Origin of the sequence: Streptomyces luteogriseus, assembly GCF_014205055.1 — a bacterium.
Lineage (GTDB): Bacteria > Actinomycetota > Actinomycetes > Streptomycetales > Streptomycetaceae > Streptomyces > Streptomyces luteogriseus.
The window spans coordinates 7,963,439-8,020,769 of sequence record NZ_JACHMS010000001.1 but is presented as its reverse complement, the minus strand read 5'-3'; the positions used below and the strand labels follow the sequence as shown (position 1 = coordinate 8,020,769).

Here is a 57,331-nt window from a genome sequence, read left to right as displayed (position 1 = left end):
CCGGCAGCCGGTGGACCAGTTCACGGTCGTAGGTGTAGCCGCCGTTGACGACGCCGAGCCCGGCGGCCGAGGCGATCGCCGCGACCTGGCGGAACTCCTCCACGCTCGACGTGACGAGCACGGTGCGGTGGGTGCGTGCGAACTCGTCCAGGGTGGTGTGCCCGTCGGTGGTCTCGAACGGCAGCCAGGGCAGCAGCATTCGCAGGATCTCGTCGTCGTGGACGGCGAGGGACTTCACGGCCAGGTGGTGGGCCTGGAGGAAGCGGCCGAGCAGGTCCGGGTCGCTGGCGGCGACCCGGGCGATCCAGTCGCGCAGCCGCTGCGCGAGGGCGTCGCGGACGGCGGCGAGGGTGTCGTCCTCGTACAGGGACTCCCTGGACGCCGTCGGGCGCAGGCTCTCGGCGTCGACGACGCAGCGCACGAAGAACGCCCACTCGGGCAGGATCTCCTCGGCCTGCTCGGACAGCAGCATGCCCTTGACGTGCACGCGGTGTCCGTGGCGGCGGCCGGCCGGCACGGTCTCGGGCAACACGCACGCGATGCCCTTCAGGCCCACGGCCGGCAGGTCCAGCTCGATGGTGTCCAGCGGTCTGAAGCCGAAGACGTCCTCGCCGTAGGCGGCCAGGGCACGGGAACGGGCTCCCGGGGTGGGGTGGGTGCGGGCCCAGGGGGCGGGTTCGGGGTTGACGGACACGCCCGGAGCGTCCGTGACACCGCCGGTGCCGGCTGTGGTTCCGTCGTCGAAGGTCACCGGATGGCGCAGCAGGGAGCCGAAGTGGCGGGCCAGGGCGTGTACCTGTGCTGGGCGAGTCCACTCCCCCGCGTCGGCGCGCGGCGTCAGCGTGACGGTGGTGCCGGGCCGGGGGCGGGCGGAGGCGGGCAGGGTGCGGACGGTGTAGCTGCCGTCGCCGCGGCCGCGCCACTCCACGGCGGGTGCGTCGGGGGTGCGGGCGGAGCGGCTCAGGACGTGGATCTCGTCCGCGACCAGGAAGCAGGAGAGCAGGCCGATACCGAACTGGCCGATGAAGTCGGCGCGTTGCTCGGCGATCCGGTCGGCGCGCTTGCTGCTGCGGCCGATGGTGGCGAGGAAGCTGTGCACGTCGGCCTCGGTGAGACCGACGCCGTCGTCCTCGACGCGTACGACCGACCCGTCCGCGTACAGGCGGACGCCGAACGCGTCGGCGGGGGCGGCCGGTTCGAGGGCGTGGCGGGCGGTCAGCGCGTCCACCGCGTTCTGCATCAGTTCGCGCAGATAGACGCGGGGGCTGGAGTAGAGGTGGTGGGAGAGGAGGTCGACGAGGCCGCGCAGGTCCACCTGGAAGGTGCGATCGGCGCCGGGTGCGTTCGGGGCGGTGTCGGGGAGAGTCATGAGGCAGTCCGGGGTGGGAGGGGTGACGGGAGGGCGAGTGGCGCGCGGGAGGCACCGGGGCCGGGCGGGTGCGCGAGGCATGGCGCGCGGAGACCGGGCGTTTCAGCGCGGGCGCTCGGGATCGGACTCGGGCGATGGGGCTCGAACTCGGGCCTGGCCGTGAGCGCCCGGGCTCGAACTCGGGTGTGCGCGTGGGCCCTTCGAGGCCGGAGGCTCAGGCGCGGCGGTGCCGGCGGGCGAACTGCTTCTCGGGCTCGGCGAAGAAGACCCAGGGCCACGTGGTGTAGGCACCGTCCAGCGTCTGGAAGACGCGCCGGACCGTGTGGCGCTCACCGGCCAGGGACAGGGCCATGGCGAACATGTTGAAGTCCTGCTGCCAGCCCGGGCGCCGCACATAGGCGGGGTGGAGGATGCTGTGGTCGGCCGCCTCGCGCAACTGCGCCTGGATCTCGGAGGTGACGAGGTAGTCCCCGCGGTCCGATTCGACCCACTCCTCGATGTAGGCCATGGCGATCACGCAGCCGAGGCGGTGCCCGTGCGGGGCGCGGGCGAACGCTTCCTGGGCGAACGCCAGGGCCTGCCCCGGCTCACCGCCCCAGCGGGGCTGCAACTGCGACAGCCACTCGATGTGGGTCTCGGTGTCCAGCGGGTCGCGGCGCAGGGCGGCGTCGCGGCGGGCCTCGTTGACGGCGGGGCCCAGTGACATGCCGCGGCCCGAGGTGAGGAGCCGGCGCCACGGTGTGACCCAGTCCGGCCGCAGCTCGGCGGCCTCCAGCAGGTGTTCCTCGGCGATCTCCAGCCGCTCGTGGAAGACGCGCCACTGGTCCTGCGTGACGTTCACGGCGCGCTCGGCGGTACGCGCCTCCCAGCCCCAGGAGATGTGCCGCGCCCCTGATATGAGCAGAGCCGTCGCCCGGTGCTCCTTGTCCTCCTCGACGGCCCCGCCGATCCAGTCCTGCACACCGTCCAGCTCGGCCAGTTCACCGAGGACCGCATGGTCGCGGCCGAGGTCGAAGGGGGCCAGTGCCGCCTTGACCGCGTCCCAGTCACCCGCGTCGGCCGCCTCGATCAGCGCGAGCACCCGCGTGTCCCCCAGCGCGCGCAGCGTGTACATCCCGTTCTTCTGCCTGCGCGGCACCGGAAGGGCGTACGGATCCGCCGCCGGTCTCTCCGCACTCCTGCCGAACAGCTTGCCGAACATGCCGCGCCCTCCCCTGTCCCGCGTGATCTTCCGGTGCAGCATAAGGGGACCCACCGACAGTCCCTCCACCGGGTTTTCACGGGTGCTTCACCAGCTCACGCCCGGGTTCGGCGCAGGTCAGCTCCCGGGGACGCGCAGGGCCAGGACGGCGACGTCGTCGTCGTTGCCCGCGGGGCGGACACGGCGCAGGAGCTGGTCGGTGAACGAGGCCAGGGGCCGGTGGGCGAGGGCGGCGGCGTGCTGGCGCAACCGGTCGAGCCCTTCATCGAGGGTGCGGCGGGGCGCCTCGATGAGGCCGTCGGTGTACAGCACCAGGGTGGAACCGGGCGGGAGCTGGGTGGTGGCGTCCGGGCGCCGGGTGCCGGTCTGCGTGCCCAGGAGGATGCCGTGGCCGTCGGTGAGGTACTCGGCCAGACCGTCCCGGCTGATCAGCAACGGTGGGGGGTGGCCGGCGTTGGTCCAGGACAGTTGCCAGTGGCCGTCCTCGGCCGGTTCGATCCGGGCGAATATGGTCGTGGCCATGTCGACGTCGGTGATGTGCTGGATCGCCTCGTCGAGCCGTTCGACGATCCGGCTGGGCGGTTCGTGCTGGGACCAGGCGTAGGCGCGGAGCATGTTGCGGACCTGCGCCATGCCGGCCGCCGCCTCCAGGTCGTGGCCGACGACGTCTCCGATGGCCAGGGCCGTGGAGGCGTCGGACAGGGGGAAGGCGTCGTACCAGTCACCGCCGACCTGTGAGGCGTCCGGGGCGGGCAGGTAGCGAACGGTCATCTGCAGGCCGGAGACACCCGGCATCTGCGGCAGCAGATGGTTCTGCATCGTCTCGGCGACCTTGCGCTGGCGCTGGTACAGGCGGGCGTTGTCGAGGGCGAGGCCGGCACGGCGGGCGATGTCCTCGATCAGGGGCAGGTCCACGGGTGTGAAGGGCGCCGGGTTCTCGTCGCGGCCCAGGGTCAGCGCTCCCAGGACCGCGCGGGTGCTGCGGATGGGCGCGATGGCCGCGGAGTGCATGCCCGTGGCGTCGAACAGGCGGCGCTGCTCGACCGCGATGCCGGAGTCCGGTGCCCCCTGGTAGGTCTGCGGGCCGGCCAGGTTGGAGGCGACGCCGCGCAGGGCCCGGGACAGCGGCATCGGGGATTCCTCGGGGACCGGCGGCATCGGCCCCTGCAAGTCCTCGCGGTGCGTGAACGTGTCACCGTCGGCGTGGACCACGATGGAACGCCACACCTCGTCGCGCTCGGTGATCAGGTCGACGACCACCCAGTCCGCGAGGCGGGGCAGGACCAGGGTCACCAGCCTGCGCAGCGCCTCGTCGACGTCGAGCGTGGAGGTCAGCTGCGCGGTGGTCTCGGCGAGCAGGGCCAGCCGGTGCAGCTCCGACAGCGGCTGGGCCGCGAGATCCAGCGGCGGGGCGGGGGCCTGTTCCTGGTCGGGGGTGTGGAAGACGACGAGCGTGCCGGCGTGGCGGCCACCGACGTCGTACGGCGTGATCAGCCAGGAGATGGGCAGCAGGGTGCCGTCGGCGCGGGCGAAGTGGTCCTCGTCGGCCTGGGCCGTGCGTCCGGCGTGGAAGGCCTGCCGCATGGCGCACTGGGTGCGGGGCAGGTCCTCCCCTTGCGGGCCGCGGTGCAGCAGGTCGTGCGCGTCATGCCCGATCAGGTCGTGGGTGGACCGGCCCAGGAGCTGTTCGGCACGGGTGTTCGCGGCGATGATGCAGCCTCGCTCGTCCACGACGTAGGCGCCGGCGCCGATGGCTTCCAGCGTCCCGGCCAGCACGACGGACGCTGTCGACACGGGCGGCCCATGAACGGTCTCCGCGTGGTCCGGCCCCGTCATCGCGGCCTCCCTGCTGATCAGGCCGGCGTCCCTGTCACCGGCATGCCCTGCTTGCTTGCCTTCCCCGTATGCCCCCACGACAGCAGATTCCACGTCGCCCGGCCACGCGCGTCCTCCTCGTGGGCCGTGCGGGCCGCTGAATCGCGGTGCCGGGGTGCCGGGGTGCCGGGGTGCCGGGCGGGGCGGGACGGGACGGGACGCGGCGCGGAGGAGCGGGGCGGAGCAGGGCGGAGTGGGGCGGTCAGGAACGCGCAGCAGCCGCATCGCGTTCGCCGCGATCGTGTCGGGAGGCGGTTCCGCGATCGTGTCGGGAGGCGGTTCCCCGCGACGGCCCTTCCCCGCTCGTCCGGCTCCAGGGGTCGAGCGGGGCGAGTCGCGAGCCGAGAGCAGCGTCTTCGGCATGCGGCGGCCGGTGCTGCCGCCGCTACGCCGGGGCAGGCCGCACGCCGGGTGTCCCGGTGGCGCCGTTTCGGTGCGGAGCGGGCGACCACGCAACCGGTGCCCCCGAAGACCGCCACGACCGCGGCGCACGGTCGGGATGCCCCTCCCCGAGAGCACAGGGGGGACTCACCGTCCGCCCTCCCGGAACACGACGACCGGACAGTCGACGTGCTGGGCGCAGTGCTGGGCGACGAGCCCCAGCAGCAGCCCCGCGAATCCCCCGGGCCCCCGGGCCCCCGGCTGCCGACCACGCGCAGAGAGGCCTCGCGGGCGGCACCGAGCAGCACGCTGGCGGCGGTTCCGTACTGGGCTTCGGCGCGTACCTCCACGGGTGGCCGCGCGCTCCCACGGTCTCCAGAGAGTCGACGCCCGGGCCACCACGCCGGTCCGCGGTCCCGTGGCTTGCCCTCCAGCCTCACGCCGACCGGCCCGTATGCCCACTCCGAGGGGTCCGGACGGGGCGGGCCGGGCGGGACCGGGACGAGCCCGGCCGGGGTGCCCGCTCGGGTCAGGCCGGGTCGACGTCGGTGCGCAACGGGTGGTGGTCCGAATACGGCGTCGGATGCACGCGGTGCCTGAGCGGGACGAAGCCGCGCAGGAACACGTAGTCGAACTTGCTCTGCCAGTCGGTGGTCGGCTGACAGGTGCCGGTGGGCGACGGACGGCACTGCGGGTCCGCGTCCGTGGCCAGTGCCCAGATCCCGCGCAGTTCGGGAGAGTCCGGCACGGCGTTGAGGTCGCCGAGCAGGATCGCGCGGTCGTGCCGGGCGATCTCTGCGGCGAGGACGCGCGTCTGCTCCGCCCGGACCGCCTCTTGACGCCGTTGGGCGAGGTGCGTGTTGAAGACCCGGACGGACCGGTCGCCCACGGTGGTGGTGACGGCCATGTACCCGCGGTCCTCGGAGCCGCCGTCGGGATACTCCACGTTGACGGGGTCCGTCATCGGTGCCGCCGAGAGGATCGCCTGGCCGAAGGCCCCCGGATTCCACGGAGTGCCTCCGCAGCGGCCCCATTTCCGAAGAACCGATCCGTACTCGACGTGGTAGACCAGCCCGTGGAGGTTCTCCAGATACTCCCGGATCCGCTCGACGTCACGCACACACGCTTCCTGCAGGCCGATGACCTGGGGCGCGGACGCGGCGATCTCCGCGGCCCTGTCGACGTCGCTCACCTCGCAGGGGTTGCAGATGTTCCACGTCATGACCCGGTTCGGGACGACGTCCCTGACGGCTTCCGCGGGCTGGGCTCCGGCGAAGAGGGCACCGGTCGGTGCACTGGGGCCGACCAGCACCATGAAGACCGCCAGCATAACGCCCGCGAACAACCGCACCCCCGTGCTCCTGCCGAGCACCCTCGCCTCCTCACGGTGAACCCACGTGGCCTCTGCGACCTCCATGAACGAGGTTATGGGACGGGGACGTCGGCGACACACGTCCTGTGCGATCTCGTGATCTCGACGGCCCACCCGCCGGGGGCAGGGCGGGGCGGGGCTGGTCTCCCGACGGGTCAGCGCGAAGGTGACCCGCTCACTCCGCACGATGAGCCCGACCATACGGGCGTGACCTGGGGGTATACGGCACCGTACGTTCCCGGAGGGCGGAAATGGACGGCGGATGCACAGGAACAGGAGCCCGCATCGCGCGCCGCGGCCTACGACGTTGGGCGGGACCTGGGTGAAGGGAACTCTCACAATTCCGGGAAGCCTCCGAGGCCCACGCCACACCCTCAGGTCCTGGCGCCTTCGACGGTGAGGGACCAGGCTGTGCGTAGGGTGGCCGGACTGGTGATCGACGCGGACGGTGAGGCATGGACTGGCAGAAGTTCGCCGAGGAGATGGCCCTGCTCGCGCGGAGCCTGCTGAAGCAGGACTCGGTGCAGCAGACGCTGGACGAGATCGCGATGTCGGCCGTGAAGCTGGTGGACGGCTGTGACGCGGCCGGGATCCTCGCGGTGCGCAAGGGCCGCGCCGTCACGCTGGCCTCGTACGGCGACATGGTCGAGGAATCCGACCGCCGGCAGGGCGAGCTGGGCGAGGGCCCGTGTTTCGACCTCGCCCGTCGCACGGACGAGGACCGGGTCTTCCGGGTCGCTGACATGACCCGGCCCCAGCCGGACTGGCCGCGCTACGCCGAGGCCGCGCGCGAACTGGGCATCGGCAGCATGACCGGGGTCCTGCTCTACACCCACGAGGAGGACTTCGGCGCGCTCAACCTGTACGCCCGCCGCCCGGGCACCTTCACCGAGGACATCGCGACCGCCGGCTGGCTGCTCGCCTCGCACGCCGCTGTCGCCCTCGCGGACGCCCGCACCATCGACCAGCTCGAACACGCCCTGGAGACCCGGCACGCCATCGGCGAGGCCATGGGCATCCTCAGGGAACGCCACGGGATGAGCGACGAGGAGGCCTTCAGCGTGCTGCGAAACATCTCCCAGAACCACAACATCAAGCTGCGCGACGTCGCCCAGCGGATCAGGGAGAAGCGCCCTGCCGATCCGGCGTGATCATCGAAGGGGCCACCGGCCCGTCGTGACGCTCGGCGCGAGTACGCGGAGACGGGCGGCCCTGGGGCGGCCCCGGACGCCGGCCGCGACGGCCGGACCGTGGAGCGCGGTCCCGTACCAGCCCCAACTCGCCGACACCACGCGTGACATCATCGCCGCGCTCGGCCTGCCCGGAGACAACCTCAAGACGTCTTGCGCCTGATGTCCTCCAGGGCGATGCGTCGGTTCCTCGGAGTCCTTCCCGGACGGTTCCCGGGTGAACTGCGGTAAGCGTTCATGGAGATGGGCACGGAGGATGGTCGTCGGCGTGGTCTGCGACGGTCCGCTCCGTGAGAACTCCGACCAGGGCCGAGGCGACGAGAGCGACGGCGCCGTCGTCGTCGTGGGCCAGTTGGCACAGAACCTCCTGCGCGGCGGTCCCCGCGAGCTCGACCAGCGCCTGGGCCAGGCGGATCCGCGTCGCGGAGTCCGCGGTGGGCGCGGCCAGTTCATCGATCAGGGCAGTCGTGATCCGGTCCGTGCAGCCGGGGTCCAGGGACAGCGTTCCCAGAACCTCCGCCGCGTCCACGTCGTTGGATCCCTCCACCACCATGCCGACGAGTGTGGGCACGGCCGCGGCCACCCCCTGCCTGCCCAGAGCCAGAGCCGCGTGCCTGCGCACCGTCGTGTCCGGGTCCCCGAGGGCGTCCTCGAGCACCGCGGCCGCACCCGGAGCCTCGGGCATCTCGGCGAGCGCCAGCACGGCGCGCCGCCGGACGTCGGCGTCCTCCGCGTGCATGCCGCCGCGCAACGCCGGCACGCCGTCGCCGCCCGAGCGGGCGAGCGCCCAGCGCAGGGCTCCCGCGACATGCGGGTCGGACTCGGTCAGGACCGCCTCGGCCAGCAGTTCGGGGGGTACCGGCACGTCCTCCGGCCGGGCCAGGACGGCCTGCTGTCTTTGGGCGGCGCTGGCCGAGTGGAGTTCCCGCATGAGTTCGGCGATGCGCAGCACTGCCTGCCAGTCGGTGGGCGCCGACGCGTCGATCGCGCGGAGCCGCTCGAGCAGCTCCTGTTCTCGCGCCAGGCGCTCCTCCGCCTGCCGGATGAGTTCGCCGACCAGGGCGGACGGCGTGAGGGCCGGGTCCTCCAGCGCGCGGCCGATCTGCTTGAGCGAGAGCCCGAGGGACCGCAGGCTCTCCACGTGGAAGATCCTGCGGACATCCTCGGCGGAGTACTCGCGGTAGCCACCGACGGTGCGGCCCGTGGGCCGCACCAGCCCCAGGGCGTCGTAGTGCCGGAGCATCCGTGTGCTCACCCCGGAGCGCCGGGCCACATCGCCGATCAGCAACCCCCGGCCTCCGAAGCCTCCGCGGCTCGTTCCGGACCGAGTGCGACCACGCGCCTCGCCTCGTCGAGGACCGCGTCAAACGCGGTCTCCGGGTTCTGCCGGAGCAGCTCGGTGGCACGGGCGTGCGCGGCCACCGCCGGGTCGGAACTCTCCGCGGCCCTCTCCAGGGCGGGCTTGATCACGTCGCCGAGCTCGGCCAAGGCCCGGCTCAGGCTCAGCTGCACCTTCCGGTCGCCGCGGCCGAGCTGCAGAACCAGTTCGCCGGCCAGCTCCTTCTCCTCGTCCTCGGGCACGAGAACGACCGCGACGCGCCACGCGGTCCGCGCGGCCTCGTCATCGGCGTCCCGCAGCATGTCGCGGGTGATCCAGGCCCAGGTGCTCCTGTCGCCGATCTTGGAGAGGGTGTGCAGCGCCTGGCTGCGGGCCTGGGTGCGCTCGGAGTCGAGCTCCCGGCGCAGCCGGGGCAGGGTGATCTCCGGCGGGAGACGGGTCAGCGCCCAGGACAGCGTGTCTCGTACGAAGAAGTCCGGCTCGACCGCGCACCGCTCGACGAGCGGCTCCAGGAACACGGGGTCGGGGTTCGAGCCGACCGCCATGGCCGCCTGAAGCCGGATCGACAAGTCCTGGGCGCTCAGGGCGTTGGTCACTCGGGTGTTCTGCGGCGTCACGTCGGTCGCGTTGATCGGGACCACCTCCTGCGCCCCAGTGAAAACCTTGTCACTGTGTCAAGGTCAAGTTCCTGACCGGCGAATCGAGGGATCCGGCGGTCACGGGGCAGAAGAAGGTGACCCGACCGCACCTCTCGCGGCCGCACTCCGGACGTTCCCGGAGCGGACATGGCGCTTCCCCTTGCCGGAACCCGGTGATGAGGCGAGGCGGCCGTCGGCCGGCCGACGCACGGCGGTGAACTCGTAGGCCTGGGAGAGTAGTTGAGGGGTGGTGAAGGACGCCCGGCACGGCCGCCTCACGCCCGTCCCGCACCTGTCGGGTCGGTCCTCGCCGAGCGGCCGGAGAAGTGTCCCGTCCGGTCGCGCCGCACCGGGCGGGACGATACTCCGCCGGTCGGCGCCGGATCATCCACGCCGCCAACGGCCCAGCCCTGGGGCAGTGGTGGCACCGTCGCCTCCGGCTCCAGCCTCAAACAGTGGACCCGGGAAGGCAGTTCGAACGTGTCGCGGCGCTTCACCGCGCAGGAGCCGCCGGAGACGCTGCCCTTGGCGTGGCGGCGCGAGCGGACCAGCAACGCCGGCGTGCGTCACGGCGCGCTCAGCCCGTGGTGGGCGACCTCGGCACCCGCGACTTCTCCACGCAGTCAACCCCGGTGAGCCGTGGACGCCCGAGACTGCCCGCGGCATGGCTCGGCCCACGACGGCCGAGGCACCGGCCGGGGCGCCATGGTGCTGAAGCGGACCTAGGCTGGAAAGTGCGGCTGGAAACCGGCGCTGACAGGCACGGCTGTCCGGACGGAGGCGAGGCGCGTGGACATGGCCGGCAAGCAGGAGGCCCGCGCTGCCGTGCTTGTGGTGGGGCCGGACGGCGTGGTGAGCGGCTGGAGCGAGAGCGGGCGGCTGCTGCTGGGCTGGCCGGCGGAGGACGCCGTCGGGCGCCCGGTCACCGACCTGCTGGCCGCTCCCCCACCACCCGGCTTCCCCGAGAGCTCCGGCAGCGGTCCCGGCCAGGCGGAGCTCCTCCCCCTGCGCCACCGGGACGGTTCCACGGTCGACGCCCTGGTGTCGGCTCATCCGCTGTTCGGCGCCGACGGCCGGCTGCTGGGCCACGCGATGACCGTCCACCGCTGGGAACGCCGCCCGGTGATCGCCGACCTGGCCTTCGAGCAGTGCCCCTTCGCTCTGGGCGTCTACGACCCTGAGCTGCGGTTTCTGTGGGTCAACGCCTCCGCGTGCCGAGTGATGGCGCACTCCGAGGAGCAGGTGCTCGACGAGAAGTACCGCGAGCTGTTCCCCGATCTGGACGACAGGGCGTACACCGACAAGCTCTCCGAGGTGGCGAGAACCGGTGACCCCGCGCGTCTCATCACCGTCTTCCGTCCGCTCGGCAGCGACTACGCCAACGCCTGGGCGACCAGCATGTGGCCCGTACGGGATGCCGAGGGCAGGGTCCGCGCGGTCGCCAACTGGGGATTCGACATGAGCGCCGAGTACTGGGCCCGGCAGCGCCTGCTCATGCTCAACGAGGCCAGTGGTGGCATCGGCCGGACACTCGACGTGCTGGGCACCGCCCAGGAACTGGCCAGGACCCCGGTCCCGGGGTTCGCCGACCTCGTCACCGTCGATCTCTTCGACGAGGTGCTGCGCGGAGAGGAACCACCCCTGTCCCCTGCCTCCGGTGAAGCCATCGCGCTCCGCCGCGCCGCCCGGCACAGCACGGCGTACGACACCGACCAGGCCTCCGGGCACCCTGCCCCGGTCGGTCACGCTCCCGATTCCGTCGCCGCCCGTTGCATGGCCACCGGCAGGTCCACGGTTCAGCTCGCGACCGAGCCCGGTCCTGGCGGCGAGTGGGCCTTCGGGCCCGGGCTCGCCGCAGACCCGGCGCACTGGCCGCCGGGCAATCCGTTGATCGACGAGTCCCTCGCGGCGCAGCGGACGACCGGCCGTATCACCGTGCCGCTCCGGGCGCGCGGCGCGCTGCTCGGCGTGGTCGCGTTCTCCCGCAGCGACCGGCCCGAGGCCTTCACGGCCGACGACCTGATCCTCGCCGAAGAGCTCACCGCCAAAGCGGCCGTCGCCATCGACAACGCCCGTCGGTACGCACGCGAGCGCACGACCGCGCTGACCCTGCAGCGCAGCCTGCTGCTGCAGCGGCTGCCGGTCCAGGAGGCACTCGAGGTGGCGTCCCGCTACCTGCCCGCCGGGACCGGCTCGGAAGTGGGCGGTGACTGGTTCGACGTCATTCCGCTCTCCGGTGCCCGGACCGCCCTGGTCGTCGGCGACGTGGTCGGTCACGGCCTGCACGCCTCGGCCAGCATGGGCCGGCTGCGCACGGCGGTCCGCACGCTCGCCGACGTGGATCTGCCACCGGACGAGTTGCTGACCCACCTGGACGACCTGGTCATCCATCTCGCCAGCGATCTCCAGCCCGCCGGCGGCTTCCAGCCGACGGGCGAGTTCGGGGCCACCTGCCTTTACACCGTCTACGACCCGGTCTCCCGCCGCTTCACCCTGGCGAGCGCAGGTCACCCGCTGCCGCTGGTCATCTCCCCGGACGGAACCAGGGCCCCGGTTCCCGCCCGGCCGGGGCCACCGCTCGGTATCGGAGGGCTGCCGTTCGAGGCGGTCGAGCTCGAGCTGCCCGAGGGCAGCCTGCTCGCCCTCTACACCGACGGACTGGTGGGGAGCCGCGAGCGCGATGCCGACCAGGGGGTCGCCGCGCTGCTGCGGGTCCTGAACCGTCCGGCCACGTCGCTGGAGGGCCTGTGTGACACGGTCATCGACGCCATGCTCGTCGAACGCCGCACCGACGACGCCGCCCTGCTGCTCGCCCGCACCCGCGCGCTGGATCCCCAGCATGTCGCCGACTGGGACGTCCCACCCGACCCCGCACAGGTGCCGCGCGCCAGGAAGTTCGCCCTCGACCAGCTGGAGGCCTGGGGCCTGGAGGAGGCGTCGTTCGTCACCGAACTGGTCGTCAGCGAGCTGGTCACCAACGCCATCAGATACGGCGAGCCCCCGATCATGCTGCGGCTGATTCGCGACATCTCCCTGATCTGCGAGGTTTCCGACGCCAGCAGCACCGCACCGCACCTGCGCCGGGCACGCGCCTTCGACGAAGGCGGCCGGGGCCTGCTGCTCGTCGCCCAGCTCACCCAGGGGTGGGGCACCCGGCACACCACCTACGGCAAGACGATCTGGTGTGCTCAGACCCTTGGCGAGCCCCAGACGCTTTGAGATCCGTATCCGGCGGGCCGTCCCCGGCTCCCGCCACGCTCCATTTCGGTGTCGAAGCGCTTCGACAGACGGTTCACCACTACCTCACGTTGTCGATTGACGAGTGCAAGAAGGCGCAGCCCGGTCGGGACCCTTGTTCCACACGGAAGACGCCCGTTAACGTGCGAATGGAAGTGAAGCGCTTCGACGACAAGGGGTGGGCCGGCATGACCAAGGAAAACGGGACCTCCCGCCGGGTGCATGAGGCAGGGCCCGGACACTTCACCAACCCCGTGATCCCCGGCTTTCACCCCGACCCGAGCGTCTGCCGCGTCGGCGACGACTACTACCTGGCCTGCTCCAGCTTCGAGTACTTCCCCGGAGTGCCCCTCTTCCACAGCCGTGACCTGGTGCACTGGACGCAGATCGGCAACGCCCTGGACCGGCCCGAGCAACTGCGCCTGCCCGCCTCCACGCCCTCCTCCGGCGGGATCTACGCCCCGACCCTGCGCCACCACGACGGCCGCTTCTGGCTGATCGTCACCAACTGCAGCGAGGGCGGCGGCAACCTGATCGTCACGGCCACCGACCCGGCCGGACCGTGGTCGGATCCCATCCGGGCGCCGGGGGTTCCGGGCATCGATCCCGACCTCGCCTGGGACGAGGACGGCACCTGCTGGTGCACGGTCGCCGGGGTCTCCCAGGTCCGTATCGACCCGTCCACCGGGAAGACGTACGGGACACCGCGCAGGCTCTGGTCCGGCGGGCCCGGCGCCAAGGCCCCGGAGGCGCCGCATCTGTACCGGATCGGCGACTACTGGTACCTGCTCATCGCCGAGGGCGGTACCGAGCGCGGCCACGGTGTCTCGATCGCCAGGGGCCGTACCCCCGCCGGTCCGTTCGAGCCGTGCCCGGCCAACCCGATCCTCACCCATCGCGGCACCGACCACCCCGTCCAGAACACCGGGCACGCCGACCTGGTCCAAGGCCTCGACGGCTCCTGGTGGATGGTGCTGCTCGGCGTGCGACCGTGCGGCGGCACGCCGGGCTGGCACGTGCTCGGCCGGGAGACCTTCCTGGCCCCCGTGACCTGGGTGGACGACTGGCCGGTCGTCGGCGAGGTCGCCCTGGACCTGCCCGAACTCCCGTGGCCGCTCTCCCCCGGACCCGTCGTGCAGCCCCGGGACGACTTCGAGCTCACCGGACTCGGGCCGTCCTGGATCTCCCTGCGCGACCGGCCCGCCGCACACTGCACCACCGAGGAGCGCCCCGGGTGGCTGACGCTCCGCGCCCGGGGCGGCTCCCTGGACGAGTCCGACGTGGTGTTCACCGGCCGGCGCCAGCAGCATCCGTCGTGCCGGGCCCGCACGCTGGTCGATGCCGCGGAGGGCGGCGGTGGCCTCGCCGTCCGGCTCGACGAGCGGCACCATTACGCGGTCGAGGTGTCCGGCACCCGGGTGCGGGTGGTCGCTCGCGTCGGCTCCCTGCGCACGGTCGTGGCCGCACGGTCCGTGCCCGCCGGGCCGGTGGTCCTCGCCGTCACGATCACGGAACCGCCGTCTCCGCACGGGCCGTGCACGGGACCCGACGTCGTCTCCCTCGGCTTCGAGGAGCCCGACGGCGCGTTCACCGAGCTGGCGACCCTCGACGGCCGCTACCTGTCGACCGAGGTCGCCGGCGGCTTCACCGGTCGCGTCATCGGCATGTACGCCGCGGCAGGCACCGTCCACTTCGACTGGTTCGACTACGAGCCCCTCGACGGCTGAGTCCGGCTCTGGCAACCGTGCTCCGGAGCGCCGACTCCTCTTCTGCGGGCCGCGGGTGTGCCACGTCCCTCACGCGCGGTTCCACTTCTGGCCGGCCTGGCCGTTGCAGGTCCACAGGACCAGCGGGGTTCCGTTGGCGGTGCCGGCCCGGTCGACGTCGAGGCACAGCCCGGCGTGGACGTTGCGGACCGACCCGTCGGAGCCGACGGTCCATTTCTGGTTGTCCTGGCCGTTGCAGGGCCAGGTGATGACGCGGGTGCCGTTGACGGTGCCCCGGTCGTAGGCGTCCAGGCACTTGTCGCCGAAGACACGGATCTCGCCACCGGCCCACGTGGTCCACAGTTGGTTGGCGGCCGTGTGGCAGTCCCAGATCAGTACCGTGGCCCCGGCCGTGGTGGAGGCCTTGTCCACGTCCAGGCAGCGGCCGGACCCGTTGCCACGCAGCCGCGAGGTGGTGGCGGCGAGCGGGCTGCCCCCGCTCACCCGGAACACGGCCACGCCGTGCGCGGGGACGCTCGCCGAGATCTGCCCGGACGTGCTGGAAGTGCCGCCGGTCCACAGGTCCGTGAGGGTGAACGCCCCGCCGGACAGGCCGACTTGCGCAGCCGTGGTGGTGACCGTCGCCGTGCCGCTTCCCCGGTTGAACAGGCCCACCGCGACCGAGCCGTCGGACAACGGCTTGGCGAACACCTCGGTGCTGCCGTCGTCACGCACCCTGCGCCCGCCCGCGCCCAGCGGGTCCTGGTTCACCGCCAGCAGGCGGGAGTTGCGCAGGATCGCGCTCACGTCGGCGGACATGGTGCGGATGTCGTTGCCGGCCATGAGCGGTGCGCCCAGCAGCGCCCAGAGGCCGAAATGCGAGCGGGACTCGGTCAGCGACAGACCGGGCCGGCCGACGACCAGCATGTCGGGGTCGTTCCAGTGCCCTGGTCCCGACTGCGCCGCCAGCGGCGCGGTGACGTCCAGGACGTTGCCGACGCCCATCGGATAGCTGTTGGTGTTGCCGTTCTGCCAGATGTCGAGGAGGTCCTCGGTCGTCCGCCACAGGTCGGCGACCTCGCCCCAGTTGTATGCGGCGCCGGTGATGGCGTGGAGGCTGTTGGGGTTGATGCTGTAGACGATCGGCCGCCCGGTGGCACGCAGGGCATCGCGCATGAGCGTGAAACGCGCGACCTGCTCGTCACGGGTGCCACTGGAGGAGCACCAGTCGTACTTGAGGTAGTCGACGCCCCATGAGGCGAACGTGGCGGCGTCCTGAGCCTCGTGCCCCCTGCTGCCCGTGGATCCCGGGTAGCCTCCGGTGGCCTGCGCGCAGGTGCGCTCGCCCGGCACCTGGTAGATGCCGAACTTCAGGCCCTTGCCGTGGATGTAGTCCCCCAGCGCCTTCATCCCACTCGGAAACTTGGCCGCATTGGCCCGCAGGTTGCCCGCCGCGTCTCGCTGCGGGTCGAACCAGCAGTCGTCGACCACCACATAGCGGTAGCCGGCGTCCCGCATGCCCGAGGACACCATCGCGTCGGCGGCCTGACGAACCTGGGTCTCGGTGATCCCGCACCCGAAGCTGTTCCAGCTGTTCCAGCCCAAGGGTGGGGTGAGCGCCGGGCTGCCGGGCGCGGCCGAGGCGGTGGAGTGAGCGGAGGCCGTCAGGGACGCCGTGACCGTCACCATGGCCGCGAGGACGCGGAGCAGTCGTCTGCCAGACCGTATGAGCACCGGGGCTCCTTTACCGGAAGGGGCGTCGTGTCATATTCATGACACCACTGGGCGGGGGCGAGACGTTCGCAATTTCGACTGCCGTTCGGAAACTTTGGGCCTCTCGGATACTAGAGAGGCGTCCGAACATGTCAACACCATTGACCTTCGCTGTCCTCGCTTGCCTTCATCCAGGCCGAGGGCATTCGAATGTTTCGATGCGTCATACGAATCATGCGAGACGTATTGACGGCATCGGCCAGCCTCCTATCATCCAGAATGCTCGATGAGTCGTTTCGCGTTCGACATCACGAACAGAGATGGGATCACTTCGACCCTGGCGTACGACACGGACGAGGGGTGGCACAAGACGAACCCTGCCGCAAACATGTCATGGCCTCGTCATTCCAGGCCCGGATCCGGCCCCACCGACCGCACCCCCGAACCCCCCACGAACGTGAAGGAGAACCATGAACCCGCTCACACGGCTCGGCCGTCGCCGAGCGTCGGTGTTATCCCTGCTGGCCATCGGCGCGCTGATGACGCCCGGTGCCGCGACCGCCGTACCCGACACCGTCCGGGCGTCCACGCTCGGGGCCCAAGCGGCCCAGTCCGGACGGTACTTCGGGACCGCGGTGGCCGCCGGAAGGCTGGGCGACGGCACGTACACCACCATCCTGGACCGCGAGTTCAACTCGGTCACACCCGAGAACGAGATGAAGTGGGACGCGACCGAGCGGTCCCGCGGCTCGTTCACCTTCGGCCCCGCCGACCAGATCGTCAACCGAGCGGCGGCCCGCGGTCAGCGCGTCCGCGGCCACACCCTCGTCTGGCACTCCCAACTGCCCGGCTGGGTCAACTCCATCAGGGACGCGAACACGCTGCGCAGCGTCATGAACAACCACATCACCACGGTGATGAACCGCTACAAGGGCCGCATCCACTCCTGGGACGTCGTCAACGAGGCCTTCGCCGACGGTGGCAGCGGCCAGCTGCGCAGCTCGGTCTTCCGGGACGTCCTGGGCACCGGCTTCCTCGAGCAGGCCTTCCGCACCGCGCGGTCCGCCGACCCCGCCGCCAAGCTCTGCTACAACGACTACAACATCGAGAACTGGAGCGACGCCAAGACCCAGGGCGTCTACCGGATGGTGCGCGACTTCAAGGCGCGCGGCGTGCCCATCGACTGCGTCGGCCTCCAAGCCCACTTCGGCGCCGGCGGCCCGCCCGCAAGCTTCCAGACGACGCTGTCGAACTTCGCCGCCCTCGGTGTCGACGTGCAGATCACCGAACTGGACATCGCGCAGGCACCCCCGAACGCGTACGCGAACACCGTCAGGGCCTGTATGAACGTGGCCCGCTGCACCGGCATCACCGTCTGGGGCATCCGCGACAGCGACTCCTGGCGCAGCCAGGAGAACCCCCTGCTGTTCGACCGCAACGGGAACAAGAAGGCGGCCTACCAGTCAGCGCTCACCTCGATGGGCGGCTCGGTCGCGGTGAAGCAGGCCGGCACCCGTTCACCCCGGTCCGCAGCCGCGCTGCCCTCCCGCTTCTCCTGGAGCTCCAGCGGCACGCTGGTATCGCCGAAGCCGGACGCCACCCACAACATCGCCGGCATCAAGGATCCGACGGTCGTCCAGTACAACGGCAAGTACCACGTGTTCGCCAGTACCGCGAGTTCCTCCGGGTACAACCTGGTCTACCTGAACTTCAGCGACTGGTCGCAGGCCGGCTCGGCCACGCACCACTACCTCGACCGCAGCGCCATCGGGAAGGGGTACCGAGCCGCGCCGCAGGTCTTCTACTACGCGCCGCAACGCCTGTGGTACCTCGTGTACCAGACCGGCAACGCCTCGTACTCGACGAACCCCGACATCAGCAACCCGAACGGGTGGAGCGCCCCGCGCAACTTCTACTCGTCGATGCCGGACATCATCAAGCAGAACATCGGCAACGGCCACTGGGTCGACATGTGGGTGATCTGCGACAGCGCCAACTGCTACCTGTTCTCCTCCGACGACAACGGACACCTGTACCGCTCCCAGACGAGCGTCGGCCAGTTCCCCAACGGCTTCACGAACACCGTCATCGCGGCCCGGGACTCCAAGTACGCCCTCTTCGAGGCGAGCAACGTGTACAAGGTGCAGGGCTCCAACCAGTATCTGCTCCTCGTCGAGGCCATCGGATCCGACGGGCGACGCTACTTCCGCTCCTGGACGACAACCAGCCTCGCCGGCTCCTGGACCCCGCTGGCCGCGTCCGAGAGCAACCCCTTCGCCAGGGCGAACAACGTCACCTTCCCGTCAGGAGCCTGGACCAGGGACATCAGCCACGGCGAGATGATCCGCGCCGGTTACGACCAGACACTCACCATCCCCGCCTGCCGGCTCCAGTACCTCTACCAGGGCATGAACCCCAACGCCGGCGGTGACTACGACACCCTGCCGTGGCGGCTGGGTCTGCTCACCCAGACGAACGCCACCTGCTGACCCTGTGGGCCCCGCCGCTCGTGCGGGGCCCACGCCAGTGGACGTCCCGCCGGGTGCCAGGCGGTACTTGCCGTCGTCCGAGGACATGCCGGAGTGCGCGGCAGCCGCCCGGAGCCGGCCTCACCGTCATGTCCGCCGGCGCGGACCGGTCAGGCGCTTGAGCGGGTGACCAGCCGTGTGGGCAGGATCAACGGGGTGGGTTCCTGTCCGTTGATGAGCGTGACGAGCATGCGCGCCATCTCCCGTCCGAGCGCCGTTACGGGCTGATGGACGGTGGTGAGGGGCGGATCGGCGACCTGGGCGACGGTCAGGTCGTCGAAGCCCACCACGGCGACATCGTCAGGGACCGCCCGGCCGGACGCACGCAACATGCGCAGCGCCCCCGCCGCCATGTTGTCGTTGGCGGCGAACACCCCGTCCAGGTCGGGATGGTCGGCCAGCAGTACGGCCATGGCGGCTGCTCCGCTGGGCTCGGTGAAGTCTCCCTCCTGCGGCGGCAACGGATCGAGGCCGGCCGCCAGCAAGGCGTCCCGGTGGCCGCGGTAGCGGGCGCGCCCGGCCTCGGTGTCCAGACGCCCGCAGATCGCGGCCACGCGAGTCCGGCCGAGCGACACCAGGTACTCGGTGGCCTCCCGCGCTCCGCCGACGTTGTCGACGTCCACGTACCACCGGGGAGCCGAACCGACCGGGCGTCCTCCGAACACGACGGGTATCTCCGCCTCCTGGGCCATACGGGTCAGCGGATCGTTCTCGCGCAGCGCCATCAGCATGACGCCGTCGGCCCCCCTGGACCGGAGGAGTTCCTCCACCCGTGTGCGGCCCCGGTCGGACGCGGCCAGACACAGCATCAGATGCAGGTCGGCCTCCTCCAGAGCCTGCGACGCGCCCACGATCACCTGGGCGTAGAAGGGGTCCGCGAAGATCGACGGATCCTCTCCCGAGACAATCAGGGCGGCGGCACCCGTCTGCCGCGTGGCGAGCGCACGGGCGGACGGATTGGGCACATAGCCGAGTTGCCGGGCAGCCCGTTCGACCGCCTCACGTTTGGAACGGCTCACGTGAGGAGCGTTGTTGAGCGCACGGGAAGCCACGGAACGGGAAACACCGGCGCGTTCGGCCACCTCGACGAGCGTCGGCTGCCGACGCGGCGCACCTTCTGCCATGAACCACGAGCCTTTCCCTCACGACTGGACGGGAAAGCGTCTCACCCCGGCTCGTGGCGGTGCCACCCACCCGAGGGACGCACAGGGCAGGCGGAGAGTCCCTACCTCCACAGGACTGGGACCGCTTCCAGTTTCGCACCCCAGAGGCTGATTCCCGTCCCTGTGCCTCGAGTTGCGCAGAGACTCTTGACACCTCAACCACCCCGCCACACCATACCGAGCACACCCCAACGAATTTCCAGTGCTGTTGGGAGCGCTTCCAGTGGGAGCGCTCCCAATCCAGGCGTACCACCGCTCTCGCTCAGGTCGCACGCTCGGGACCAGAGGTGCGACACACCCCTGCCAGGAAGTTGAGGTTCAGTCATGCGCCGCCGACTCCGCGCCTTGGCCGTAGCACTCTTCACCGCGCCGCTGGCGCTCGCCGTCGCACCGTCCGCGCACGCGGCCGATCCGACGACCATGACCAGTGGGTTCTATGTGGACCCCGACTCCAGCCCGAAGAGGTGGGTGGCCGCCAACCAGGGTGACGGCCGAGCCGCCGCCATCAACGCCTCCATCGCCAACACCCCGATGGCCCGCTGGTTCGGCTCCTGGAGCGGCGCCATCGGCTCCGCCACGGGCGCGTACGCGGGAGCGGCGGACCGCGCCGACAAACTGCCCGTCCTCGTCGCCTACAACGTCTACAACCGCGACTACTGCGGCGGGCACTCCGCAGGCGGAGCCGCCTCCCCGTCCGCCTACGCCGACTGGATCGCCCAGTTCGCCGGCGGTATCGGCAGCCGCCCGGCCGTGGTCATCCTCGAGCCGGACTCCCTCGGGGACTACGGCTGCATGAACCAGGCACAGATCGACGAACGCGAGGGCATGCTCACGGGGGCCGTCGCGGCGTTCAGCCGCCAAGCCCCCAACACCTGGGTCTACATGGACGCCGGCAATCCGCGCTGGGCCGACGCGGCGACCATGGCCCGGCGCCTGCACGAAGCCGGCCTCCGGCAGGCCCACGGCTTCTCGCTCAACATCTCCAACTACATCACCACCGCCGAGAACACCGCCTACGGCAACGCCGTCAACCGTGAACTGAGCTCCCGCTACGGCTACACCAAGCCGTTCGTCGTGGACACCAGCCGCAACGGCAACGGCTCCAACGGCCAGTGGTGCAATCCCTCAGGCCGTCGCATCGGCACCCCCACACAGTCGGGCGGAGGCGCCGAGATGCTCTTGTGGATCAAGACCCCGGGTGAGTCCGACGGCAACTGCGGCGTCGGAGGCGGCTCCTCGGCCGGCCAGTTCCTCCCCGAGGTCGCCTACAAGATGATCTACGGCTACTGATCCCGGACGCCCCCGGGCAGGAAGCAGTCGGAGGAGTCGGGGTGTGCCAGGGCGATGCGGTTCGAGGGGCACGCCGGTGGGTGGAAGGCCGCCCAGCGGGATCCGGGGCCGACGTCGGTGGCGCATCCGGAGTCGCGGCCGCACCTCCGGGCCGTCACGGTGAGGAAGGTGCCGTTCGCCGCGAGAGGACGCACCTCCTTCACCGTACCGCGGGGGTTGGTGAGGTGGGCCAGGTGAGCGGGGTGCGCGCGGTCGGTCACGTCCCACAGTCTCGCCGTACGGTCGTCGCTCCCGCTCAGCAGCGTACGGCCGTCCCGGCTGTAGGCGAGGGCGTCCACGAAATGCCGATGACCCTCGAGGACGGCGACGGGGACGGCGTGGTGCGGGTCGGTCAGGTCCCGGATACGGACGTCGCGGTCGTCGGAGCCCGGGGCCAGGGCCCTCCCGTCGGGGCTGAAGGCCACGGGCTTGACGTTCCCCTCGTGCCCGGTGAGCGTCCAGCATCCGGGGCGGGCCGGGTCGGTGATGTCCCACAGGCGGATGGTGTCGTCACCGCTCGGTGACGTACGGACTGGCGGCGGGCAGCGAGTACGAGGCCCACCGCCCGCTGCGGTACGGGAACTGACACCCCCTCGGCTGTCACCGTTGCGTTCCGGTGCCCCGGCTCCACACATGTCACGCGCATGGCGGGGCCACCCAGGTGACTCCGGGGGGCCTGGAGCAGCGGGCACGACCGCGTGGCGCATTCACTTCTATCGTGGAGCCGCACAGTGACGGTCGGCGCCGAGGCGGGCAACACATGACGGAACCGCAGATCGACTACGAGGCGGTCTTCCATGCCCTGCCCGGCATGGTGGCTCTGCTCACCCCCGAACTGGTGTACGCCGACGCCAACGAGGACTTCCTCCGTCTGGCCGGGCGCACCCGTGAGCAACTGCTGGGCCGCTACATCTTCGACGTCTTCCCCGAGAACCCCAACGACCCGGCCGCGGCCGGCATGAGGGAGACCCAGGCGTCGATGCTCCGCGTGGTGGCCACCGGCGAGCGCGACACCATGGCGCTGCTGCGTTACGACATCGAGGACCCCGAGCGGCCCGGCCACTGGGTGGAACACTTCTGGAGCCCGGTCAACGCACCCGTGCTGGGCCCGGACAGGCGGGTGACGCTGATCGCGCACCGGGTGGAGGAGGTCACCGAGCTCATCCACGCCCGCGCCCGCGGCGGCACGGGCGGCGAGAGCAGCAGGGCACGCGTGCTGGAGGCCGAGCTCTACACCCGCTCCCGTGAATTGCAGGAAGTCAACGAACGCCTGCGTCTGGCCCATGCGCGCGAACGCGAGGTCGCCCTGGCCCTGCAGGCGGCGATGCTGCCCGCCCCGGATCCGGTCGGGCACCATCGGGCGGCCGTCCGCTACCGGCCCGCCGTCGGCACCCTGAACGTGTGCGGCGACTGGTACGACCTGGTCGACCTGCCGGGCGACCGCATCGCCGTCGCCGTCGGAGACGTCGTCGGCCACGGCCTGGAAGCGGCCGGTGTCATGGGGCAGCTGCGCAGCGCGCTGAGCGCGGCCGCCCGTGTCGCCGACGGCCCGGCCAGGGCGCTGGAAGCCCTCGGACTGTACGCCCGCCACGTCGAAGGTGCGGAGTCGACCACGGTGGTGAAGACCTACATCGACTGGGAGACCCACACCCTCAGGTACAGCAGCGCGGGCCACCCACCGCCCGCCCTGCTCCACCCCGACGGCACGGTGACCTTCCTCGACCAGGCGACCGATCCGCCTCTCGGCGCGCGCCCCGAACACGTCCCGCGGCCGGAGGCCAGTACGGCCTTCGCCGAGGGCGCCACCCTGGTCCTCTACTCCGACGGCCTGATCGAACGCCGCGACGAGGACATCGACGCCGGCCTGGCCCGCCTCGCCGACGCCCTCGCCCGCCACGGCAGCGCCGGCCCCGAGACCCTGGCCGATGCCCTCTTGGCCGACCTCCTCCCGTCCTCCGGCAACACCGACGACACGGTGCTGGTCATCATCCGCCTGTGAGCCCGCGGCTCTGGTTCAGGACGAGGTGTTCGGGACACTGATCCTGTTCGGGCTCGGCGGTACGGCGGCCGAGGTCCTGGCCGACCATGGGGCCCGATCGTCCGCGCCGAGCACGACACGCCGTTCAAGACGGTGGCCCGACGCCTCGCCGAGCACCGGCCTTGGCCGTTCGCCCGCTATGAGGTCTTGGCTCCGCGGCCCGCCGGCACCGGCCTGGCGGGTGTCCAGACCGGCGGACGGGGCGACGTCACGCAGGGGCGCCGAGCGGCGGGTGTTCGAGCACGCGGGGCTTGTACTCGACCAGCTGGATGCGGCCGTCGAAGGTGCGGTGCTCGATCATCTCGAGGGCAACGTCCGGATAGCCGTCGTAGATGCGTTCTTCGCCCGTGGCACCGGTGATCACCGGGAACATCACGACCCGGAAGCGGTCGACGAGTCCGGCACGCAGCAGGGATCGGCACAGGCTGAGGCTGCCGATCGTGCTGAGGAGCCCCGAGCCGCTCGACTTCATGGCACGGACCGCCTCGACGGCGTCGTCACGGACGAGCGTGGAGTTGGCCCAGGTCAGTGGCTCCTCGAGTGAGGAGGAGAACACCACCTTGGACGCTTGCGTGAGCTCGTCGACGGATGCCTCTTCCTCGGGCCTGAACTCGTCCTGGCCCTTCGGGACCTCGCCTGCGGCGAAGCCCGACATCAGGCGGTAGGTGTTCGCTCCCATCAAGTAGGTGGCCTTGGGCTGTTCGCCGAGCCATGCGAGGTACTCCGGGCCTTCGAGGCCCCAGAACCCGGGCCATCCCTCTCCCGATGCGTAGCCGTCGAGGGAGGTGATGAAGTCGACGAGAAGCTCCGACATGGCGGTGTCCTTTCCTGGGCTGTCACGAGCTTGGACCGGCCGGAAGCCGCAAACTCATCGGCCGCGCAATGGAGTGACCAGAAGACCCATGACGCCGGAGAGGACCTGCGCACAGGGATGTGCCGGACGACGACGTCTGCTGGTGCACGCGCCATCCCGCACACCGCCACGGTCACGCCGCCGGGACGGCCAGCTCGTCGTGGGGAGGCTCGCCGAGCACGATCTTGAGCGCGCCGGTGTCGGCGGCGTGCGCGAAGACCTCGTAGGCCTCCTCCATCTGGTCCAGGGAGAAGGTGTGGGTCACCAGCGACGTGGTCGGCAGGCGGCCGGAGGCCGCCATCCTCAGCAGAGTGGGCGTCGACGATGTGTCGACCAGTCCGGTCGTGATGGTCACGTTCTTGATCCACAGATCTTCGAGGTGCAGGGTCGCGGGCCTGCCGTGGACACCGACGTTGGCCACGTGTCCGCCGGGCCGCACCATGCGCGTGCACATCTCGAAACTCTCCGGCACACCCACGGCCTCGATGACCACGTCGGCACCCAGGCCGTCAGTGAGGTCGGAGACCAGTTGCTCCGGGTCGTCGCGGACGGGGACGACGGCGTCGGCGCCGAGCCGCCTGGCGGCCTCGAGCCGGGAGTCGGCGAGGTCGACGGCGATGATCCGCTCGGGTGAGCAGAGCTTGGCGGTGAGGATCGCGGCGAGTCCGATGGGCCCGGCCCCGACGACCGCGACCGTGTCACCGGGCCGTACGGCACCGTTCATCACGCCCACCTCGTAGGCGGTCGGGAAGATGTCGGCGAACAGGACGGCGTCCTGGCTCGTCAGCCCACCCGGCAGCGGATGCACGGAGAGGTCGGCGTAGGGCACACGGACGTACTCCGCCTGCGTGCCGTCGATCAGGTGCCCGAGGATCCAGCCTCCGCCGCCCCGGCACTGGCCGTATGCTGCCTCCCTGCAGAAGCGGCAGCGGCCGCAGGCGGTGATGCAGGAGACGAGGACACGGTCCCCCGGCCGTACGGTGCGCACGTCGCTGCCGGTCTCGACTATCTCGCCCACCGCTTCGTGACCCAGCACCGTCCCGGAAGGCACCTCCGGCACGTCGCCCTTGAGGATGTGCAGATCCGTACCGCAGATGGTGACGGCGTCGACCCGGACGATGACGTCGGTGGGGTCCTTGATGCCCGGGTCCGGGACCTCCTCCCAGGCGGACTTCCCGGTGCCGTGGAAAACGAAGCCCTTCATGACGTTCCTCCTTGGCGGTGCCCTGAGGGTTCATCTTCTTCATCTTCGGCCAGATGAGTGGCGTCCGCTCGGGCCGGTCGGCCCTCGTCGTGCTGCCGAACGGCCGGGCGGCTCTCCGGGGCCGCAAGCCCTCAGCCCGGAAGCAGCAGCCGGCTCGTCTCCCCTGGCTCGACCCCGACGGTCCGGTCGGGCAGGCACACGGTGATCGGCCGGCGGTCGGAGTGCGGCACGGAGATCTCCAGCAGACCGCTCCGCAGCCGCAGCCGCACACCCCAGTGCCCCTGGTACTGCAGCGAGAAGCCGTACGACGACAGCTCCGGCAGGGGCACCGGGTCCAGCCACAGCGCCCCCTCGCGGGTCTCCAGCCCGGTGAGACCGCGCTGGATCAGATCGAGGGTACCGGCCATCGCGCCGAGGTGGATGCCCTCACCCGTGGTGCCGCCCTGCAGGTCGGCCACATCGCCGCGCAGGGCCTCCTGGCAGAACTGCCACGCGTCGGCGCGGCGGGCGCGGGCCAGGATCCAGCCGTGGACGAGACCGCTGAGGGTGGACCCGTGGCTGGTCCGGGCGAGGTAGTGGTCGACCGTGTGCCGCCAGATCTCCTCGTCCAGCCGATGACCCAGCCGGCGGAAGAGGCCCTGCAGCTCGGCGGGTGAGAACAAGTAGCCGAGCATCAGCGCGTCGGCCTGCTTGGACGCCTTGTAGCGGTTGACGGTGTCGCCCTCGGCCTCGAGGATCCGGTCGAGCCGCCGGATGTCGTCGTACCGCTTCGCGTAGCCCTTCCAGTCCAGTTCGGCGAGGTCCCCGTAGCCCTGGAACTGGCTGACGACCCCGTCGTGAAAGGGGACGTGGAGGGTGCGGGACACCTCTTCCCACCGCTCCAGCTCACCGCCGTCCAGCGCGGCGCGTTCGAGGAGTTCGCGTCGCCGGGGTTCCGGGAGGTCGCGCAGCACCTCCAAGGTGCGGGTGAGGACCCAGGCCGCAGTCACGTTCGTGTACGCGTTGTCGTCCAGGCCGGGTGATGGGGAGCCGGGGTAGGCGTCGTGATACTCGTCCGGACCGACCACACCCCGGATCCGATGACGGCCCAGCTTCTCGTCCCAGGTGGCCGAGTCGGCCCAGAAGCGCGCGATCTGCACCAGCATCTCGGCGCCCTTGGTGTGCAGGAACTCCGCGTCACCACTGGCCTCGCAGTACTGCCAGACGTTGTAGGCGATCGCCGAGCCGACGTGGTGCTGGAGGTGGGAGTGGTCGGGAAGCCAGCGCCCGGAGCGGGGGTTGAGGTGCAGGCGCTGGGTCTCCTCGCGGCCGTCGCTGCCGCTCTGCCACGGATACAGCGCGCCGCGCCTGCCGAGGGCCCGTGCCGCGGCGCGCGCCCGGTCCAGGCGCCGGTGGCGGTAGCGCAGGAGGGCGCGGGACACCTCCGGGAAGTGCAGGTTGAGGTAGGGCAGCACGAACAGCTCGTCCCAGAAGATGTGTCCCCGGTAGGCCTCGCCGTGCAGCCCGCGGGCCGGCACTCCCACATCCAGGTCCGCGGTGTGCGGGGAGAGGGTCTGGAGCAGGTGGAACAGGTGCAGCCGCAGGATGGATCCCGGCTCGCCCGGGACGTCGAGTGCGGCCCGGCGCCACAGCAGCTTCCAGGCGGTGCGGTGCGACCGCAGGAGCGCCTCGAAACCCGGGGCGGCGCCCACGCGGTCCAGGGCGGTCTGGAGCGGGTCGCTGATGGCCGGGTCGCGCGAGGTGTGCAGGGCGATGGTCTTGTCGACGGTGACGGTGCGGCCGGGTTCCAGGGTCAGCCGCAGATGCTGGAGCGCACGGGGGTGTACGTGCGTCTCGGCGACCGGTGCGCCGGCGGTCAGCCGGGCCGCCATGCCGATCCGGATGTCCGAGGTACGGGTGCGGCAGCGCAGCCACACCGTGCCGGGGCGGGCGGTACCGGTGTGCACGTGGGTCAGGTGGTGCCCCGCGAGGCCGCGGTAACGGCGCACCCCGGCGTTGGTGACTCCCCCGTCGAGCGCCGCCTCGACTTCCAGCTCCGTCGTGGCGCCCTCGACGGTGAACTCGGTGCGCAGGGCGGCGAGGTTCGGGTCGCCCATGTGCACGAGACGTCGCTGCCGTACGGACAGCACCCGGTCGTCGTCCAGGCCGTACCGGGTGACGCGGTCCAGCAGTCCCGCGTCCAGGAGGAGGGTCTGACGGTGGGCGAGCACCGGCGCGCTGTCGGGTGTGAGCCATTCACCGCCCGCGGGCCGGAAGCGGAGCGGCAACCAGTTGGGCAGGTTGACCATGTCCTCGTTCTCGACGTGGCGGTCCCCGACGTCGGAGGTGAGCCGGTTGTAGCAGCCGGCCGCGTAGGTACCCGGGTAGTGCACGTCGTCCGCCACGCACTCGGGCAGTGCCCCGCGGGTGGCGAAGCGACCGTTGCCCAAGGTGCACAGCGTCTCCCTCAGGCGCTGCCGGGCGGGATCGTATCCCTCGTACTCCCAGGTCCAGGCCGTCATACGGCTGCCCCCTTCGCGGCTCCGGGGTCGGGTGCCCTGGAGGAAGGGCCCGGCCGGACCAGTGTCGCCCAGGCGGACATCGCCTGGGCTTTCCCCGACAACGAGCGTGTCGCGCGAGACCGGGGCGTTCATCGGCCCTGTACAGGCCGTACGGGGGTCATGTCCGCTGGGGCACGACCGCGACGGGGCAGTCCGCGTGGTGCAGCAGGGTGTGGCTCACCCGGCCCAGCTGGAGGCCGAAGTGGCCGGTCCGGCGCCGCGCGCCCACGACCACGAGGTCGGCGGCGGCCGAGCGGTTCACCAGCACCTTGCGTGCCGGTCCCTCGACCGTGGCCCGGCGCACCCGCACGGCAGGGTGGTCGGCCATGAGTTCGGCCACCAGCTCGTCCACCAGGCCCGAGGCCTGCGCCTCGTGCTCGTACACGGGAGCCTCGGCGGGTGCCGGGGGGTCGGCGCCTTCGTTCAGCGGAAGACGCCACGCGCGGACGACGTCGAGCTCGCACCCACGGGCCTCGGCCTCACGGAACGCGAACCGGGCGGCCTCGCCGCTCGTGTCGGGCTCCCCGGCACCGAGCAGGATCCGGCCGTGCGTACCGGCCAGACCGGCCTTGTCGCCCCGGACCACGACGACCGGGCAGTACGCACGGGCCGCGACAGCGAGGCTGACCGAGCCCAGCAGTGTCCCCTTCAGCTCTCCCCGACCGCGCGACCCGGTCACCAGGGCGGACGCGTTGTCGCCCTCGCTCAGGAGGGCGGACACCGCTTCAGCGGCCACCGCCTCGCCCGTCACCTTCAGGTCGGGGCTGAGGCGTCGGACCCGCTCCTCGGCGGACGCCACGATGTGGTCCGCCATCACCCGCTCCGAGGGGCGCTCCCGGCCCAGCGACGGCAACGCGCCTTCATAGCGCTCCCACAGGGAGGCATGGACCAGCCGCAACGGCAGACCGAGGCGGACGGCCTCGTCCACCGCCCAGTCGATGGCCAGGATGCTGCCGTCCGATCCGTCGACGCCCACGATCAAGGGCAGTTCCATGATCCCCACCGCCTCTCTCTCGGGCTGCCACCACGTGCAGCAGGGGGTCTCCTTCCCACGGTCCCACCCCGACTCCATCGGAGGCAGGGACGGTCGGGCCCCGGCCGAGGACGTTCGGCCCATCCCCGGAGGGGGTCCGTCGCGGTCGGAGCGGGGGCCGGTCGCCCCTGTCCGAACGGCCGGAGCCCGACGAAGCCCGGGCGAAGCGCATCGCCACGTCCTGAGGCGACCGTGCCCGCCCGGAACGGCTTTGCCGGACCGGCAACAAGACTCGCCACGCCCGCGCCGCTCCTCGCATGATCGGGTACCTGCCTCGGCGCGGGGCAGATCGAGGATCCTGGAGGAGTCATGTCGGAGCAGGCCACGGCAGTCACGCACCGGCTGGTTTCCTCGCCCGCGGGCCGGATCCACGTGGTGGAGCAAGGCACCGGGCCGCTGGTGTTGCTCGTGCACGGCTTCCCGGAGTCCTGGTATTCCTGGCGCCACCAGCTTCCCGTCCTGGCCGCGGCCGGGTACCGCGCGGCCGCCATCGATGTCCGCGGGTACGGCCGTTCCTCCAAGCCCGGCGACACCGAGGCGTACCGGATGCTGGAGCTGGTGGAGGACAACGCCGCCGTGGTGCATGCCCTGGGCGAACAGTCCGCGGTGGTCGTCGGCCACGACTGGGGGTCGGTCATCGCCGCCAACTCCGCCCTGGTCAGGCCGGACGTCTTTCGCGCGGTGGGGATGCTCAGTGTTCCCTACGCCCCGCGCGGGGGGCCGCGGCCCAGCACGGTCTTCGCGCGGCTGGGTGGGGACGAGGAGTTCTACGTCTCCTATTTCCAGGAGCCCGGCCGGGCCGAGGCGGAGATCGAGCCCGACGTGCGCGGCTGGCTCGCGGGCTTCTACGCCGCCCTGTCCGCCGACACCATGCCCGCCCCCGACGCACCCGGCCCGCACTTCGTCAGCCGAGGCGGGAGGCTGCGCGACCGCTTCCCCACCGGTCGGCTGCCCGTCTGGCTCAGCGAGCACGACCTGGACGTCTACGCCGGGGAGTTCGAGCGGACCGGCGTGAGCGGGGCGCTCAACCGCTACCGGAACATGGACCGGGACTGGGAAGATCTCGCCGACTACGACGGCGCCCCCCTCACCCGGCCATCCCTCTTCATCGGTGGCGGCCTGGACGCCTCCACCACGTGGATGGCCGATGCGATCAAGGCGTATCCCACCACCCTGCCCGGCCTGGTCTCCTCCCAGATCCTCGACGGCTGCGGCCACTGGATCCAGCAAGAGCGTCCCGCCGAGATCAACCGGCTCCTGACCGGCTGGCTCGCCTCCCTGCGCGCCTGAAGCCTCTCCGAGAAGCCGGGACCCGCGTCCGGGAGCGGCCGGGGGTAGGCCCGCCAGGAATGCTCGGTGCTGTCGTGAGCTCTCGAACGTCTGCATCGGTCACGGGAGGCCGAAGGTCCCCATGACGGTACCGGGCGGCCCGTGGTGTCGCGGGCCCGGGAGGCACAGGCTGGCACCAGGGGCCCGAGCGGGAGGCGGAGGACGACGATGACGAACAGCCCGGCGGACGGCGTCCTGGACAGGGGCGGGTCGAGTGCCCCGGTCCGGCTCCCGGGTGCGCGGCGGCGCACGGTCATCGGCCCCGTGGTCCGGGAAGGTGCCGAAGACGTTCCCGCGCCCGCGGAGCGAGAAGCTCTGGAGCGCCGAGCGGATGCCGGCTGCGGCCCGTCGGTCATCCCGGAGAACCCCAGGCAGCCTGGCGTACGCCTTTCGGGGCGTGTGCCCGCACCCGACGCCCCGAGGAGGACACCATGCGCATCAGCCCGCACATCGTCCGCGACGTCATGACCCACACCGTCGTGGCGGTGGGCCGAGACGCCTCGTTCAAGGACATCGTCAAGCTTCTGCACGAGTGGAAGGTGAGTGCCCTTCCCGTGCTGGAGGGTGAGGGCCGGGTGATCGGCGTCGTGTCCGAGGCCGATCTGCTGCTCAAGGAGGAGTTCCGCGACAGCGACCCCGACCGGGCCACGCAGATGCGCCGTCTGTCGGATCTGTCCAAGGCCGGAGGGATGACGGCCGCCGATGTGATGAGCACCCCCGCCGTCACCGTCCATCCCGACGCCACACTCGCACAGGCGGCCCGCATCATGGCCCAGCGCAACGTCAAACGACTGCCCGTCGTCAACGACGAGGGCCTCCTCGAAGGCGTGGTCAGCCGCGCCGACCTCCTCAAGGTGTTCCTGCGGACCGACGACGAGATCGCCGAGGAGATCCGTCACGAGATCCTCGTGCCCCTCTTCCCCGCCCCTCCAGAGCCCGTGCAGGTGCACGTGACCGACGGCGTCGTCACCCTGACCGGACGCGTGCGGGACACCTCCTTGGTGCCGATCGTCGCCCGCCTGGTGCGTTCCGTCGAAGGCGTGGTCGACGTCGATCTGGCCCTGTCCGGCGGAGTACGGGTGGGGGAACCCGGATGAAGTACGTGGACAAGATCTCACCTGGTCGGCCGTCCTCTCGCCCCTAGGCGGCCGCGCGCACAGCCTGATCGCTCACTGTGTACACAGAGCCGTGCATGACGTCCTCCGCTGCCCGGGAAGGTTTCCCGACACCTCCGCCTCGCCCACGCCCCCCGGGACGTCATGGGCCGAACGGCCCGGCCCGCTCCCGGTCCCGATGGCCCGACCAGGGCCGGTCGGCCCTTCCTCCCGCGCGCCGGTCCGGGCAGCGTGGAGTACGGGGACAGCCACTGCTGAGTGAGGTCACCATGCAATCCTCTGAACTTGTTCCACGGGTGGTCGTGGGCGTGGACGGGTCTCCCGCCTCCCGTGCCGCGTTGCGGTGGGCGGTCCGTCACGCAGGGATGGTCGGCGGTGCCGTGGACGCGGTCTACGTCTGGGACACGCCGTCCGCCCGGGGCTGGAGCGGACCGGCGGCCGACCCGGACTTCGATCTGGAGCAGGCGCGGGAACGGTTCGCGCAGGAGGTACGCGCCGTCTTTCCTGGCGAGCGTCCGCCGCGGCTGCGGGAACACCTTGTCCAGGGGGACCCGTCCGAGGCGCTGATCCAGGCCTCCGAAGGGGCCGAGCTTCTCGTCGTGGGCCGGAGGGGAATAGGCGGCTTCGCACGGGCGATGCTGGGGTCCGTCAGCCAGCGATGTGCCCAGCACGCGGCATGCCCGGTCGTCGTGGTCCGTCAGGAGAAGGAACCCGACCACTGATCGCGGCCCCCGCGACGTCCCTCGCTGAGAGGCCGCGTGGATCTCCTGCTCGCCGGCGCTGTGCGAGACGGGCAGAAGTGCGAGGCGCGAGACGGGCGGGAGTACGAGGCACGCGTGCGGTCAGGAGTCGTCGGCCGTGATGCGGCGCCCGGTCAGACGATCGACGCCGATCGACACCCACAGCGTGCGCCGGCCTCCGGCCCGGGGCTTCGTGTGCGCCTGCTCCTCGAAGGTGGCGATCGCGTCGGGGTCCGTGACCGCCCTGGCCACGCCGACCACCAGGACGCTCCAGCCCCGGCTCGGTGCGTCGTCGACCACTTCTCGTAGATGACGGGGAAGACGGCGGGTCCGCGCGGTGTGGTCAGCGAGACCCGCCCGACGCCGTGTGTCGAGAGCAGTGCGCGGCACTGCTGCTCACCGAGCTCCTGCAGGCGGGGGTGGTGGAGCGCCTCTCCCCGGCCTGGAGGCCGCTCCTGGTCACCGCCCTGGAGTCCCAGGAGCGTGGTCCCCAGCGCGTCGGCCACGCGCAGGAGCGTCCCCGGGCTCGGGTCGGGATACGTGCGTCCGCCACCGGAGCGGGGGCGGTACGGGGCCGGCACCAACGGGCCGAAGGTCCCGGCGGACCGGGACGAACAGACCCCTTGCTCTGCACCATGGCCCCAAGCGCAGGACCACGGCCTCCGGTCAGGCTGAAGGTGCGAAGACATGCGGACGACCGCCAGGCCGGCGTGCCCCGCAGTCGGTCGCGGGACCGGAGGGAGGAGCGTCATGCAGCACCGCACCGTCGGAGATCTCATGACCCACGGCGTCGTCCTGGCGCGACGGGACACGCCTTTCAAGAACATCGTCAGCCTGCTGTCCGAGAACGAGGTGACGGCCCTGCCGGTGGTCGACGACATCGGCCACCCGGTCGGAGTGGTGTCGGAAGCGGACCTGCTCCGCACGGTCGCGGCACGGCCCGACCCCAGCGGCCTGCCGCGGTCGCCGAACGCGTCGAACGGGGCTCGCGCCGCGAACGACGGCATCACGGCCGAACAGCTGATGAGCGCTCCCGCGGTCTGCGCGCGGCCGGAGTGGACGGTCGTCGAGGCCGCGCGTCTCATGGACACCGAACGCGTCAAACGGCTGCCCGTGGTGGACGAGACGGAGACGCTGGTCGGCATCGTCAGCCGTGCTGATCTGCTGCGCGTGTTCCTGCGCCGGGACGAGGCGCTGCGCGACGAGATCACCGGTGACGTCCTCGTCCGGACTCTGGGCCTCGCCCCCTCCGACGTGGCGGTGGCCGTGCGCGACGGCCGCGTGACCCTCAAGGGCCGGGTGGAGACGGAGCAGATCATCCCCGTCATCGAGCGCCTGTGCGGCGGCGTCGACGGCGTGGTGTCCGTGGACTCAAATCTGCGCCACCGCTTGGAGGGGACTCCCGGCTGAGGCCCTGCCCAGTGCCCCGGGGACGCCCCTGACGCACACGGCCCGAGCGGCATGCACTCCCCCTGACGACAAGGCCCGTCGGTCCGCGTGAGGCTTCGGTCCTGCCCGAACGGCCCCTCCCGCCCACGCCGTTTCGGCGCAAGGGTGGAAACGGAAGCCGGAGGTGAGCACGATGACTCCGAGCACAACCGTCCGACGATCACACCTGTGGCGCTGGCGCCGCAGCCCGTTGCGTCGCCGCGAAGACGTCCTGGAGGCCTGGATCCTGCTGGCCGTCTGGCTCGTGACGGCCGTGGCCGGCCCTGTGGCGGGTGTACTGAGCGCCCGGGCCACGGTGGACTCACTCGCCCGGCAACGCGCGGAGCGTCGCCCGGCCACCGCCGTCCTGGTCCGCGAAGCGCCCCGCGGCTTCGTCAGCGGTGAAGTGGCCATTGACCACGTCATCACGACAGTGCGCTGGACCGCGGCTGACGGCACATCGCACACCGGCAGGACCCGGGTGAACGCCGGCCTGAAGGCCGGGGAGCGGGTTGCCGTGTGGATGGACCGGGAGGACCGGCTCACGACCGAACCGCAGACACCGGGCCAGGCGGACATCGTGGCAACCTTCATGGGGGCCGCCGCCTTCCTCGGCGTCGCCACCGCGGCAGCCGCCGGGTTCTACGCAGCGCGCGTCGTCCTCGACCGGCGCCGGAGCCGTGCGTGGGAGGCGGAGTGGCGGAAGCAGGGATCGCGGTGGGGTCGTGCGAGCAACTGACCCGGCCGCCCGGGTAGCCGTCGTCGCACACGACCGACGCGGTGCACGAGAGAGGGATGAGGACATGGACCTGCCGGTGATCGTCGGTGCCGACGGCTCCGAGGCCAGCCTGCAGGCCGTCGACTGGGCCGCTGACGAGGCAGCGCTGCGCGGCGTCCCCCTGCACGTGGTGTACGCCTCGCTGTGGGAGCGCTACGAACAGGCGGTCTTCCCCGCGGCGCAGGAGCGGTCGGAGCAGATACTCACCGACGTGCTCGTGGTGGCCGCGGCGAAGCGCGCCCGGCAGCGCGTCCCCGGCACCGAGGTCACCACCGAGGTCGTGCCCGAGGGGCCGGTACCCGTGCTCCGTCGTGCGGCGCGCAAGGCCTCCGTACTGGTCATCGGGTCTCGCGGCCGGGGAGGCGCCGCCGAGCTGCTGTCCGGCTCGGTCTGTCTGTCCGTGGCCGGGCGCGCCGATGGTGTGGTGGTCGTCGTGCGCGGCGCCCACGACAACCGGACCGGGCCACGGAGCCGTGGGCGGCGTGTGGTGGTGGGCGTCCCCGACAAACCGGCTGACTCGGCGGCGGTGCGGTTCGCGTTCCGGGAGGCGGCCCGGCGCGGTGTGCCGCTCGAGGCGGTGTGGGCCTGGGACGTCCCGGCAGAAGAGGCGACCGACCACGCCCCTTTCACCGGCGAACCCGCCCGTGTGCACCGGCGGCGTGCCGTGGAGGCTCTGGAGAGCGGGCTACGCGCGCAGACCGAGGAGCATCCAGGAGTCGAGGTGCGTCGGCGGGTCATCGAGGGCCCGGCCCGCGCCGCGCTGCTCGACGCCTCGGCGGACGCCGCCCTCCTCGTCGTAGGCGCCCGGCACCCTCACGGACGCTTCGGCCCTCACGTCGGCCGCGTCACACATGCCGTGCTCCATCACGCAGCCTGTCCCGTGGCAGTCGTTCCCGAACGGGGGTGAGCACCGGTCGTGCGGGGGGGCGGAGCGGATAGCCCGGTACCGGTTGAACCCGCGGGCCGGTTGGGGGCGCTGGTCTGCACCGCAGGCCTGGTGCGGGGCCGAAGGCGGGCGAGGCGCTCTGCGGCGAGGTCTTTCTTCCTTGGGGCATTCGGGTCGAGGAGTCAGCGCACCACCATGGCCCGGCCGTCGCGGGCAGTGACGGCCGCGTTCACCCGGTGGGCAAGGCCCATCGTCGGGTCGTCGACCTCGCTGGGCTGGTCTGCAGTGCGGCGATGAGGTCGTCCTTCGCGCGCTCCAGCACGGACTGAGCCTCGACGAGAAGGTTGTGCCACTTGACGACGTCGGTGGCGTCGGGATTCGCGGTCGGCGCGGCGGCGACCGCGGCCTTCAACTGGTCCATGCCCATGTCGAAGCGCGCTGCGATCCGTTCGGTGAGCACGCCCACGACATCCGCAGAATCCTCGGATATGCCGTCGAACAAGGGGGAACTCCTGTTCCGGGCTGGGCTGGGCCGATGCGTAGGGAATGTGAGGGGCCCTGTACTCGGCGGATCAGCCGCTTGCCGGGACGTGCTGAAGCCCGGTCAGTCCAGGCGCATACGGACGTCCCGGTAGACGTAAGTGCCGGAGACCCAGCCCTCGACGCCGGTCGTCTTGTCTGTGATGGCAACTGGCGGCGGGGGCGGCGGTTGCTGCGGTGGGTACGGTCGCGGCGCTGGCGGTGGTGGCAGACAGCACCAGCAGCGCGAGTGCGCCGAGCATCGCCGCGAATACGGCAATTCGGGTGGAGCGCATGCGGAAGAAGCCTCCGTGAAGGCGTGGGGAATGTATGGAAGGGCGCCGCGGGGGTTGCCCCGGCGGCTGTATAAGAGTCCGGAGAATCGCCGGTTAGGCTAACCGGCGATCGTCGGCTATGTTGCGCCGCCCGCATCGGGCTGAGCGCTCAGCGCGAACGGCCTGGCGCGAGGCAGGGGCCTTCGCCACACCGGCCGGGCGGCTGCCGGGCGGACCGGCGGGAGAGGGCCGGCCTCGCCGGTGAGCCGGTCGTCGCACCACTGCCGGGCCTCGTCGACCGTGAAGCCGCCCTCGCGCAGGGTGAGCGTCCAGGGCACGCAGTGCCACGACGACGACCATGTCGTCCGGGTCGTCGCTGGTGTAGGAATAGCCCATGGCGTAGTGGTCGCCGTCGTCGGCGAGGCGTGCTCGCGTGGCCTCGTCAGTCGGCGGCGGGCCCAGCTCGGGGTCGAGGCCGATGGCATCGCGCGGGCAGCCGCGGTGGATGAGCCAGGATGCGCCATCGCGGGCAGCGGCAGCGGGGCCTCCTCGAAGCTGAACGTCCGCTTCTCGTGGTCCCGTTGCAGATGCACGGCGAGCACCTGGGGCGTGCCGGGGTGTCCCCAGGTCGCGGTGCGGCCGAACAGGACGGGTATTGAAACGGAACCCGCACGCGAGGTGGCCGATGTGGTGGACCGACGTGTGCGTTCTCGTCGCCACGCAGCTGGAGCGGGGCCTCACGCCTTCAGGTGAACTTCGGGTGCGAAAACGTTCACTCACCAGATGTTGGAGGTGTTATGGGCAATTCTGGCAGCCGTCCAACGGAAGGCTTGCTCATGCGACGTCGCACGGTGATCGCCACTGCTCTTGTTTCCCTGTCAGCCGTTGGCGTGACTGCGGCAGTGGCTGCGGGACCCGTGATGCCTGTCGCAGGGACGACCACGTGGTGCTTGTCTTCAGCGGCGGCTGAGCATCTGGCGGCTGACGGAGTCGTGATGGCGGCTGATGCTCCGGCTGTGCTGGACCCTTCAGGGCCGACTCCGTGCGTGCAGTGGCCGATGAAGGGCAAGATCAGTCTCGACCTGACCGAGGGGTCCTGGACGGCGAGTGGTGGACTGACCTTCACCAAGGCCTCGGACGGGCGCACTCTGCGCTTCACCGGAGCGCACGGTGACTTGGCGCAGCGGTCGATGCTGGTGGATGCGACGGTCGGAGATGAAGCGACGCTGCCGGTTGATCTGTCCACGTACGAGCTCGACATGACGAAGATCACGGTCACTATGCCCTCCGTGAATTCGCCAGGCTCGGTTGAGGGCAGGCCGTTCAGTACGACGCTCAAGCCGGACGGTGCGGCGGTGTTCTCTCGAGCGTTCGGCACGTCGCCGGTTCCCACTGGGAGCAGCCTGGCCACGCTGGCGGGCCGTGTCGATGTGGTACCGGGGTTGGGCTGAGTCGGATGTGGGGGGAGACTGGTGCCGGCCTTGTCAGTGCTGGTCTGCTGGGTGAGGTTCGGGCTGAGAAGACCAGCGCTGCGGTGCTGGCATGGGCGCGGGGCTTGAGGCTGGTGGTTGACGCTTTTGAAGAAGGGCGTCTGCTTGCTATGCGGCTGGGGAAACTCGCTGAGCTGACGGTGCCGGAGGCGAGCGACGCCGATCTGGAACTGACGGCGCAGTGGGCGGCATTCATCTGTCTGGTCGACGACCGGTTCGACCGCAGCCGGGTCGATATCCGGCCGGAAAAGGTCGCGTCGCTGTTCACCCGGCTGCTGAACGTGATCACCGGCGGCCCTGCCGGATCCGCCAGCGGGATTGAGCAGGCCCTGGATGATTTGTGGCGGCGAACGGCTCCGCGGATGTCCCCTCAGTGGCGGAAGCGGTTCGTTGCCGACTACCGCGACTTCGCCCTGGCCATGCAGGAAGAGGCCGCCGGCCGCATCGACCGGGCCCCGATGGGGCTCAGTGACTACGTGCTGCGGCGTCGCCGGACCATCACCGCCCTGCCTATGACAGACATCCTGGAGTGCACCGCTGGCGCGCCCTGGCCCGGCCTGCCCATGGGGGAGGACCTCATGAGGGCCCTGCGGCGGGCCGTGGCTGATGTGGCCGGCTGGAGCAATGACCTGGTATCGGCCGAGGATGACCTGCGGGAGGGCCGCGACAACCTGGTGACGGTGGTGAGCCGTGAGCGCGACTGCTCCCTGTCCTCGGCACGCGAGCACGCCACGGCAATGCGCGATGACCGTGTCAGGGATTTCCATGCCCTGGCCGCTTCGCTGACGGCGATTGCCCTTCCCGAAACTGAGCGGGAGGAAATACGGCGTTACGTGGCGGCACTCGGGTCCTTTGTAGCCGCGACGCTGCACTGGCTTGGCGTCACCCATCGCTTCGATGCCCGTTGGGCGCCCCGGCCCGTGTGACCGGCCTCGTTCGCCCGCCCTGCCGATTCACGCTCGACCGTGTTTTACGCGCCATCCAAGGACTGTCCCACCGATGAGACCCCCTGCCGCCGAGCAGCTCCCCCCGGCCTGGCTGCCGTCGCACTTCCCAGCAGCGCTGCCTGCCGGGCGCGGACGTCTTTTGGTGCACGTGCTGAACCGGGTGGGTACGGACGGTGCCGTGCGCGACGCCTGCCGCAGTCGGGTCCTCGAATCCGCGCTCGCCCTGGCGCTGGTGGAGCGGTGTGGATCTGGCCACCACGACGCGCGTACTCGCATCGTGAGCTACCTGGAGCGCCATCAGAACAGCGAAGACCTTATTGATGCGACCGTAGCCGCCGCTGCCCTGGGCCGGGGCACCAGGCAGCCGGCGCGTCGCCAGGCCCTCGAGGACATCGTCAGCCGGGTACCGGACTTCACCGGTTCACGCAAACGAGCCCTGGTGCAGGCCATCTTCACCATGCTGGGCGTGGCTACCGACCATGCCGACGCCGCTCCCCATGCTGTCGATGTGAGCGCGCTCCATCCCTGGGCTGCGGTGCAGACCGTTGCGGTGAACGCGATCCTGGGCCGGGCGGTAGGTAGAAATCGCGCTGGCGGGGAGGATGTCACTCGGCTGGCATCCACCCAACGTCCGGGAAGGGTGTGGGAGGGAAACCTCTTCATTCACCTGTCAGTCCTGCATGCCCTCGTGGACGTCCCCGGTATGGAGAGCGTCGTCGATGCCGGCCTGAGTACTGCCCTCAGGCATCAGCGGGAGGACGGCGGCCTGCCCTTCGTCACGGACACCGACACGTGGAGCACCGTCGTCGTGGGTCTGGCTCTGGGCAGTGCCGGCGCACCGCGTGAGGTGATGCACCGCATCGCCCGGCACCTTGTGCATCTTCAGCACGCGAACGGCGGCTGGTCGTACACCGACCATGCTGAGCTCTCAGACACGGACTGCACCACCGTCGCAGTCGAGTTCTTGCATCAGCTGGACCCGGTCGCCTACCGCGACCCGATTGAGCGTGCCCTGGACGCACTGGTCGCGGTCCGCGGCGCCGACGGCGGATTCCCCACCTACGGAGCGGGCACTCCCTCCGAGGCGTGCATGACCGCCGCCGCGATCAACGCGCTCAGCACCCAGGACCGCCACCGTCACCTCATCCAGCCTGCTCTGCGCTTCCTCGCCGACCGTCAGATGCCTGACGGCTCCTTTCCCCCCGGCTGGAGCAGCAGCCGCCTGCACACCCTCTTCAGGGCTTACCTCGCCACCCTCCACCGGCAGGCCTCTCTGACTGTCCAAGACATGAGCGGTCGGATCGCGGGCCTGGTGCAGAGCACACAGAACGCGGACGGCGGCTTCGGACAGAGGGACGGCGCCTCAAGCGATGCCATCAGCACCGCCTACGCCCTGATCATCCTGGCCGGACAGCGCGACCCTGCTCCCGCTGCGCACGCCACTGGCTACCTGCTCACGCAGCAGCGTCCCGACGGCAGCATCAGCTCCGTTCCCGACATGCTCGGCCCGCGTCCTTTCCCGTATCACGTCCCCGTATTGGCCGACGCGTTCACTCTTCTCGCTCTGTGCCACCTCACCCCTCGCATCCGGCCACCCCGCATTGCCGTGCCGGGCCGCCAGCACAGCAATGCGCAACTCGCCCGGAGGACAGCCCCATGAGACCGCGCTCCAAACCGGCTTCCCTGCCCGGGCACCTATGCCTGGCCACGGGATGTGCAGCGGGCATCGACTGGCCCCTGGCCGTATCCGGGAGCCACGTGCACCGATGCGACGAGTCCCCGACCAACCTCGACCGAGCCGCTACCGACCGTCTGAAAGGGATCGAGCGGACCGCCGCCCGGAACCACTTCATCCAAGCCGGGCCAACCTACGTCTCCTTCGCCCAACGCTCGGGACACTTCCAGCCGATTCTCCGGCTCACACCGGCCTGACCTGACGTCTGTCCCCCCACCCCACCGAACCACCACCGCGGAGAACCCCGTGACCGTGCCCCTGCGTCCCAGGCCCATGGACCTGACCATGCACGACATGGCCCAGGTCTATCCCACGATTTCCCAGACCATCGGAGTGATCCTCCACCTGGAAGGAACCACTCCAACCCTCAGCGAACTCCGCGCCTATGTCGGCTCCCACCTGAAAGACCAACCGCGCCTGACCCACTACCTCCACGGCCCCGGACTCAAAGCCCGCTGGCACCACGACCCAGCCCCCGACCTTAACCACCGCGTCCGCGAACAGCACCTGCCATCAGGCGACCAGCACCTCGATACGGCCTTGACCGGTCTTGTCGCGCACCCCTTGCCCGCCGAGGGCCCACTGTGGGACATCTGGCTGCTGGCCGGGTACGCCCCGGGGCGTTATGCCATCTGCCTGCGAGCGCACCACAGCACCCAGGACGGTATGGGCCTCCTCGGTACCCTTACCGCTCTGTTCGGCACCGCACCCTCGCCCACCACGCGCCCAGCGCTCCGGGCAGGCGCCGCGGCCTACCTGAGCACCGTGCGCGGCATGCTCACCGCAAGCGCCATCAACAACGCCTGGAGCGACACCGAACTGTCCCTGACCGGCCACCGCGATATCAACTGGGCGGATGTCCCCACCCAGCGGCTGCGGCAAGCCGCCACCGCCCGCGGCGGCGACACGAACGACGGCTTCCTGGCCGCCCTCAGCGGAGCCCTGCGCACATGGGCAGCACAATCCTGGCCCCTCGGCGCCGGCAGGCCGCTCCCAGCGATCACGATGGTCAACCTGCGCCGGACCGAGGACCACGACCGGCCGGGAAACTTCTTCACCTTCGCACCCGCGCCCCTGCCCTGCCACGAGTCGACAGCCGAAGGCCGCCTCGACCACGTCATCGCCGCCACCCGCACCACGAAAGACCCGGCCCGCCACAAGGCCATGCGCTCCGTGATGGACCTCGTCCCCGCACGCGCCTTCCATGCTCTGGCGACCCGGCTGACCACACCCGACCGAGCCACGATCAGCACGTCCTACCTCGCCGTCCACCGGCCGTTGCGCTACAAACAGGACCCCGTCACCCGCCTCCAGCCCTTCACCTGGCTCCCCCGGCACCAGCCGGCGTCGATCGTGGCCTGCAGCTACAACGGAACCACCAGCATCTGCTTCGTTACCGACGCCGCCCTCCCCGGCCTGAACCAGCTGCCCAGTCTGTTCCACGACGCCGTGGGCGACCTCCCGCGCTCTGACGACGACCCTCAGGCGGGCAGCCGAGCGGAGCAACTTCCCCACGCCGGCGTGACGCTCCCCGTACCTGCCGCTGCCCGTGATACCGCAGTCGTCATCGATTTCGACTTCATCAAAGGCATCCTGGTCCACCAGGGCAACCTGCCGGCCGAATCGATCACGCGTCAGGCGACGCAGGAGGAAGCCGGCATCGACTCCCTGGCGGTGACCGAGCTGTCCATGATTCTCGAAGAGCGCCTAGGCGTCGTGATCACCGAAAACGAGCTGGCGAAGCCGACCACCATGGACGACCTGGTCAGCCTCGTAGCTGAACGGACAGCATCATCCCCCGACCACGCGAGTCCGCAAGAGCAGGGTCTCCACCCCCAGACAGAACGACCACACGCAGTGCCCGAGGCGTAGTCGCGCCCCGGCTCCCCAGTCAACAGCGCCGGTCATCACCGGCCGCAGCGGCAGCACGCCGGCGGGATCACAACGCGCAGCCGGTCAGTCCGCAATTCCGAAGGCATCCCTTCCGCTGACGCCAACGAGCGAGCACAGAGAAGACAAACCGTTGATCTTTGCACGTAAAGCCATGCCTCCGTCGCCGGTGCCTGCCGCGCGGTTGATCGGCCTGGGGTCCTATCTGCCCCCACTGAAAGTCAGCAACGCCGACCTTGCAGCACGCCTGGACACGACAGATGAATGGATCCGCACCCGTATCGGTATTGCCGAGCGACACATCGCCGATCCGGCGACTGCCACCAGTAACCTGGCCGTGGAGGCAGGACTGCGGGCAATGAAATCGGCGGAGCTCGAGCGCGTAGACGCCGTCATCCTGGCCACCGCCACTCCGGACCATCACGTGCCTGGCACCGCACCGGTGGTGGCCCACCAACTCGGCCTGTGCCAAGTGCCCGCCTTCGACCTCGGTGCAGGATGCTCGGGCTTCGTCTACGCAACGACTGCCGCAGCGGGACTCATCCACGCGGGAACCGTCGGCACCGTACTGGTCATCGGAGCGGAGAAGATGTCGGCCGTCATCGACCCCGCCGACCGATCCACCGCGCCGATCTTCGGTGACGGAGCGGGTGCAGTCGTACTCACAGCCGGACACGCCGACGAACCCGGAGCCCTCGGACCAGCCGTATGGGGCAGCGACGGCGAGCACGCAGACGCCATCGTCATCCCCGGTGGCGGGTCCCGGAGCCCCTCACGAACCACTGCCGACCTGGAGAATCTCTACGTACGCATGCACGGAAACGAGGTATTCCGTCACGCGGTGCGCCGCATCACTCACGTGACTCAAGAGGCAGCCACCGCAGCAGGATGGGCCGCCCAGGACATTGACAGGCTGATCCTCCACCAAGCAAACGCACGCATCAGCGCAGCAGTAGCCAACGCCCTGGGCATTCCGGCCGAACGCGTACCGTCCAACATCGCCCGAGTCGGCAACACTTCTGCAGCTTCGATCCCCCTGCTGCTAAGTCACGCCGCGATCGACGGGCAACTGGAAGCCAGGCAACGAGTCGTCGTGACCTCCTTCGGCGCAGGGTTCACCTGGGCGGCCACCACTCTGTTGTGGCCCACCGGCCTCCAGGCTCTCGCCTGAGCGCTTATTGCATTCAGCAGTACAGGCGTCACCCGAACCCGGGCGCCCCTTCACCTACCCGTCCTCGTGCTTCGTGACGGGCACCATCCATGGGACGTCAGTCGCGTGCTTGTCCACCGAACAGCAGGTCTACTTCCACCAGGGCTGCGAGCCCTCGGAGCGCGATCGTCACGACATGGCACAACTCCGCCGCGTGTTCGGCATCGCAACGCACTTCTGATCCACGTCGGCGGGCGGAGACCCTCCTCACGTTGAGTCACGGATCACGGTCTCCGAACCGCCAACTATCAATCTAGGAACCCGCCGACCAGAGATCAAAGACGTTACGCGACCAGCCGGTCCGGCTGCGGCACCCGCCAACCACCGATCAAAGTCACACCTGCCCGGCCCGCCAGGCGACGAAGTCGGTGCGGCGGGCGAGGCAACATTCGCCGCCCGCACCCGTTCGGTAGGCCGGCTCGTCGTGCGCAAAGACCCCTCTCGTCCCCCGCGAGCAGTTCGCTGTCCGTGGCGCTGACAGTCGACCACGTCGTGGCCTCGCCATCCCTGATGTCTTCCGCCTCGAACACGGGCCCCTCCGACGTCAGCTCAAGACCGCTGTCTCGTCTTCCTTTCGCTTCTCCCCCGGCACCTGATTACCGAGCGTCGGCCTTGGAGAGCAGCCAGCTTGCAGGCCGGACCGCGGACGGCTTTCACCCGCGGGGCGATTGCGTCGGCGACCGCCCGGCCCGTCGCGGTCCAGCACCCTGCGACGTGGGCGATGAGCGGTGGACCGGAACGCTTTCGCGGGGTCAGTAGGTGGCGAGGGAAATGGCGGTGTAGTGCGCGGTGAAGCCCAGCACGGTCAGCGCGTGGAATACCTCGTGGAAGCCGAACCAGCGGGGTGCGGGGTCGGGCCGCTGGAGGGCGTAGACCACCGCGCCCGCGCTGTAGAGGAGACCGCCGACGACGATCAGGACCACTACGGCCGCTCCGCCGGTGTGCAGGAAGTCGGGCAGGTAGCTCACCGGTGCCCACCCCAGCGCCAGGTAGCACGGGGTGTACAGCCAGCGCGGAGCTCCGACCCACAGGACCCGGAACGCGATGCCGGCCAACGCTCCCGTCCAGACGATCCACAGCAGCACGGACCGCCGGTCCGGCGGGAGGAGGAGCACCGCCAAGGGGGTGCAGGTGCCGGCGATGATCAGGAAGATGTTGGCGTGGTCGAGGCGTCGCAGAAGAGCCTCGCCGAGCGGTCCCCAGGTGCCGCGGTGGTAGATGGCGCTGGTCGCGAACAGCAGCCAGGCGGTGACCGAGTACACGGCGCAGGCCAGGGCCGCCTGCGGAGTACGGGCCAGGCAGATGAGCACGACGCCTGCGATCAGTGCGGCGGGGACCATTCCGGTATGGAGCCAGCCACGCAACCTCGGCTTGATCGGCTCGGCCAGGTCAGACACCCGCTCCACCAGAGCAGCAACCGAGTGAGCCCCCTCCCCCGCATGGTCGCCCTGTGATGGGTCGGCCAGCCCGTCTGCACGGCGCTCTCCGCGCGCTGACGCGACGTGACCACAATCGACTTCAGCGGCGTCCCGGGACACAGCTTCTCGTCCTCCCCCGGGCTCCTGGGCGTCACTGGCAATCATGCGGTCATGCTAGGAAACCTCACCCGGACACATGACGGGAGGTCGGTCCAGAACCCCAGAGTTACGTCGCCGGGCGCGGGCCGGTTCGCCGCCGTGTGAACTCCAGTCCCCTTGAGGCTTCCACCGATCGGGCGTGCCGAAGCCGAGTAGAACGGCTGGTCATGGGAACGATCAGGGCTTCCGAGCGGGCATCTCCGCTCGCCTACGCGCAAGGATCGCCGATGCTTCCTGAGGTCCGCCCCCACGTATCCACCGCCCTGGCAGACCAGTTGGAACACCAACTGGACCTGGCACCGCATCTCGAAGCCGGCCAGCTCGACGTGGAGCGCGTCGCCGGGATCGCGGTGGTCGCAGCCGCCCACTCCGATGGCTATGCGGCCACCGGCCGTCTCCTCGGGCTGCTGGCCGCGCTACCTGCCCCCACCAAGGCAGGAGAACGCTTCTGGTCGGACCTGTGGAGGTCGTCGGGCACCGCGTACCTGCTGCCCGCCAACATCAAGGCTCCGGTGCTGCGTTCCCTGGCAGGAGAAGGAACCGCCCTGGCCCGGCAGATCCTCTCGGCCGTCGATGAGATGACCGCGCCCCAGCGCGTCGCGGCCGGGGAGGTGATCGGTCAAGCCCTCGTCGAGTCCGACCATCTGCCCGACGTCAAGACACAGGTCATCGGAGAACTGTGGCTCCGAGATATCGAGCTCACCGCCTGGCGCGTCCTGCACGCGGACCGCAGGTCGGACGATCCGGCTGGACGGAAAGCCTTCCTCGACGCCTGGAGGAGTGTCTGAGCGTCGACTCCTTCGAGCTCACGGCAGCCGCGCAGGACATGCGGCGCCCGTGCCCGACGACGCTTGCAGCGACTGAGGTCGGGAGGTTCGGGCCGAAGTCGCACCGGCCCCGGTGCCCTCCACAGATCAGGGGCCGCGCAGCCATTGCTGCGCGGCCCCTGATCCTGCCGGCCGGCACGAGAGCAGGCGCCTTCGTCCGGGTGGGTGGCAGAACCCGCAGGGGCGGCGGCCACCTGGACGCGGCGTGCGCGATCTCTCGGCCAGGTCTGCGAGGTCAGGCCACGTTGATGTTCTCGGCCTGCGGGCCCTTCTGGCCCTGGGTGACGTCGAACGTCACGGCCTGGCCCTCCTGGAGCTCACGAAAGCCGGTGGAGTTGATCGCGGAGTAGTGCGCGAAGACATCCGGGCCGCCGCCATCCTGCGCGATGAAGCCGAAGCCCTTCTCCGCGTTGAACCACTTCACAGTTCCCGTAGCCATGTCTCATGCCTTCCAGTCGATGAACGCCTCCCACTCCTTGTGGCAGACGGAGGTGATCGCCCTGGTCCCTGCGGCACAGCACAGCAAAACGCCCACACCGAAGGCGTGGGCAAGAGGGAATTCCGAACCACGACAGCTGACGCAGACGCTACACGCCAACACCCCGCGTCACCACAGGAAATGATCAACCGCACACCGAGCCCGTGCGTACGGCGCCCACCGACGCTGACGGGCACGCTCGCCTCATGCTGCTGCCGTTGGGCTCGCTGATTCGGCGGCGCGGCGGTATTCGGCGTTGAGGCGCTGGGCTTCCTCGAGCTGGTCTTCAAGGATGACGATCCGGCAGGCGGCCTCGATGGGGGTCTCGTGGTCGACGAGTTCCCGGGCGCGGGCGGCAACGCGCAACTGGTAGCGGGAGTAGCGGCGATGTCCGCCTGCGGAGCGCAGCGGGGTGATGAGGCGGTGTTCGCCGATGGCCCGGAGTAAGCCCTGTGTGGTGCCGAGCAGTTCGGCGGCCCGGCCCATGGTGTTCGCGGGGTAGTCGTCGTCATCGAATCGGCCGAACGTGTCGTCTGCTGTCATTGCACCGCTCTGTGGAACGCGTGGAGGGGCCCTGGCGCCGTACTGGCACCAGGGCCCCGAAGGAACTGCGGCAGGGCAGCGGTGACGGGAACCGGCTGCACGCAGTGTGGGCCCGACCGGCGTACCGGTCGGGCCCACACTGCTGTTCAGGTGTCGGCTCGTGTCTGTTTACCCCGTCAGACCGTGACGGGGGTGCCGAGCATCGCGGAGGCGTGCTGCATCGGGCTGAGACTGCCCAGGGGCGCGGCCTTGGGAACGGCGCGGCAGGTGAAGCCGAGCTGAGCCATGGCCCGCAGGACTTCGGCGGAGCTGAAGTCACGGCGGTCCTGGCGCGTGACGACCTGGCCGACCTGCTTCACGGGGTAGTGGCGGCGGCCGATGATCACCGATTCGCCGGTGACCGGTTCGGGCTTGATGCCCTTCATCGATTCCAGCACGCCGCCCTTGGTGAGCTCGAAGGGGAAGCGGGCGATGACGCAGCGCATGTGGCCTCACAGAGAGAAGAGGGGGAGAACGGTCCGACCAGGGGCCAGGTGTTTCAGCGGGAGAGGGCGAGGACGCCCAGGGCGCTGCCTTGCTCGTCGACCACCGGCAGGACACCGAGCCGACGGGTGCGCATCGCGTGCTCGGCTTCGGCCATCGTGGTCACGGGTGAGGCGAACGAACCGTGGTCGCCGAGGATGTCGCGCAGGCGGACCCGGTCCGTGTAGTCGGAGCTGTCACGGACCGCGGCGAGTTCGGTACGGGTGACCAGGCCGGTGCACTGGCCGTCCTGGTCGCAGACGACCAGTCGGCCCGTGCGTGCGGCGGCCATGACGGCCAGCGCCACCTCCACGCTCATGTCGTCACAGACCTGGGGTCCGGCCGCGTCCATGACCTCCGCCGCCGTCCTGTGCATGGGGTCGGCGTCCGCCGAACGGGGCTGCGTCTGAACCAGCGTCAAAGGGTGCCTCCTGCAGAGATGGGCCGGCTTCCTGATCACGAAAGTTCTAGGCCACCGTGCCGAAGCCGGACTGGCGTACGGGGGTGCGCCTGGTCGCCGAGGCGGGGCGGCGGCGGCCTCGGGACGTGGCGCTGCGCTTGGGGCGTTCGACCACCGGTGCGGTGATGACGACCGGGATACCGGACGGGGCCTGAGCTCCGGTAATCCGGTTCAGGGCCTCGTCGCCCGAGCGGATCTGGGTGGTCTGCGGCCGGATTCCGGCGGCCGACATCAGACGGACCATGCCTCGGCGCTGGTTCGGCGTGACCAGGGTGACGACGCTGCCGGACTCGCCGGCGCGGGCGGTACGGCCGCCGCGGTGGAGGTAGTCCTTGTGATCGGTCGGCGGATCGACGTTGACGACCAGGTCGAGGTTGTCGACGTGGATGCCGCGCGCCGCGACATTGGTCGCCACCAGCACGGTGACGTGACCCGTCTTGAACTGCGCCAGCGTGCGGGTGCGCTGGGGCTGCGACTTGCCGCCGTGCAGCGCGGCGGCCCGCACCCCGCTGTTGAGCAGGTCCTGGGTCAGCCGGTCGACGGCGTGCTTGGTGTCCAGGAACATGATCACGCGGCCGTCGCGGGCGGCGATCTCGGTGGTGGCGGCCTGCTTGTCTGCGCCGTGGACGTGCAGGACGTGGTGCTCCATCGTCGTGACCGCACCGGCCGACGGGTCGACGGAGTGCACGACGGGGTCGGTCAGGTAGCGGCGTACCAGAAGGTCGACGTTGCGGTCCAGGGTGGCGGAGAACAGCATCCGCTGCCCCTCCGGGCGCACCTGGTCGAGCAACGCGGTGACCTGGGGCATGAAGCCCATGTCGGCCATCTGGTCGGCCTCGTCCAGCACGGTGATGCCCACCTGGTTCAGCCGGCATTCGCCGCGGTCGATGAGGTCCTTGAGCCGGCCCGGGGTCGCGACGACGACCTCGGCCCCGCCGCGCAGCGCACTGGCCTGCCTGCCGATCGACATGCCGCCCACCACCGTGGCCAGCCGCAGCCGCACGGAGCGGGCGTACGGGGTCAGCGCGTCGGTCACCTGCTGCGCCAACTCACGCGTGGGTACGAGGATCAGCCCCAGCGGCTGGCGGGGCTCGGCACGCTGTCCGGCGGTGCGGGCGAGCAGGGCGAGGCCGAAGGCCAGCGTCTTGCCGGACCCGGTGCGGCCGCGGCCCAGTACGTCACGGCCCGCCAAGGAGTTCGGCAGCGTCGCTCCCTGGATCGGGAACGGCACGGTCACACCCTGCCTGCCGAGTTCGGCCAGCAGCTGCTCCGGCATGTCGAGCTCGGCGAAGCCCTCGACCGGGGGCAGCGCGGGGGTGATCGTCCTGGGTAGCGCGAACTCACCTCGCATCGCGGCGGGCCGACGGCCGAAACCGCCGGAGCGGACGGGGGCGCCGGTACGGCGCGGTGCCTGCGAGCCGTAGCCGCTGCCGCCCCTTCCGGCGCCGGCACGGCCGTCACGGGTGGGGGTGGGGCGGTCGCTCGTGTACGTGCGGTTCATGCGGAACCTTCCTCGATGTGGCACATATCAAGGAATTCCCGCTGCGATGAACGGCATGGAGAATTACAAGTATGGACCGGTGGCAAAAGAATGCAGATCTGGCCGGCGGATATATCCGTGGGCGCAGGTGCTGAAATGGGTGACGCGATTAGGACCTTGAGATCCGGGCGCCGGCTGCGGTGCAGCACCTCAGGATGCGTCCGCGTCCTGAGGGAGGAACCGCTTGTGGTGGTACTGCGGATTCCTCCGGGGGCGTCCCGCGGGTGAAAGCCGCTGCGGGATACGCATGCAGCTGGGGCCCGCACCCCGAAGGATGCGGGCCCCAGCTACGGATTGCGCGTGAGCGTCAGGCCGGAACGATGTTCTCGGCCGTCGGGCCCTTCTGGCCCTGCGCGATGTCGAAGTTCACCTTCTGGCCCTCGAGCAGCTCACGGAAGCCCTGCGCGGCAATGTTCGAGTAGTGGGCGAACACGTCGGCGCCGCCACCGTCCTGCTCGATGAAGCCGAAGCCCTTTTCCGCGTTGAACCACTTCACGGTACCAGCAGCCATGTCATATCTCCTTTGGGGCAGTGCATCGGCATCCGCACCGCGCGGACGCCGTGTCGCCGCGATGATTACCCCGCCCGGAAATGACCGGAAATACAAAAATGCTCCCGACCGGCAGAAGCCTGGTGGGGCACTTGAAGTTTCGGGAACCACAACTGCAACTGAGATAGACAGTAGCACGCCGGAGCGGCCCGTGTGCGGTGGATAATTCCACTCTGCTCTTCGCGGCAAAAACTCCCGCTGCCCGGCCCCCCAAAATCTGATCCCTGGGGAACAGATATTGATTCACTCGGAGTTTGACGTCTCAGGAAGAGTTGCCGACCGGCACGCTGCGCGACGGCCGGGGAAATGGCCGCTGCCGCCCAGGAAACGCAGTTGCGAGACTGTGGGATGACCACGCCGCAGCGGCTGCCGTTCCCGGTCCCAGTAGAAACGCGGTGGCCGGGAACGGCGCGGGTCTGGAGGTCAGGGCCTGGTCGACGGGGGGATGGCGGCCGATGACCTCGTCCAGGCCGGCGATCTCACGGAGCCGTAGCACCGATTCCTGGGCGCCGGTGATACGCAGCCATCCCTGATCGTCACTCGCGGCCTGGTGGGCGGCGACGAAGTCGCCTTGATGCCGCTGGAGTCCATGAAGGTCACGCCGCTGAGGTCCACCACAGTCCGCAGGGGCACCGCGCCGTCGTAGGACGGGAGGGCCTCGCTGAGCATGTCCTTGACGGCGTGGTCGATCTCGCCGCGCAGGGTGACCAACCGGATGCCGTCGACGGTGGTGTGGTCGATCGACAGATGGCCGGGCCGGGCTGCTCAGTGGGTGTCCGCCACCGTTTCCTCGACTGCGCTCGCTGATGGGACTCAAGGCCCCGGCGTGATAGTGCGCCGGTAGCCTGCGTCGACGCTACGGCGAACGCGAGTGCGCCACCGGGCGGTGGAATTCCTTACCGGTGTCCAGGCGGAGCACGGCCTGCCGGTGTCCGCTCGCGCGATGGACCTGACCCAGCTGGTGGTCAGCGAGCCGGTCACCAACGCCCGCAAGTACGCCCCTGGCCCCGCCTGATGGATCCACGCGTCATGGGCGCCGTCGTGGAAGTGGTCGTGTGGGACAGCGATCCCGTCCTGCCAGCGGGCGGGCCGCCGATGCGGACAGAGTCGGACAGCACGGGCTGGAGATCGTCATGGCCGTCGCCCAGGGCTTCGAGGCCCAGCGGGAGCCGGTCGGCAAACGCATCACCGCCCGCATAGCCCTACCCGACGACCCCGGCGGGGACATCACCGGACGCCGCCCCCAGTAACAGCCTGCGCTCCCGTCGGCCTCACCGCCTTCCCTGACGATCTGCCGTGAAGTGGGGCACCACAGGGGCGAATTCGGCGGGAAGCGGTCGGGGTGGGCACGGCGCCGGCGTGCGGGGTGGCGCCGCCGGCCGGGAGCGCCGCGAGCGACGCCGACTTCCCCCGCATACGCACACTGCCAGCGCCCGGTGCGTCGGGTGGCCGGTCCCTAGCTCCCCGTGTCGCCCCGTGGCAGGACCGCTTCGGCGAGCACCACCAAGCCACCGCCATCAGGCGTGTCGGTGACGGTGTGTCCGAGCTGTACCAGCAGCCCTGTTACCGCGGTCTGCACGATCATTCTCATGCTGTCGTTGCTCGCCGCACGGCCTGCCTGGTCACGGGCGAGCGCGGTGAACCCGTCCGAGGCCGTCCAGCTGACCAGCGCGCCCGCGGACACCTCGGTCACACGCAGCCCCGGAATCCCGCTGTCCGCCTCGCCCAGCACCTGAAAGCCGGCCTGGACCAGGCAAGAGCTCACCCGTGACACGAGCTCGGCCGGGGCGCAGTTCACGCCGGTCGCCTGCCCACGAGGAGCACGATCATGCCACCTTCCTCACAGGCGCCTGCGAGGAAGGTGGGAGGACGTGGTGGACCCCGGACGACGGCAACCGGCGGGTGGGCCACGGGGGCCGGCCGTACACGCTGACGGCTCCGTCCTGCGAACAGGAAGGGAGTCGTCCAGGTGTGTCCGGAAGAGTTGCGCCTTCAGTGGGTCGCGTGACGGTGCGAATGCCGGTTGCCGGTGATGAGGCGGCAGAGGGCGAGCAGAATGACGGAGCCGGCGATCGCGGCGATCCGGGTGGCGAGATCGATGAACCCGCCGATGGAGTCGACGCCGAAGATGACCTTGCCGAGCCGACCGCCGAGCAGACCGCCGACGATGCCGATGAGCATGGTGATGATGATGCCGCCGGGTCCTTGCCCGGCATCAAAGCCTTGGCGATGGCGCCAGCGAGCAGGCCGATGATGTTCCACGCGATGACGCCCCAATGAGCCGCACATGGCCGCTACTGTGCAGGTCAGCGACGTGTCATATCTGTACCGCCGGGAGACGAAGAACCTGGTGGTCACTCTCCGCGCGGCGCTTTTCGGATCGGAGACGAGCGGCAGTGCCGACAGACAGCGGCGACATCGGAATCGTGTGCAATCTCCACCAGACGGCAGTGTGAGCGACGCTGCCCTTCCGCAACGCCTGACTCGACCGACGGCCAGGTCAGCATCGGTCCGGGCGCCACCGAACCTGCAAACGCCTACACAAGCGCCGAAGCTGGGAAAAAGGAGCCACTCACCCCAGCCTGACGATGCGTCAGCAAAATCAGCATCAGGTCAGCAAGAATCCTGCCACAACCGCCCACAGAAAGCCGCACTGTGGAATCGCCAGCCGCGCCGGCCTGAGCCAGCCGGCTGTTCGGACGCCTTCCGGCAGGCAGGTCGCCTCCAACTGCCTCACGCACGGCATTCCCATCACCGACGTCGCCGAGTTGATGGGCCACAAGACCCTCGAGATCACCTTCCAGATCTACCGTCACCTAAAGCCCGGCTCCATCAGCACGCGTAGGCTGGGCCTGCCCGACGCCCGCGCCGTGGGCTCAGAACGCCGTGTAACCGCCGTCCACGGGCAGTACGGCACCGGTGACGTACGACGACTCCGGGCAGGCGAGGAAGAGAACGGCGTCGGCGACCTCCTCGGGCGTGGCGAGTCTGCGCAGCGGGATGGAGTCCTCCCTGAGGCGCTGATAGGCAGCGGGGTCGGGACGCCGCTGGAACGCGGCCTCGATGAGCGGCGTCATCGTCAGACCTGGCGCGACCACGTTGACGCGGATGTTGCGGGGCGCCCATTCGATGGCGGCGCCGCGGGCCAGCGCGATGAGCCCGCCCTTGGCGGCGGAGTACAGGGTCTGGTCCGGCATGCCGACCATGCCGAGGCGCGAGCTGACGCACACCATCGACGCTCCCTGCTCGGGAGCCAGCGGCATCAGGTGCTTCATGACCAGGAACGAACTCAGAAGGTTGCTGTGCAGCACGTCGCGTGCGGCGTCGTAGGTCATGTCCGTGAGCGGGCCGGACGCCTGGAGCCCATGGCAGAGGACGACCACTCCGACGTCCCCGAGGTGGTCCGCCGCTCGGGCGGCGAGCCGGGCGACGAAGTCCTCGTCGTTCAGGTCTCCCGCGAGGTAGAGCTCGTCCGGATGCTCTTCAGGCGGCTCGGACCGCCGCCCCGTGAGCAGGAGGTTGGCACCCTCGCGACGGAAGTGGGACGCGACCGCCTGACCGATCCCGCTCGACGCTCCGGTGATCACGGCATTGACGTTCTCAAGTCTCATCTTCATTCCCGTCAGACCACTACCTGGCCGCGGCCCGCGACAACCTCCGGGCGCAGGAGATCGGCGAGCCGCCCGGCGGGCAACAGGCCCTTCTCCAGGACGAGTTCGGCAACCCCCCGGCCGGTGGCCAGGGCTTCCTTGGCGATGTCGGTGGCCGCCGTGTACCCGATGTGCGGGTTCAGGGCGGTGACCAGCCCGATGGAGTTCTCCACGCTCCGCCGCAGTGCCTCGGTGTTGGCGGTGATGCCGTCCACGCAACGGTCGGCGAGCGTCAGGCACGCGGCCCGCAGGTGCGTGATGGACTCCGACAGCGAGTGCAGGATGACCGGCTCGAAGGCGTTGAGCTGGAGCTGTCCGGCCTCGGCGGCCATGGTGATGGCGACGTCGTTGCCGATCACCTCGAAGGCGACCTGGTTGACGACCTCGGGAATCACCGGGTTCACCTTGCCCGGCATGATCGACGAACCGGCCTGCACCGGCGGCAGGTTGATCTCACCGAGACCCGCACGCGGCCCGGACGACAGCAGCCGCAGGTCGTTGCAGCTTTTGGACAGCTTCACGGCGATCCGCTTGAGCACACCCGACATCTGCACGAACGCCCCGCAGTCCTGCGTCGCCTCCACCAGATTCGCCGCGGTGACCAAGGGCAGTCCGGTGATGTCGGAAAGGTGACGGCGGGCCGATTCGGCATACCCGGCAGGGGCGTTCAGCCCCGTGCCGATCGCCGTGGCACCCAGGTTGATCTCATGGATCAACTCCACCGCCTCGGCAAGACGGGACCGGTCCTCGTCGATCATGACCGCGAACGCCGAGAACTCCTGGCCGAGCGTCATCGGCACCGCGTCCTGCAACTGCGTACGGCCCATCTTGAGCACGTCGCGGAACTCGACGGCCTTGCGGGCGAAGGTGTTCTGGAGCACTGCCATCGCCTTGAGCAGGCCGTGCACCGCGAACACCGTCGCGATCTTCACCGCGGTCGGGTAGACGTCGTTCGTCGACTGACCAAGATTGACATCCTCGTTGGGGTGCAGGTACCGGTACTCGCCCTTGGCATGGCCCAGCAACTCCAGCGCCCGGTTCGCGATGACCTCGTTGGCGTTCATGTTCGTCGAGGTGCCGGCACCACCCTGGATGACGTCCACGACGAACTGCTCGTGCAGCTTGCCGGAACGGATCTCCCGGCACGCGGCGACGATCGCCGCCGCCTTCGCCGGCTCCAGCAGCCCGAGCTCCTCGTTCGCGAGAGCGGCTGCCTCCTTCACGGCCGCGAGGGCATCGATGAGGTGCGGGTAGGCTGAGATGGGCGTCCCGGTGATGGGGAAGTTCTCGGTCGCGCGCAGGGTGTGGACACCCCAGTACGCGTCGCCGGGAACGTCCCGGTCACCGAGCAGGTCGTGCTCGATGCGGGTCACGCTGTTCATGAGGCTGGAGGCCTTGTCTCGGGAGGCGGGGTGGGGGCCTTCCGCGTCACCGCGCGCAAGGCCCCCGTGGTGTCACCGGCGTCGGTACCTGCTCAGAGCAGACGGTCCTTCGCCTTGTAGTAGGCGCCGCCGAACGGCAGGAACCAGGGAGTGCCGTTGTAGAAGGGGACGGGCACCTTCGGGAAGCCGAAGCCGCGCATCGGATTGGCCTCGGGATTGCCGTCCATCATCTCGGCGACCGCGCGGCCCATGTAGGTGGCCATCTGGACGCCATGTCCGCAGTAACCCATGGAGTAGTACAGGCCGTTGACCTCGCCCGCGTGCGGAATGCGGTCCCAGGAGAAGCCGACCATGCCGCCCCACACGTAGTCGATGCGCACCCCCGCCAGCTGCGGGAAGATCTCGGTCATCTCCCGCTTGAGGATGTCACCGCTCTTGATGTCGGAGGCCGGGTTGGACGGGGCGAAGCGGGCCCGGCCGCCGAAGGCGAGGCGGTTGTCCGGGGTGAGGCGGATGTAGTTGCCGACATTCTTCTGGGCGACCAGCAGGCGGCCGTTGGGGATGAGCTCCTTGGCGCGCGCCTCCCCCAGCGGCTCGGTGACGATGATGAAGCTGCCGACGTTGATCAGCCGCTTGCGGAACCACGGCATCGACTGGTCGGTGTAGGCATCCGTCGCCGCCATGACCTGCTTGGCACGGATGGTGCCGTGCATGGTCTCCACCATGAAGCCGCCGCCAGGGAGGCGGGTGAGGCCGGTGGCGGCGTTGCGCTCGTGGATCTCGGCGCCGGCACGCTCGGCGGCGTCTGCCAGGCCGACGACGAACTTGCCCACGTGTATGGCAGCGCCGAGCGGGTCGAGCAGGGCGCCGTGGTAGTAGTCCGTGCCCAGCTCGGCGCGCAGCTCGCTCTTGCTCAGGACGACCGTCTCGTGGCCGAAGTTCTCGGCCAGGTCGCGCTGCTTGGCCTGCAGGCCCTCGAAGTGCTGGGGCTTGCAGATCGCGCCGAGGCGCCCGGCACGGTGGAAGTCGCAGTCGATCTTCTCCCTGACCGCAATCTCCTCGACGACGTCCACAGCGTCGCGGAACGCGTCGTAGAGCTCGCGGGCGCGCTCCTGCCCGTAGCGCTTGCGGGCCTGGGCCGGGCTGATGGTGATGCCGGGATTGCAGTGGCTGCCGTTGCGGCCGGAGGCGCCCGAACCGACCTGGTCCTTCTCGACGAGGATGACCCGGGCACCTTTGCGGGCGGCGTGGTAAGCGGTGGACAGGCCGGTGAGGCCGCCGCCGATCACGACCACATCCGCCTCGTCGGGCAGGTCCTTCCCGGAACGGTCGGGCAGGGCGGGGGCAGTGTCCATCCAGTAGGGGATCTGCTTCATGGCGTGCGTCCTCTGTCTTCTCGGTCTGTTTCGCCGGTGCGCCGTCGGTCAGCAGCCGAGCAGCTTCGGCAGGCCCGACAGGTCGGGCAGCTCGTCGTACGGCTGGTAGTCGGCGCTGCCCTTGCGGCCGTAGCGGTTGATCCACACCCGGCGCTTCAGGCCCAGGTCGCGGGTCGGGATGTGGTCGTACTCCCAGCCCTGCGCGACGTGGATGACCTGCGACGGCTCGACACCCATGGTCCGGAAGGCATGCTTGAAGGTCTGGCGGTCCGGCTTGTAGGCACCGGCCTGCTGGGCGGTGATGACGTAGTCGAAATCGACGCCGATGTTCTTGACGTTCCGCGCGATCAGGTTGTCGTCGGAGTTGGAGATGATGGCGATCTCGTACTTGGTCTTCAGCTGCCGCAGGGCCGCGGGGACCTCCGGCCAGGGGCCGAAAGTGGGGACGGCGTCCACGAGGGCCTCCCCGTCGGTCTCGCGGTACTCCAGGCCGTGCAGGCGCATGGCGTTGCGCAGGCTGGAGTGCAGGACCTCGTGGTAGGGGCGGTAGGCCTCCAGGACGGCCTGGAAGCGCATGACGCGGAAGTCGTCGAGGAACTCGTCGACGTCCAGGTTGTCCAGATCGAGCCGGTCCTCGAGGACCTTCAGGGTCGTGGGGCCGAGCTCGAAGTTGATCAGGGTCGCATAGGCGTCGAAGGTGACGATCTCTCGCATGGTGTCCAGCCTTGGTCTCTCGCGGTTTTTCAGAGGGGGTGGGGGCTTCAGACGACGCGTCCGCCGGGGGCGACGATCGCGTCGAGTACGGCCAGGTCGGCCGGGCTCGGTATCCAGTCGGCCGCCGCCGCGTTGGCGGTGACCTGTTCGGGTGTCATGGCTCCGCAGATGACGGAGCCGACGGCGGGGAGGCCCGCCAGTGCGCCGACCGCGACCTGGAGGAGGGTCAGGCCGCGTTCGGCGCCGTACTCGGTGAGCGCCTCGACCTTGTCGAGGGCCGCATCGGTGAGCCAGCCCTGCCGCCAGGACAGCCGGCTGTCGGGCGGGGGCTCTTCGCCGCGCCGGTACTTGCCGCTGAGCAGGCCGTTGGCCAGCGGGTAGTACGGCAGCAGACCTACGCCGTGGCGCAGGCAGGCGGGGATCAGGTCCTGCTCCACTCCGCGGTCGAGCAGGTGGTAACGGTTCTGAGTGGACACGAAGGCGTCCGTGACCTGTTCCGCCGGGAGGTTGGAGCAGCCGACATACCGGATCTTGCCCTCGTGGACCAGTTCCTGGAGCGCGGCGACCGTCTCCTCCAGCGGCGTGACACCGTCCGGCTCGTGGTACTGGTACAGGTCGATCCGGTCGGTGCCGAGCCGGCTCAGTGACGCCTCCACCGCGT

The 57,331-nt window shown here is 70.2% G+C and carries 48 protein-coding genes and 6 pseudogenes (2 of these 54 cut by a window edge); 22 read left to right on the top strand and 32 right to left on the bottom strand.

The genetic code is table 11. From position 1 onward, the window contains the following. The 5 genes from BJ965_RS35605 to BJ965_RS35590 form a co-directional block, all read right to left on the bottom strand. Positions 1-1,369, bottom strand: the 5' portion of a protein-coding gene (locus tag BJ965_RS35605; protein WP_184915050.1) for an HSP90 family protein. 503 nt of this gene lie to the left of the window's left edge; the window shows 1,369 of its 1,872 coding nt (coding positions 1-1,369); its start codon is at positions 1,367-1,369; its stop codon lies beyond the left edge, outside the window. 214 nt (positions 1,370-1,583) lie between these two features. After that, positions 1,584-2,570 (bottom strand): hypothetical protein, encoded by a 987-nt coding sequence (locus BJ965_RS35600; RefSeq protein WP_184915047.1) that lies wholly within the window; start codon positions 2,568-2,570, stop codon positions 1,584-1,586. Positions 2,571-2,687: 117 nt separating this feature from the next. Further along, a complete protein-coding gene (locus tag BJ965_RS35595; protein WP_184915044.1) occupies positions 2,688-4,406 on the bottom strand; it encodes a SpoIIE family protein phosphatase in 1,719 nt (572 codons plus the stop codon). A 567-nt stretch (positions 4,407-4,973) separates the two neighbouring features. Further along, the gene (locus BJ965_RS40550) at positions 4,974-5,225 is read right to left on the bottom strand and encodes a universal stress protein (RefSeq protein WP_376777988.1); all 252 of its coding nucleotides are present in this window, start codon (positions 5,223-5,225) and stop codon (positions 4,974-4,976) included. Positions 5,226-5,355: 130 nt separating this feature from the next. Beyond that, positions 5,356-6,243, bottom strand: coding sequence for an endonuclease/exonuclease/phosphatase family protein (locus tag BJ965_RS35590; RefSeq protein ID WP_184915041.1), 888 nt, complete (start codon positions 6,241-6,243; stop codon positions 5,356-5,358). 410 nt (positions 6,244-6,653) lie between these two features. Here BJ965_RS35590 and BJ965_RS35585 point away from each other — a divergent pair, with 410 nt between their 5' ends. Further along, the gene (locus tag BJ965_RS35585; protein WP_184915038.1) at positions 6,654-7,349 is read left to right on the top strand and encodes a GAF and ANTAR domain-containing protein; all 696 of its coding nucleotides are present in this window, start codon (positions 6,654-6,656) and stop codon (positions 7,347-7,349) included. A 274-nt stretch (positions 7,350-7,623) separates the two neighbouring features. Here BJ965_RS35585 and BJ965_RS35580 read toward each other — a convergent pair whose 3' ends face one another. Both BJ965_RS35580 and BJ965_RS35575 read right to left on the bottom strand, forming a co-directional pair. Then, complete coding sequence (locus tag BJ965_RS35580) at positions 7,624-8,676, bottom strand: HEAT repeat domain-containing protein (protein WP_184915035.1); 1,053 nt, start codon at positions 8,674-8,676, stop codon at positions 7,624-7,626. After that, positions 8,670-9,368 (bottom strand): HEAT repeat domain-containing protein, encoded by a 699-nt coding sequence (locus BJ965_RS35575; protein WP_184915032.1) that lies wholly within the window; start codon positions 9,366-9,368, stop codon positions 8,670-8,672. The genes BJ965_RS35580 and BJ965_RS35575 overlap by 7 nt, the downstream gene beginning before the upstream one ends. Before the next feature lie 792 nt (positions 9,369-10,160). On the opposite strand from BJ965_RS35575, the gene BJ965_RS35570 reads away from it, so the two are divergent. Beyond that, entirely contained in the window at positions 10,161-12,584 is a 2,424-nt protein-coding gene (locus BJ965_RS35570) for a SpoIIE family protein phosphatase (RefSeq protein WP_184915030.1), read from the top strand. 206 nt (positions 12,585-12,790) lie between these two features. After that, positions 12,791-14,329, top strand: a complete 1,539-nt coding sequence (locus BJ965_RS35565) for a glycoside hydrolase family 43 protein (RefSeq protein WP_184917884.1) — start codon at positions 12,791-12,793, stop codon at positions 14,327-14,329. Positions 14,330-14,398: 69 nt separating this feature from the next. On the opposite strand, the gene BJ965_RS35560 is transcribed toward BJ965_RS35565, so the two are convergent. Next, positions 14,399-15,997 (bottom strand): glycoside hydrolase family 27 protein, encoded by a 1,599-nt coding sequence (locus BJ965_RS35560; protein WP_221514525.1) that lies wholly within the window; start codon positions 15,995-15,997, stop codon positions 14,399-14,401. A 494-nt stretch (positions 15,998-16,491) separates the two neighbouring features. Between BJ965_RS35560 and BJ965_RS35555 the strand changes: the two genes are divergently transcribed. Next, positions 16,492-18,510 (top strand): non-reducing end alpha-L-arabinofuranosidase family hydrolase, encoded by a 2,019-nt coding sequence (locus BJ965_RS35555; protein WP_184915025.1) that lies wholly within the window; start codon positions 16,492-16,494, stop codon positions 18,508-18,510. 149 nt (positions 18,511-18,659) lie between these two features. Here BJ965_RS35555 and BJ965_RS35550 read toward each other — a convergent pair whose 3' ends face one another. Further along, the gene (locus tag BJ965_RS35550; protein WP_184915021.1) at positions 18,660-19,673 is read right to left on the bottom strand and encodes a LacI family DNA-binding transcriptional regulator; all 1,014 of its coding nucleotides are present in this window, start codon (positions 19,671-19,673) and stop codon (positions 18,660-18,662) included. 363 nt (positions 19,674-20,036) lie between these two features. Between BJ965_RS35550 and BJ965_RS35545 the strand changes: the two genes are divergently transcribed. Continuing rightward, the gene (locus BJ965_RS35545) at positions 20,037-21,002 is read left to right on the top strand and encodes a glycoside hydrolase family 6 protein (protein WP_184915017.1); all 966 of its coding nucleotides are present in this window, start codon (positions 20,037-20,039) and stop codon (positions 21,000-21,002) included. Here the strand turns inward: BJ965_RS35545 and BJ965_RS35540 are convergent. Beyond that, complete coding sequence (locus BJ965_RS35540) at positions 20,996-21,676, bottom strand: WD40 repeat domain-containing protein (protein WP_246546159.1); 681 nt, start codon at positions 21,674-21,676, stop codon at positions 20,996-20,998. The genes BJ965_RS35545 and BJ965_RS35540 overlap by 7 nt on opposite strands. Before the next feature lie 125 nt (positions 21,677-21,801). Here BJ965_RS35540 and BJ965_RS35535 point away from each other — a divergent pair, with 125 nt between their 5' ends. Then, positions 21,802-23,040 (top strand): PP2C family protein-serine/threonine phosphatase, encoded by a 1,239-nt coding sequence (locus BJ965_RS35535; RefSeq protein ID WP_184915011.1) that lies wholly within the window; start codon positions 21,802-21,804, stop codon positions 23,038-23,040. Positions 23,041-23,044: 4 nt separating this feature from the next. Continuing rightward, positions 23,045-23,204: pseudogene (locus BJ965_RS40545) on the top strand (acetate--CoA ligase family protein); the annotation flags it as partial. 83 nt (positions 23,205-23,287) lie between these two features. Here BJ965_RS40545 and BJ965_RS35530 read toward each other — a convergent pair. The 4 genes from BJ965_RS35530 to BJ965_RS35515 form a co-directional block, all read right to left on the bottom strand. After that, the gene (locus BJ965_RS35530; RefSeq protein WP_184915008.1) at positions 23,288-23,893 is read right to left on the bottom strand and encodes a dihydrofolate reductase family protein; all 606 of its coding nucleotides are present in this window, start codon (positions 23,891-23,893) and stop codon (positions 23,288-23,290) included. A gap of 172 nt (positions 23,894-24,065) precedes the next feature. Beyond that, on the bottom strand, positions 24,066-25,136 hold the full coding sequence (locus BJ965_RS35525) for a zinc-dependent alcohol dehydrogenase family protein (protein WP_184915005.1): 1,071 nt from the start codon (positions 25,134-25,136) through the stop codon (positions 24,066-24,068). A gap of 131 nt (positions 25,137-25,267) precedes the next feature. Then, positions 25,268-27,637 carry a glycoside hydrolase family 65 protein gene (locus tag BJ965_RS35520; RefSeq protein ID WP_184915002.1) on the bottom strand — a complete coding sequence of 790 codons (2,370 nt, stop codon included), beginning with the start codon at positions 27,635-27,637 and terminating at the stop codon, positions 25,268-25,270. A 157-nt stretch (positions 27,638-27,794) separates the two neighbouring features. Next, entirely contained in the window at positions 27,795-28,670 is an 876-nt protein-coding gene (locus BJ965_RS35515; protein ID WP_184914996.1) for a universal stress protein, read from the bottom strand. A gap of 348 nt (positions 28,671-29,018) precedes the next feature. Here BJ965_RS35515 and BJ965_RS35510 point away from each other — a divergent pair, with 348 nt between their 5' ends. The 3 genes from BJ965_RS35510 (at position 29,019) to BJ965_RS35500 (ending at position 31,875) form a co-directional block, all read left to right on the top strand. Then, positions 29,019-29,999 carry an alpha/beta fold hydrolase gene (locus tag BJ965_RS35510; protein WP_184914993.1) on the top strand — a complete coding sequence of 327 codons (981 nt, stop codon included), beginning with the start codon at positions 29,019-29,021 and terminating at the stop codon, positions 29,997-29,999. 470 nt (positions 30,000-30,469) lie between these two features. Then, on the top strand, positions 30,470-31,135 hold the full coding sequence (locus BJ965_RS35505; protein ID WP_184914990.1) for a CBS domain-containing protein: 666 nt from the start codon (positions 30,470-30,472) through the stop codon (positions 31,133-31,135). A 287-nt stretch (positions 31,136-31,422) separates the two neighbouring features. After that, complete coding sequence (locus tag BJ965_RS35500; protein ID WP_184914976.1) at positions 31,423-31,875, top strand: universal stress protein; 453 nt, start codon at positions 31,423-31,425, stop codon at positions 31,873-31,875. Between the two features lie 120 nt (positions 31,876-31,995). Here BJ965_RS35500 and BJ965_RS40620 read toward each other — a convergent pair. Beyond that, a pseudogene (locus tag BJ965_RS40620) lies at positions 31,996-32,426 on the bottom strand (pyridoxamine 5'-phosphate oxidase family protein); the annotation flags it as partial. 217 nt (positions 32,427-32,643) lie between these two features. On the opposite strand from BJ965_RS40620, the gene BJ965_RS35490 reads away from it, so the two are divergent. The 3 genes from BJ965_RS35490 (at position 32,644) to BJ965_RS35480 (ending at position 35,006) form a co-directional block, all read left to right on the top strand. Next, positions 32,644-33,303, top strand: a complete 660-nt coding sequence (locus tag BJ965_RS35490) for a CBS domain-containing protein (RefSeq protein WP_184914972.1) — start codon at positions 32,644-32,646, stop codon at positions 33,301-33,303. 172 nt (positions 33,304-33,475) lie between these two features. Further along, the gene (locus tag BJ965_RS35485) at positions 33,476-34,060 is read left to right on the top strand and encodes an Rv1733c family protein (RefSeq protein ID WP_184914968.1); all 585 of its coding nucleotides are present in this window, start codon (positions 33,476-33,478) and stop codon (positions 34,058-34,060) included. 64 nt (positions 34,061-34,124) lie between these two features. Next, a complete protein-coding gene (locus BJ965_RS35480; protein WP_184914965.1) occupies positions 34,125-35,006 on the top strand; it encodes a universal stress protein in 882 nt (293 codons plus the stop codon). Here the strand turns inward: BJ965_RS35480 and BJ965_RS35475 are convergent. Then, positions 34,964-35,487: pseudogene (locus BJ965_RS35475) on the bottom strand (hypothetical protein). The gene BJ965_RS35480 and the pseudogene BJ965_RS35475 overlap by 43 nt on opposite strands. A gap of 429 nt (positions 35,488-35,916) precedes the next feature. Then, entirely contained in the window at positions 35,917-36,117 is a 201-nt protein-coding gene (locus BJ965_RS39675) for a hypothetical protein (protein WP_246546155.1), read from the bottom strand. A gap of 720 nt (positions 36,118-36,837) precedes the next feature. Here BJ965_RS39675 and BJ965_RS35465 point away from each other — a divergent pair. From BJ965_RS35465 to BJ965_RS39670, 6 genes are all read left to right on the top strand, one after another. Beyond that, positions 36,838-37,230 (top strand): hypothetical protein, encoded by a 393-nt coding sequence (locus tag BJ965_RS35465; RefSeq protein WP_184914962.1) that lies wholly within the window; start codon positions 36,838-36,840, stop codon positions 37,228-37,230. 83 nt (positions 37,231-37,313) lie between these two features. Beyond that, positions 37,314-38,195 (top strand): terpene synthase family protein, encoded by an 882-nt coding sequence (locus BJ965_RS35460; RefSeq protein ID WP_184914959.1) that lies wholly within the window; start codon positions 37,314-37,316, stop codon positions 38,193-38,195. A gap of 163 nt (positions 38,196-38,358) precedes the next feature. Beyond that, positions 38,359-39,876: a prenyltransferase/squalene oxidase repeat-containing protein gene (locus BJ965_RS35455; RefSeq protein WP_184914956.1), complete on the top strand. Its 1,518-nt coding sequence runs from the start codon at positions 38,359-38,361 to the stop codon at positions 39,874-39,876. A gap of 321 nt (positions 39,877-40,197) precedes the next feature. Then, positions 40,198-41,823, top strand: coding sequence for a wax ester/triacylglycerol synthase domain-containing protein (locus tag BJ965_RS35450; RefSeq protein ID WP_184914953.1), 1,626 nt, complete (start codon positions 40,198-40,200; stop codon positions 41,821-41,823). Between the two features lie 151 nt (positions 41,824-41,974). Continuing rightward, entirely contained in the window at positions 41,975-43,012 is a 1,038-nt protein-coding gene (locus BJ965_RS35445; protein ID WP_313667533.1) for a beta-ketoacyl-ACP synthase III, read from the top strand. 7 nt (positions 43,013-43,019) lie between these two features. Then, on the top strand, positions 43,020-43,232 hold the full coding sequence (locus tag BJ965_RS39670) for a nucleotidyltransferase domain-containing protein (RefSeq protein ID WP_376777963.1): 213 nt from the start codon (positions 43,020-43,022) through the stop codon (positions 43,230-43,232). Between the two features lie 571 nt (positions 43,233-43,803). On the opposite strand, the gene trhA is transcribed toward BJ965_RS39670, so the two are convergent. After that, complete coding sequence (gene trhA, locus BJ965_RS35440; protein ID WP_184914948.1) at positions 43,804-44,634, bottom strand: PAQR family membrane homeostasis protein TrhA; 831 nt, start codon at positions 44,632-44,634, stop codon at positions 43,804-43,806. Positions 44,635-44,855: 221 nt separating this feature from the next. Between trhA and BJ965_RS35435 the strand changes: the two genes are divergently transcribed. Then, a complete protein-coding gene (locus BJ965_RS35435; RefSeq protein ID WP_184914945.1) occupies positions 44,856-45,416 on the top strand; it encodes a hypothetical protein in 561 nt (186 codons plus the stop codon). 274 nt (positions 45,417-45,690) lie between these two features. Here BJ965_RS35435 and BJ965_RS35430 read toward each other — a convergent pair whose 3' ends face one another. The 7 genes from BJ965_RS35430 to BJ965_RS35400 all read right to left on the bottom strand — a co-directional run bounded on the left by BJ965_RS35430 (position 45,691) and on the right by BJ965_RS35400 (position 50,259). Continuing rightward, positions 45,691-45,894, bottom strand: coding sequence for a cold-shock protein (locus BJ965_RS35430; protein ID WP_031104458.1), 204 nt, complete (start codon positions 45,892-45,894; stop codon positions 45,691-45,693). Between the two features lie 243 nt (positions 45,895-46,137). Next, positions 46,138-46,476, bottom strand: coding sequence for a MerR family transcriptional regulator (locus BJ965_RS35425; protein ID WP_184914942.1), 339 nt, complete (start codon positions 46,474-46,476; stop codon positions 46,138-46,140). Positions 46,477-46,652: 176 nt separating this feature from the next. Further along, entirely contained in the window at positions 46,653-46,961 is a 309-nt protein-coding gene (locus BJ965_RS35420) for an SCO5918 family protein (RefSeq protein ID WP_184914938.1), read from the bottom strand. 53 nt (positions 46,962-47,014) lie between these two features. Continuing rightward, positions 47,015-47,419, bottom strand: a complete 405-nt coding sequence (locus BJ965_RS35415) for a CBS domain-containing protein (RefSeq protein ID WP_184914935.1) — start codon at positions 47,417-47,419, stop codon at positions 47,015-47,017. Between the two features lie 46 nt (positions 47,420-47,465). Next, positions 47,466-48,959, bottom strand: coding sequence for a DEAD/DEAH box helicase (locus tag BJ965_RS35410; protein ID WP_184914932.1), 1,494 nt, complete (start codon positions 48,957-48,959; stop codon positions 47,466-47,468). 346 nt (positions 48,960-49,305) lie between these two features. Then, entirely contained in the window at positions 49,306-49,509 is a 204-nt protein-coding gene (locus tag BJ965_RS35405) for a cold-shock protein (RefSeq protein WP_003973099.1), read from the bottom strand. Positions 49,510-49,971: 462 nt separating this feature from the next. After that, the gene (locus BJ965_RS35400; RefSeq protein ID WP_313667523.1) at positions 49,972-50,259 is read right to left on the bottom strand and encodes an STAS domain-containing protein; all 288 of its coding nucleotides are present in this window, start codon (positions 50,257-50,259) and stop codon (positions 49,972-49,974) included. A 160-nt stretch (positions 50,260-50,419) separates the two neighbouring features. On the opposite strand from BJ965_RS35400, the pseudogene BJ965_RS35395 reads away from it, so the two are divergent. Then, a pseudogene (locus BJ965_RS35395) lies at positions 50,420-50,798 on the top strand (ATP-binding protein). Positions 50,799-51,004: 206 nt separating this feature from the next. Here the strand turns inward: BJ965_RS35395 and BJ965_RS35390 are convergent. Continuing rightward, the gene (locus BJ965_RS35390) at positions 51,005-51,346 is read right to left on the bottom strand and encodes a hypothetical protein (protein WP_184914929.1); all 342 of its coding nucleotides are present in this window, start codon (positions 51,344-51,346) and stop codon (positions 51,005-51,007) included. Between the two features lie 194 nt (positions 51,347-51,540). After that, positions 51,541-51,764: pseudogene (locus BJ965_RS35385) on the bottom strand (GlsB/YeaQ/YmgE family stress response membrane protein). A 504-nt stretch (positions 51,765-52,268) separates the two neighbouring features. Here BJ965_RS35385 and BJ965_RS39665 point away from each other — a divergent pair. Next, positions 52,269-52,385, top strand: a pseudogene (locus BJ965_RS39665) (tyrosine-type recombinase/integrase); the annotation flags it as partial. Between the two features lie 39 nt (positions 52,386-52,424). On the opposite strand, the gene BJ965_RS35375 reads toward BJ965_RS39665, so the two are convergent. The 5 genes from BJ965_RS35375 to BJ965_RS35355 all read right to left on the bottom strand — a co-directional run. Continuing rightward, positions 52,425-53,159, bottom strand: a complete 735-nt coding sequence (locus BJ965_RS35375; RefSeq protein WP_184914922.1) for an SDR family NAD(P)-dependent oxidoreductase — start codon at positions 53,157-53,159, stop codon at positions 52,425-52,427. Positions 53,160-53,170: 11 nt separating this feature from the next. Next, on the bottom strand, positions 53,171-54,580 hold the full coding sequence (gene aspA, locus BJ965_RS35370) for an aspartate ammonia-lyase (RefSeq protein ID WP_184914918.1): 1,410 nt from the start codon (positions 54,578-54,580) through the stop codon (positions 53,171-53,173). 92 nt (positions 54,581-54,672) lie between these two features. Then, the gene (locus tag BJ965_RS35365) at positions 54,673-55,956 is read right to left on the bottom strand and encodes an NAD(P)/FAD-dependent oxidoreductase (protein ID WP_184914913.1); all 1,284 of its coding nucleotides are present in this window, start codon (positions 55,954-55,956) and stop codon (positions 54,673-54,675) included. Between the two features lie 48 nt (positions 55,957-56,004). Next, positions 56,005-56,670: a haloacid dehalogenase type II gene (locus tag BJ965_RS35360; protein WP_184914911.1), complete on the bottom strand. Its 666-nt coding sequence runs from the start codon at positions 56,668-56,670 to the stop codon at positions 56,005-56,007. Between the two features lie 47 nt (positions 56,671-56,717). Next, positions 56,718-57,331: the 3' portion of an aldo/keto reductase gene (locus BJ965_RS35355; protein WP_184914909.1), read on the bottom strand. It continues 325 nt past the right edge of the window; only the last 614 of its 939 coding nucleotides appear in the window; the start codon falls outside the window, past its right edge; its stop codon occupies positions 56,718-56,720.

Bases quoted from the DNA above. Each gene is read 5' to 3' on its own strand.
- BJ965_RS35600 (WP_184915047.1), bottom strand. From the start codon at position 2,570: ATGTTCGGCAAGCTGTTCGGCAGGAGTGCGGAGAGACCGGCGGCGGAT.
- BJ965_RS35595 (WP_184915044.1), bottom strand. From the start codon at position 4,406: ATGACGGGGCCGGACCACGCGGAGACCGTTCATGGGCCGCCCGTGTCG.
- BJ965_RS35590 (WP_184915041.1), bottom strand. From the start codon at position 6,243: ATGGAGGTCGCAGAGGCCACGTGGGTTCACCGTGAGGAGGCGAGGGTG.
- BJ965_RS35585 (WP_184915038.1), top strand. From the start codon at position 6,654: ATGGACTGGCAGAAGTTCGCCGAGGAGATGGCCCTGCTCGCGCGGAGC.
- BJ965_RS35570 (WP_184915030.1), top strand. From the start codon at position 10,161: ATGGCCGGCAAGCAGGAGGCCCGCGCTGCCGTGCTTGTGGTGGGGCCG.
- BJ965_RS35565 (WP_184917884.1), top strand. From the start codon at position 12,791: ATGACCAAGGAAAACGGGACCTCCCGCCGGGTGCATGAGGCAGGGCCC.
- BJ965_RS35560 (WP_221514525.1), bottom strand. From the start codon at position 15,997: ATGGTGACGGTCACGGCGTCCCTGACGGCCTCCGCTCACTCCACCGCC.
- BJ965_RS35555 (WP_184915025.1), top strand. From the start codon at position 16,492: ATGAACCCGCTCACACGGCTCGGCCGTCGCCGAGCGTCGGTGTTATCC.
- BJ965_RS35550 (WP_184915021.1), bottom strand. From the start codon at position 19,673: ATGGCAGAAGGTGCGCCGCGTCGGCAGCCGACGCTCGTCGAGGTGGCC.
- BJ965_RS35545 (WP_184915017.1), top strand. From the start codon at position 20,037: ATGCGCCGCCGACTCCGCGCCTTGGCCGTAGCACTCTTCACCGCGCCG.
- BJ965_RS35540 (WP_246546159.1), bottom strand. From the start codon at position 21,676: ATGTGTGGAGCCGGGGCACCGGAACGCAACGGTGACAGCCGAGGGGGT.
- BJ965_RS35535 (WP_184915011.1), top strand. From the start codon at position 21,802: ATGACGGAACCGCAGATCGACTACGAGGCGGTCTTCCATGCCCTGCCC.
- BJ965_RS35530 (WP_184915008.1), bottom strand. From the start codon at position 23,893: ATGTCGGAGCTTCTCGTCGACTTCATCACCTCCCTCGACGGCTACGCA.
- BJ965_RS35525 (WP_184915005.1), bottom strand. From the start codon at position 25,136: ATGAAGGGCTTCGTTTTCCACGGCACCGGGAAGTCCGCCTGGGAGGAG.
- BJ965_RS35520 (WP_184915002.1), bottom strand. From the start codon at position 27,637: ATGACGGCCTGGACCTGGGAGTACGAGGGATACGATCCCGCCCGGCAG.
- BJ965_RS35515 (WP_184914996.1), bottom strand. From the start codon at position 28,670: ATGGAACTGCCCTTGATCGTGGGCGTCGACGGATCGGACGGCAGCATC.
- BJ965_RS35510 (WP_184914993.1), top strand. From the start codon at position 29,019: ATGTCGGAGCAGGCCACGGCAGTCACGCACCGGCTGGTTTCCTCGCCC.
- BJ965_RS35505 (WP_184914990.1), top strand. From the start codon at position 30,470: ATGCGCATCAGCCCGCACATCGTCCGCGACGTCATGACCCACACCGTC.
- BJ965_RS35500 (WP_184914976.1), top strand. From the start codon at position 31,423: ATGCAATCCTCTGAACTTGTTCCACGGGTGGTCGTGGGCGTGGACGGG.
- BJ965_RS35490 (WP_184914972.1), top strand. From the start codon at position 32,644: ATGCAGCACCGCACCGTCGGAGATCTCATGACCCACGGCGTCGTCCTG.
- BJ965_RS35485 (WP_184914968.1), top strand. From the start codon at position 33,476: ATGACTCCGAGCACAACCGTCCGACGATCACACCTGTGGCGCTGGCGC.
- BJ965_RS35480 (WP_184914965.1), top strand. From the start codon at position 34,125: ATGGACCTGCCGGTGATCGTCGGTGCCGACGGCTCCGAGGCCAGCCTG.
- BJ965_RS35465 (WP_184914962.1), top strand. From the start codon at position 36,838: ATGAAGGGCAAGATCAGTCTCGACCTGACCGAGGGGTCCTGGACGGCG.
- trhA (WP_184914948.1), bottom strand. From the start codon at position 44,634: ATGATTGCCAGTGACGCCCAGGAGCCCGGGGGAGGACGAGAAGCTGTG.
- BJ965_RS35435 (WP_184914945.1), top strand. From the start codon at position 44,856: ATGCTTCCTGAGGTCCGCCCCCACGTATCCACCGCCCTGGCAGACCAG.
- BJ965_RS35430 (WP_031104458.1), bottom strand. From the start codon at position 45,894: ATGGCTACGGGAACTGTGAAGTGGTTCAACGCGGAGAAGGGCTTCGGC.
- BJ965_RS35425 (WP_184914942.1), bottom strand. From the start codon at position 46,476: ATGACAGCAGACGACACGTTCGGCCGATTCGATGACGACGACTACCCC.
- BJ965_RS35420 (WP_184914938.1), bottom strand. From the start codon at position 46,961: ATGCGCTGCGTCATCGCCCGCTTCCCCTTCGAGCTCACCAAGGGCGGC.
- BJ965_RS35410 (WP_184914932.1), bottom strand. From the start codon at position 48,959: ATGAACCGCACGTACACGAGCGACCGCCCCACCCCCACCCGTGACGGC.
- BJ965_RS35405 (WP_003973099.1), bottom strand. From the start codon at position 49,509: ATGGCTGCTGGTACCGTGAAGTGGTTCAACGCGGAAAAGGGCTTCGGC.
- BJ965_RS35375 (WP_184914922.1), bottom strand. From the start codon at position 53,159: ATGAGACTTGAGAACGTCAATGCCGTGATCACCGGAGCGTCGAGCGGG.
- aspA (WP_184914918.1), bottom strand. From the start codon at position 54,580: ATGAACAGCGTGACCCGCATCGAGCACGACCTGCTCGGTGACCGGGAC.
- BJ965_RS35365 (WP_184914913.1), bottom strand. From the start codon at position 55,956: ATGAAGCAGATCCCCTACTGGATGGACACTGCCCCCGCCCTGCCCGAC.
- BJ965_RS35360 (WP_184914911.1), bottom strand. From the start codon at position 56,670: ATGCGAGAGATCGTCACCTTCGACGCCTATGCGACCCTGATCAACTTC.